Annotated in this window: 52 protein-coding genes (2 of these 52 only partly in view); 24 read left to right on the top strand and 28 right to left on the bottom strand. The window is 47.1% G+C overall.

Annotated features, from left to right (window positions below):
• The 8 genes from hpaD to hpaH form a co-directional block, all read right to left on the bottom strand.
• On the bottom strand, window positions 1–39 hold the 5' portion of the coding sequence (hpaD, locus tag ACVA58_RS10200) for a 3,4-dihydroxyphenylacetate 2,3-dioxygenase (RefSeq protein WP_446510335.1). Its footprint begins 819 nt before the window's first position; 39 of the gene's 858 nt are visible here — the first part of the coding sequence; the start codon lies at window positions 37–39; its stop codon lies off the left edge, out of view.
• A 112-nt stretch (window positions 40–151) separates the two neighbouring features.
• A complete protein-coding gene (locus ACVA58_RS10195; RefSeq protein ID WP_446510334.1) occupies window positions 152–1114 on the bottom strand; it encodes an AEC family transporter in 963 nt (320 codons plus the stop codon).
• Window positions 1115–1116: 2 nt separating this feature from the next.
• The gene (locus ACVA58_RS10190) at window positions 1117–1509 is read right to left on the bottom strand and encodes a 5-carboxymethyl-2-hydroxymuconate Delta-isomerase (protein WP_446510333.1); all 393 of its coding nucleotides are present in this window, start codon (window positions 1507–1509) and stop codon (window positions 1117–1119) included.
• Between the two features lie 115 nt (window positions 1510–1624).
• A complete protein-coding gene (gene hpaE / locus ACVA58_RS10185) occupies window positions 1625–3145 on the bottom strand; it encodes a 5-carboxymethyl-2-hydroxymuconate semialdehyde dehydrogenase (protein ID WP_446510332.1) in 1521 nt (506 codons plus the stop codon).
• Window positions 3146–3202: 57 nt separating this feature from the next.
• The gene (locus ACVA58_RS10180; RefSeq protein WP_446510331.1) at window positions 3203–3976 is read right to left on the bottom strand and encodes a fumarylacetoacetate hydrolase family protein; all 774 of its coding nucleotides are present in this window, start codon (window positions 3974–3976) and stop codon (window positions 3203–3205) included.
• Window positions 3973–4659 (bottom strand): fumarylacetoacetate hydrolase family protein, encoded by a 687-nt coding sequence (locus ACVA58_RS10175; RefSeq protein WP_446510330.1) that lies wholly within the window; start codon window positions 4657–4659, stop codon window positions 3973–3975. Before ACVA58_RS10175 ends, ACVA58_RS10180 begins: the two co-directional genes overlap by 4 nt.
• 26 nt (window positions 4660–4685) lie before the next feature.
• On the bottom strand, window positions 4686–5519 hold the full coding sequence (gene hpaI, locus ACVA58_RS10170; RefSeq protein ID WP_446510329.1) for a 4-hydroxy-2-oxoheptanedioate aldolase: 834 nt from the start codon (window positions 5517–5519) through the stop codon (window positions 4686–4688).
• Window positions 5520–5529: 10 nt separating this feature from the next.
• Window positions 5530–6333, bottom strand: coding sequence for a 2-oxo-hept-4-ene-1,7-dioate hydratase (gene hpaH, locus ACVA58_RS10165; RefSeq protein ID WP_446510328.1), 804 nt, complete (start codon window positions 6331–6333; stop codon window positions 5530–5532).
• Between the two features lie 470 nt (window positions 6334–6803).
• Here hpaH and ACVA58_RS10160 point away from each other — a divergent pair, with 470 nt between their 5' ends.
• The 6 genes from ACVA58_RS10160 to ACVA58_RS10135 all read left to right on the top strand — a co-directional run bounded on the left by ACVA58_RS10160 (window position 6804) and on the right by ACVA58_RS10135 (window position 12542).
• Complete coding sequence (locus tag ACVA58_RS10160) at window positions 6804–7829, top strand: TRAP transporter substrate-binding protein (RefSeq protein WP_446510327.1); 1026 nt, start codon at window positions 6804–6806, stop codon at window positions 7827–7829.
• A 3-nt stretch (window positions 7830–7832) separates the two neighbouring features.
• Window positions 7833–8360: a TRAP transporter small permease gene (locus tag ACVA58_RS10155; protein WP_446510326.1), complete on the top strand. Its 528-nt coding sequence runs from the start codon at window positions 7833–7835 to the stop codon at window positions 8358–8360.
• Window positions 8361–9662 carry a TRAP transporter large permease gene (locus tag ACVA58_RS10150; protein ID WP_446510325.1) on the top strand — a complete coding sequence of 434 codons (1302 nt, stop codon included), beginning with the start codon at window positions 8361–8363 and terminating at the stop codon, window positions 9660–9662.
• A 210-nt stretch (window positions 9663–9872) separates the two neighbouring features.
• Entirely contained in the window at window positions 9873–10298 is a 426-nt protein-coding gene (hpaR, locus tag ACVA58_RS10145; protein WP_446510324.1) for a homoprotocatechuate degradation operon regulator HpaR, read from the top strand.
• A gap of 229 nt (window positions 10299–10527) precedes the next feature.
• Entirely contained in the window at window positions 10528–11724 is a 1197-nt protein-coding gene (locus ACVA58_RS10140) for a GGDEF domain-containing protein (protein ID WP_446510323.1), read from the top strand.
• Window positions 11725–11963: 239 nt separating this feature from the next.
• Window positions 11964–12542 carry an outer membrane beta-barrel protein gene (locus tag ACVA58_RS10135; protein ID WP_446510322.1) on the top strand — a complete coding sequence of 193 codons (579 nt, stop codon included), beginning with the start codon at window positions 11964–11966 and terminating at the stop codon, window positions 12540–12542.
• A gap of 85 nt (window positions 12543–12627) precedes the next feature.
• Here ACVA58_RS10135 and hpaC read toward each other — a convergent pair whose 3' ends face one another.
• From hpaC to ACVA58_RS10115, 4 genes are all read right to left on the bottom strand, one after another.
• Window positions 12628–13134, bottom strand: coding sequence for a 4-hydroxyphenylacetate 3-monooxygenase, reductase component (gene hpaC, locus ACVA58_RS10130; RefSeq protein WP_446510321.1), 507 nt, complete (start codon window positions 13132–13134; stop codon window positions 12628–12630).
• 311 nt (window positions 13135–13445) lie between these two features.
• Window positions 13446–15086: a polysaccharide lyase 6 family protein gene (locus ACVA58_RS10125; RefSeq protein ID WP_446510320.1), complete on the bottom strand. Its 1641-nt coding sequence runs from the start codon at window positions 15084–15086 to the stop codon at window positions 13446–13448.
• 57 nt (window positions 15087–15143) lie between these two features.
• Entirely contained in the window at window positions 15144–16400 is a 1257-nt protein-coding gene (locus tag ACVA58_RS10120) for an alginate lyase family protein (protein WP_446510319.1), read from the bottom strand.
• Window positions 16401–16409: 9 nt separating this feature from the next.
• On the bottom strand, window positions 16410–18191 hold the full coding sequence (locus tag ACVA58_RS10115) for a sodium:solute symporter family protein (RefSeq protein ID WP_446510318.1): 1782 nt from the start codon (window positions 18189–18191) through the stop codon (window positions 16410–16412).
• A 436-nt stretch (window positions 18192–18627) separates the two neighbouring features.
• Here ACVA58_RS10115 and ACVA58_RS10110 point away from each other — a divergent pair, with 436 nt between their 5' ends.
• The 3 genes from ACVA58_RS10110 to ACVA58_RS10100 all read left to right on the top strand — a co-directional run bounded on the left by ACVA58_RS10110 (window position 18628) and on the right by ACVA58_RS10100 (window position 20912).
• The gene (locus ACVA58_RS10110; RefSeq protein WP_446510317.1) at window positions 18628–19308 is read left to right on the top strand and encodes an oligogalacturonate-specific porin KdgM family protein; all 681 of its coding nucleotides are present in this window, start codon (window positions 18628–18630) and stop codon (window positions 19306–19308) included.
• 295 nt (window positions 19309–19603) lie between these two features.
• Window positions 19604–20320 (top strand): FadR/GntR family transcriptional regulator, encoded by a 717-nt coding sequence (locus ACVA58_RS10105; protein WP_446510316.1) that lies wholly within the window; start codon window positions 19604–19606, stop codon window positions 20318–20320.
• A 172-nt stretch (window positions 20321–20492) separates the two neighbouring features.
• Entirely contained in the window at window positions 20493–20912 is a 420-nt protein-coding gene (locus tag ACVA58_RS10100; RefSeq protein WP_446510315.1) for a GNAT family N-acetyltransferase, read from the top strand.
• 49 nt (window positions 20913–20961) lie between these two features.
• Here the strand turns inward: ACVA58_RS10100 and ACVA58_RS10095 are convergent, their stop codons facing one another.
• Together ACVA58_RS10095 and ACVA58_RS10090 are read right to left on the bottom strand one after the other, a co-directional pair.
• Window positions 20962–21495 (bottom strand): hypothetical protein, encoded by a 534-nt coding sequence (locus ACVA58_RS10095; RefSeq protein WP_446510314.1) that lies wholly within the window; start codon window positions 21493–21495, stop codon window positions 20962–20964.
• An 87-nt stretch (window positions 21496–21582) separates the two neighbouring features.
• Complete coding sequence (locus tag ACVA58_RS10090) at window positions 21583–22989, bottom strand: alkyl sulfatase dimerization domain-containing protein (protein ID WP_446510313.1); 1407 nt, start codon at window positions 22987–22989, stop codon at window positions 21583–21585.
• A 146-nt stretch (window positions 22990–23135) separates the two neighbouring features.
• Here ACVA58_RS10090 and ACVA58_RS10085 point away from each other — a divergent pair, with 146 nt between their 5' ends.
• On the top strand, window positions 23136–23636 hold the full coding sequence (locus ACVA58_RS10085; RefSeq protein WP_446510312.1) for a hypothetical protein: 501 nt from the start codon (window positions 23136–23138) through the stop codon (window positions 23634–23636).
• A gap of 4 nt (window positions 23637–23640) precedes the next feature.
• On the opposite strand, the gene ACVA58_RS10080 is transcribed toward ACVA58_RS10085, so the two are convergent.
• The gene (locus tag ACVA58_RS10080; RefSeq protein ID WP_446510311.1) at window positions 23641–24279 is read right to left on the bottom strand and encodes a Crp/Fnr family transcriptional regulator; all 639 of its coding nucleotides are present in this window, start codon (window positions 24277–24279) and stop codon (window positions 23641–23643) included.
• A complete protein-coding gene (locus ACVA58_RS10075; RefSeq protein ID WP_446510310.1) occupies window positions 24252–24905 on the bottom strand; it encodes a Crp/Fnr family transcriptional regulator in 654 nt (217 codons plus the stop codon). The genes ACVA58_RS10080 and ACVA58_RS10075 overlap by 28 nt, the downstream gene beginning before the upstream one ends.
• A 304-nt stretch (window positions 24906–25209) precedes the next feature.
• Here ACVA58_RS10075 and fabG point away from each other — a divergent pair, with 304 nt between their 5' ends.
• The 4 genes from fabG (at window position 25210) to ACVA58_RS10055 (ending at window position 28000) form a co-directional block, all read left to right on the top strand.
• Window positions 25210–25989, top strand: a complete 780-nt coding sequence (gene fabG / locus ACVA58_RS10070; protein WP_446510309.1) for a 3-oxoacyl-ACP reductase FabG — start codon at window positions 25210–25212, stop codon at window positions 25987–25989.
• A 267-nt stretch (window positions 25990–26256) separates the two neighbouring features.
• Window positions 26257–26664: a DUF1330 domain-containing protein gene (locus tag ACVA58_RS10065; protein ID WP_446510308.1), complete on the top strand. Its 408-nt coding sequence runs from the start codon at window positions 26257–26259 to the stop codon at window positions 26662–26664.
• A 62-nt stretch (window positions 26665–26726) separates the two neighbouring features.
• The gene (locus ACVA58_RS10060; protein ID WP_446510307.1) at window positions 26727–27338 is read left to right on the top strand and encodes a LysE family translocator; all 612 of its coding nucleotides are present in this window, start codon (window positions 26727–26729) and stop codon (window positions 27336–27338) included.
• A gap of 23 nt (window positions 27339–27361) precedes the next feature.
• On the top strand, window positions 27362–28000 hold the full coding sequence (locus ACVA58_RS10055; protein WP_446510306.1) for a glutathione S-transferase family protein: 639 nt from the start codon (window positions 27362–27364) through the stop codon (window positions 27998–28000).
• An 800-nt stretch (window positions 28001–28800) separates the two neighbouring features.
• On the opposite strand, the gene ACVA58_RS10050 is transcribed toward ACVA58_RS10055, so the two are convergent.
• Window positions 28801–30951, bottom strand: coding sequence for a heparinase II/III domain-containing protein (locus tag ACVA58_RS10050; protein WP_446510305.1), 2151 nt, complete (start codon window positions 30949–30951; stop codon window positions 28801–28803).
• The gene (locus tag ACVA58_RS10045; protein WP_446510304.1) at window positions 30951–33092 is read right to left on the bottom strand and encodes a heparinase II/III domain-containing protein; all 2142 of its coding nucleotides are present in this window, start codon (window positions 33090–33092) and stop codon (window positions 30951–30953) included. Before ACVA58_RS10045 ends, ACVA58_RS10050 begins: the two co-directional genes overlap by 1 nt.
• Before the next feature lie 309 nt (window positions 33093–33401).
• Here ACVA58_RS10045 and ACVA58_RS10040 point away from each other — a divergent pair, with 309 nt between their 5' ends.
• The 4 genes from ACVA58_RS10040 (at window position 33402) to ACVA58_RS10025 (ending at window position 37224) form a co-directional block, all read left to right on the top strand.
• The gene (locus ACVA58_RS10040) at window positions 33402–35168 is read left to right on the top strand and encodes a sodium:solute symporter family transporter (protein ID WP_446510303.1); all 1767 of its coding nucleotides are present in this window, start codon (window positions 33402–33404) and stop codon (window positions 35166–35168) included.
• A gap of 88 nt (window positions 35169–35256) precedes the next feature.
• Window positions 35257–35586 (top strand): cupin domain-containing protein, encoded by a 330-nt coding sequence (locus ACVA58_RS10035; protein WP_446510302.1) that lies wholly within the window; start codon window positions 35257–35259, stop codon window positions 35584–35586.
• A gap of 61 nt (window positions 35587–35647) precedes the next feature.
• Complete coding sequence (locus ACVA58_RS10030) at window positions 35648–36574, top strand: sugar kinase (RefSeq protein WP_446510301.1); 927 nt, start codon at window positions 35648–35650, stop codon at window positions 36572–36574.
• 26 nt (window positions 36575–36600) lie between these two features.
• Entirely contained in the window at window positions 36601–37224 is a 624-nt protein-coding gene (locus ACVA58_RS10025) for a bifunctional 4-hydroxy-2-oxoglutarate aldolase/2-dehydro-3-deoxy-phosphogluconate aldolase (RefSeq protein ID WP_255044482.1), read from the top strand.
• A gap of 774 nt (window positions 37225–37998) precedes the next feature.
• On the opposite strand, the gene ACVA58_RS10020 is transcribed toward ACVA58_RS10025, so the two are convergent.
• The 6 genes from ACVA58_RS10020 to ACVA58_RS09995 all read right to left on the bottom strand — a co-directional run bounded on the left by ACVA58_RS10020 (window position 37999) and on the right by ACVA58_RS09995 (window position 44146).
• A complete protein-coding gene (locus tag ACVA58_RS10020) occupies window positions 37999–38745 on the bottom strand; it encodes a 3'-5' exonuclease (RefSeq protein ID WP_446510300.1) in 747 nt (248 codons plus the stop codon).
• Between the two features lie 22 nt (window positions 38746–38767).
• Window positions 38768–40642: a DUF294 nucleotidyltransferase-like domain-containing protein gene (locus ACVA58_RS10015; RefSeq protein ID WP_446510299.1), complete on the bottom strand. Its 1875-nt coding sequence runs from the start codon at window positions 40640–40642 to the stop codon at window positions 38768–38770.
• A gap of 161 nt (window positions 40643–40803) precedes the next feature.
• Entirely contained in the window at window positions 40804–41769 is a 966-nt protein-coding gene (locus ACVA58_RS10010) for a LacI family DNA-binding transcriptional regulator (RefSeq protein ID WP_446510298.1), read from the bottom strand.
• A gap of 296 nt (window positions 41770–42065) precedes the next feature.
• Window positions 42066–42371 carry a PTS N,N'-diacetylchitobiose transporter subunit IIA gene (gene chbA / locus ACVA58_RS10005; RefSeq protein WP_446510297.1) on the bottom strand — a complete coding sequence of 102 codons (306 nt, stop codon included), beginning with the start codon at window positions 42369–42371 and terminating at the stop codon, window positions 42066–42068.
• A gap of 108 nt (window positions 42372–42479) precedes the next feature.
• Window positions 42480–43808: a PTS sugar transporter subunit IIC gene (locus tag ACVA58_RS10000; protein ID WP_446510296.1), complete on the bottom strand. Its 1329-nt coding sequence runs from the start codon at window positions 43806–43808 to the stop codon at window positions 42480–42482.
• A gap of 29 nt (window positions 43809–43837) precedes the next feature.
• Window positions 43838–44146, bottom strand: coding sequence for a PTS sugar transporter subunit IIB (locus ACVA58_RS09995; protein ID WP_255044488.1), 309 nt, complete (start codon window positions 44144–44146; stop codon window positions 43838–43840).
• A gap of 186 nt (window positions 44147–44332) precedes the next feature.
• Here ACVA58_RS09995 and ACVA58_RS09990 point away from each other — a divergent pair, with 186 nt between their 5' ends.
• From ACVA58_RS09990 to ACVA58_RS09980, 3 genes are all read left to right on the top strand, one after another.
• Complete coding sequence (locus ACVA58_RS09990; protein ID WP_446510295.1) at window positions 44333–45616, top strand: PTS sugar transporter subunit IIC; 1284 nt, start codon at window positions 44333–44335, stop codon at window positions 45614–45616.
• A 191-nt stretch (window positions 45617–45807) separates the two neighbouring features.
• Window positions 45808–46710, top strand: a complete 903-nt coding sequence (locus ACVA58_RS09985) for an ROK family protein (RefSeq protein ID WP_446510294.1) — start codon at window positions 45808–45810, stop codon at window positions 46708–46710.
• 87 nt (window positions 46711–46797) lie between these two features.
• Window positions 46798–48192: a glycoside hydrolase family 1 protein gene (locus ACVA58_RS09980; protein ID WP_446510293.1), complete on the top strand. Its 1395-nt coding sequence runs from the start codon at window positions 46798–46800 to the stop codon at window positions 48190–48192.
• A gap of 107 nt (window positions 48193–48299) precedes the next feature.
• Here the strand turns inward: ACVA58_RS09980 and ACVA58_RS09975 are convergent, their stop codons facing one another.
• Window positions 48300–50009, bottom strand: a complete 1710-nt coding sequence (locus tag ACVA58_RS09975) for a solute:sodium symporter family transporter (protein WP_446510292.1) — start codon at window positions 50007–50009, stop codon at window positions 48300–48302.
• 50 nt (window positions 50010–50059) lie between these two features.
• Window positions 50060–52162: an alpha-galactosidase gene (locus ACVA58_RS09970; protein ID WP_446510291.1), complete on the bottom strand. Its 2103-nt coding sequence runs from the start codon at window positions 52160–52162 to the stop codon at window positions 50060–50062.
• Window positions 52163–52382: 220 nt separating this feature from the next.
• On the opposite strand from ACVA58_RS09970, the gene ACVA58_RS09965 reads away from it, so the two are divergent.
• Both ACVA58_RS09965 and ACVA58_RS09960 read left to right on the top strand, forming a co-directional pair.
• Window positions 52383–53438 carry a LacI family DNA-binding transcriptional regulator gene (locus tag ACVA58_RS09965; RefSeq protein WP_446510290.1) on the top strand — a complete coding sequence of 352 codons (1056 nt, stop codon included), beginning with the start codon at window positions 52383–52385 and terminating at the stop codon, window positions 53436–53438.
• Between the two features lie 176 nt (window positions 53439–53614).
• Complete coding sequence (locus ACVA58_RS09960; protein WP_446510289.1) at window positions 53615–54058, top strand: PACE efflux transporter; 444 nt, start codon at window positions 53615–53617, stop codon at window positions 54056–54058.
• Between the two features lie 132 nt (window positions 54059–54190).
• On the opposite strand, the gene ACVA58_RS09955 is transcribed toward ACVA58_RS09960, so the two are convergent.
• Both ACVA58_RS09955 and ACVA58_RS09950 read right to left on the bottom strand, forming a co-directional pair.
• Window positions 54191–55384: an acetate/propionate family kinase gene (locus tag ACVA58_RS09955; protein WP_446510288.1), complete on the bottom strand. Its 1194-nt coding sequence runs from the start codon at window positions 55382–55384 to the stop codon at window positions 54191–54193.
• A gap of 392 nt (window positions 55385–55776) precedes the next feature.
• Complete coding sequence (locus ACVA58_RS09950; protein WP_446510287.1) at window positions 55777–56688, bottom strand: LysR family transcriptional regulator; 912 nt, start codon at window positions 56686–56688, stop codon at window positions 55777–55779.
• A gap of 102 nt (window positions 56689–56790) precedes the next feature.
• Here ACVA58_RS09950 and ACVA58_RS09945 point away from each other — a divergent pair, with 102 nt between their 5' ends.
• Window positions 56791–57671, top strand: the 5' portion of a protein-coding gene (locus tag ACVA58_RS09945; protein WP_446510286.1) for a hypothetical protein. 52 nt of this gene lie beyond the right edge of the window; the window shows 881 of its 933 coding nt (coding positions 1–881); its start codon is at window positions 56791–56793; its stop codon lies beyond the right edge, outside the window.

The raw sequence follows: 57671 nt of genomic DNA, 5'->3' as shown, positions 1-57671 counted from the left end.
TACGTGAGTAATTTTCGCTGCAACACAGAGTTTGCCCATAATAGTTCCCTTTTCTCAATCACATCCTGTTAGGTAGCGGACGTTAGTTTCGGTTATAGGTCATTGCCCAAAACAAGGCAACAAATTCAAAAAATTTGAACAGTTATCAAAGTTAAAACAGTAGTAGTGTCAAGGTGGTAAAGGCACTGACGGTCAGCATGCCAAGCAAGGTGGTTGGCAGCAGTACCGCTGCGCACAACCCGCCCATCTGGTAACGTTGGCCAATAACGGCGTACACCCCGAACATAGGGACACTGGCTAAGATGACTCCCACCGAACTCATCATCGGGTCCAGTTGGAATACCAACATCAACATGACTAAAATCGACAGCGGGTGTATCAGCAGCTTGGCGATCATCACGGTACCGATCTCCCTTTTCATGCCTGCGACACTTACCCCAACCAAACCACCGCCAATCGTAAACAGTGCCACCCCAGTCACCGTACTGGCCAGCATATCGATAATGCGTTCAGCGGCCTGCGGCGGGTGAAGCTCTATCGCCGAACACGCCAATCCCAGCACAATAGACAGTACAATTGGGTTCTTTGCCAAATTCCCTGCTGTCTCCCTCATCTTGACCTTGAGGTTGGCACCATGTTGGTTGTCAGCCATATCGGCCAACCCTAGCAGTAATGGCAACATGATCAGGTTTTCGACAATCAAGGTCAGGGAGAATGGGATCAATGCCGGGGTATCAAATAAGAAAAAGATGATCGGAAAACCAATCAGCAGGCTATTGGAGAAGCTGCCTCCCAGCCCAAGGACAACACTTTCGACCGCCGTCCTGCGGAGCATCCAAACGGCATAAATAAACACCAAACCAAACGCCACCAGCGAGCCCAAGGTGTAAGCCAAAATATAATCGGTATGCCATACCTCACCGAGAGACTTGGTGCTTAATGCGCTAAATATGGCAGCCGGTAAGCCGAAGTTGAACACAAAGGCGGCCAATGCTTTGTGTCCATTTTCAGGTAAGATCCCTCGACGAAATGCCACGAAACCTAACCCAATCATCAAAAATACCGGCATGATGGTAGAGAAGACATACTGAAAGTGCACCCATGCCTGCCCCATGACTATTTCCCTTGCTTCGCCAATTTCTGGTGAATGTTATTTTTTCGGTAGTTCAACACCGGGTGAAGCTCAGTCATTTCAAAGCCGATACTTAAATATCGCTTTTCAAATGTCGGGGCCAAAAAGTCGCTGAAAACAGCGAACACCCTATCGGTCGCCGCTTTCAGGGTTTCAATATCGCGCCCTACCCCAACCTTCGCTGTCAGGTGGATAAAACTATTTTCCGGATCTTCATCGGCGATCAGTACATGATCGCAGCGGATCGCACGGGTGCGGATCCCACCTTTCGGAAACACGCCAGTTTCAATGGCCTCGCGGTGGATCACTCGCATTAGCGCAGGAATATCAACGTCCTGCTCCAAGTTTGGTGAATATTCCATGATGAAATGAGGCATTTCCCTTCTCCTCTTTTTCTGTATAGGGCTCTGCCTATATCTGTATTAAGGCAAGGGCCCCAGCACCTAGCCTGGCCGGGGTACCCTTTCCTCGTCATAACGAATGATTAGCGTTTTATTTGCCCAGAGAAGGAACATTATGGGTATCGTGGGCAATACAGATATTTTTGGTTTCCATATAGAAATCAAAGCTCCAATCACCCCCATCACGGCCTACACCCGACATTTTCACCCCACCAAACGGTGACGGCAGGTTACGGTTGTTCTCAGAATTTACCCAAATCATGCCAGCTTCAACATGGGTGGCCATCCGCATTGCACGACCGGTATCGCGCGTCCAGATATAACCTGACAAACCATATTCCGTATCATTGGCTATCTGTAGCGCTTGCTCTTCACTCTCGAATTCAACACAGGTCAGTACCGGGCCAAAGATTTCCTCTTTGGCGACACGCATGGTGTTATCAGCCTCAGTAAACAACGTTGGCGTCAGGTAGTTACCATTGCCCATTTCAGGCAGTGCACGGCCTCCTACGGCAATGGTCGCGCCATCTTGCTCGGCATAGTCCATGTAGCTCAAAACCTTGTTGTAATGAGATTGGTGCACCAACGGACCGACTTCGGTTTGCGGATCCAATGGGTGGCCAACACGCAGGTTTTCCACTCGCTGCTTCAGGGCTTCGATAAATTTCGGCTTGATACCCGATTGGATCAACAAGCGACTTGAACTGGTGCAACGCTGACCGTTAAGGCTGTAGATCATAAAGACCACCGCATCCAAAGCGCGATCAAAGTCAGCATCATCAAACACTATCACCGGGTTCTTACCGCCAAGCTCGAAGTGAACACGCTTAAGCGTTGGGGCCCCTTGGGCCTGGATCATCGAACCAGTCACGGTTTCCCCGACAAAAGCGACGGCCTTGATAGCTTTGTGTTCGGTCAGCGCCTTACCAGCCACTTCGCCGAAACCATTAACCATATTCCAGACACCCGCAGGCAAACCTGCCTCTTCTGCACATTCAGCCAGAATAGCTGCTGTTAGTGGGCTGAATTCAGCAGGTTTGTGTACCACGGTACAACCTGCCGCCAGTGCAGGAGCAATCTTCCAAGTAGAAAGCATGAAAGGCGTATTCCAAGGCGTGATCACCCCTACCGGGCCAATCGGTGTACGAATGGTGTAATTGGTGTGGTTATCCTGATGTAAAGACAAACCATTTTTTGCTTCTGGTGACTTGTCGGCGAAGAAGCGGAAGTTAGCAGCCCCACGCACCGCCGCCTGACGCATAAAGCGTAGTGGCTGGCCACAGTCCATTGACTCGACCAGGGCAATTTCCTCTGCCCGGTCTTCAATTTTGTCAGCCAGTTTGTGTAAAATCTTACGGCGCTCAGCACCTGATATTGCGGCCCATTCGACAAACGCTTTTTCGGCAGCCAAGCACGCTTGGTTAACATCTTCTGACGAGCCTTTAACGACGTTACCCAGCGACGTATTGTCAGTCGGAGTGAGGTTCTCGAAAGTTTCACCTTCGGAACCAAGTGTCCATTCCCCATTGATGTAATGGCCAAGGGTTTGACTGCGAAAACGAGCTAGATAACTATTGGCCTTGTTGATATTGGTATCGAGTTGCTGAGTCATAATTTGTTCCCTAAATCTTTTCAAATGGAATAGGTGGCTTAACCAGCCCATCGTCACTTATTCAGTCAGTTCACCGTAAAAGGCTTTTTCCGACAGCACCGGATTTTCCAACGCGCCAATACCCTCAATCGAACAGCTCACCACATCACCCGGCTGGATATCTTTCAGTCCTTTCGGTGTGCCCGTCGCAATTAAGTCCCCCTCGTTCAGGGTCATAAAACTGCTGAGGTATTCAATCAAGAACGGGATATCGAAAATCATATCGGCCGTGGTGCCTTTCTGAGTCAGCTCACCATTGACACGGGTTTCCAGCGCCAAGTTATTTACATCGGCAATATCGTCCTTATCGACAAGCCAAGGGCCGATTGGGCAGAGTGAATCGCGGCTTTTAACGCGCAGGTTCGGACGGTAGTAGTTTTCTAGATAATCTCGGATCGCGTAGTCATTACAGATGGTGAAGCCAGCAACGTGCTCCAGTGCATCTTCGCGCTTGATGTTTTTGCCACTTTTACCAATCACCGCCACCAGCTCACACTCGTAATGCATGAACTCAATATCATCAGGACGGTAAGATGGCTGTTGATGGCCAGTGAGAGTATTGCTGCCTTTAAGGAACACCAACGGCTCTTTTGGCGGCTCGAAAGCTAATTCAGAGGCATGATCGGCGTAGTTCAGGCCCAGGGCAAAAATCGTCCCGGGGTTTTCAACCGGACAGAGCCACTTCACAGCCTGTGGGGCAAGTACCTCACCGCTTGAGGTCACCAGATCTCCCTCGAAGTTAACAATGACATCCAACACTTTTCCTTTATGTTCTACTCTGGCGCGCTTCATGCGTACTGGCCTCCCACCGTATTTTGTAAACTAACTAACAGCCCAGTTGTTGATGACTCTCCAGCTGTCGATGACTCTCCGACTGTTGATGACACCTTGTCATAGGGCTGCAATGCAATGCGCTCCCCCGCAAAACCGACAGCGACAATATCGCCGGCTTCCAAGGTCATAATGTGGGAAATACGCTCCAATAGCGCCGGGACATCCCAGTAAAGGCGAGAAAGCGGTAATTGCTGCACCTGCTGGCCGTTGACCATGGTAGACACCGCTAGCGAAGAAAGATCGCCCGCATCTGAAAGGGTTACTGGCGATGACAGCGTCGCCGACCCATCGAGGCATTTACCTTTGATATCCGGACGGTAGTAACTGGTTTCAGGCAATGAAAAGTCATGTAACAAAGCCACGCCCTCAACATAATCCAACGCTTTCTGTGATGTTACGCGGCGGCATTGCTGGCCGATAATCACCGCTAGGCTGGCACCAACCACAAACTCGTCACTGTGTGCAGGCCATGCCACAGCCTTCGATTCGTTGCTCCAGGTATTTCTTGGTTTGAAGTACAATACCGGTTGTGTAGGCGGTGCCTTGTATGGCGGCTCATTAAACTGTTCGGCCATTAACTGGCGTTGCTCGCTATCGTTGAGCGCCACACACACCACTTTGCCTTTAAACATCTTTTCCATAATCTTCCTTTTCAACCCCGCGTTTCTTAGTACACGTTCTCAACGGCAGCCGCTTCAGTGTCAGTGTCGCTGTCGCTATCCTTGTCTTTCAATTTTTTAGCCAAAGCTTCTGCACTTTGACGCAGTAGTAGGGTATCTACGCCAGCACCAATGAATTTCACGCCTTGCTGGACATAACGTTGTGCTTGAGTCGGGTTCAATGACAAAATCCCCACCGCCTTGCCCGCTTGGTTAATCACCTTGATAGCGTGCTCGATGGCGGCGACGACCTCAGGATGACTAGGGTTTCCGATATGTCCCATAGAACCACTCAGATCCGACGGCCCGATGAATATCCCATCAATGCCTTCAACGGCTGCGATCGCTTCGATGTTTTCGATCGCCTCAACGGTTTCCACTTGTACCAACAAGCAAATTTCATCATTGGCTTTCTGAAGGTAATTTGGAATGCGGTTCCATTGCGATGCCCTTGCCAAGGCACTGCCGATCCCACGCTGTCCCATTGGCGGGTAGTAGACTGACTGAACAGCCTGCTGTGCTTGCTCAGCACTATTGATCATTGGTACCAGTACGGTCTGGGCGCCAATATCCAACAAACGCTTCAGTAATGTTGGATTGCCATCTTCGGCGCGAACAATGGCCGATGTCGGATGCGGCGCCAACGCCTGTAAATGATATTTAATCCCAGTAAGATCAAACGAAGCATGCTCGCCATCGATCAGCACCCAATCAAAGCCACTGCCGCCGCAGATCTCTGCACAACTGGTATCTGGCAGGCCGAGCCAAAGTCCCCATAATGGGGCCTCTTCTTTAAGGGCATGCTTGAATGCATTCGTCGGTAAAGTGTTGTTCGGTCGCATATGGCCTCCTTTATACGAACTTGACCGAGATGCCACCGAGTGGACCAAAGTCAGCATGAACACTGTCTCCGGCTTTAACGGCAACCGGACGGGTAAAGGAGCCCGCCAAAATCACCTGTCCAGGTTCGAGTGAAACCCCATGAGGTGCAAAACGTTTACATACCCAGCAAATCCCATTGGCAGGATGGCCAAGCACCCCCGCCGCCAGACCGGTTTCTTCAATCTGACCATTGAGGTAGAGCATGGCACCGGCCCAACGAAGATCGAACTCGGTAGGTTTGATTGGGCGACCACCCAAGATGATCCCCGCATTAGCCGCATTATCTGCGATGGTGTCATACACCTTGCGGGTATAGCCGGTTTGCGGATCAGTACGGTGACAACGTGCCGCGATTAACTCGAGGGCTGGAACAACATAGTCGGTAGCATTCAGCACATCAAAAATGGTGATGTTCTCACCTTCCAGCTTATCCTTCAGAATAAAGGCCAGTTCCACTTCAATCCGTGGGTCAAGAAAGTCATCGGCTGGAATTTGGGCGCCATCGGGAAAGAACATGTTATCAAGCAGTACCCCATAATCAGGCTGATCTATATTGACAGCCATTTGCATCGCCCTTGATGTCAGGCCAATTTTGTAACCTTTTACTTCAGCACCTTCACGGATTTTTCGTTCAACCCAGCGGCTCTGGATACGGTAGGCGTCATCCATGCCCATATCTGGATAGTCGAGTGTAAGAGCTGGGATCTGTTCGCGGTTATTCTCAGCTTTATACAGTCGTTCAGCTGCCACATGAATTTGATCTTCCGTTAACATTTAGCATTCCTTTTTTCTGGCGGTCTGATTGCCAACGCCCCTTCTCTACAGTCATGCTGTCAGGGTAAGCAACGAGCAAGTAATTAACATGTTAAATATATTAGTTAACATATTAACTAATGTCCAGCATCGTAACACCACAACACTAAAGCTTTAATAAACATAAACTTAGATGAAATAATGGAGATTATCGCTTATCCACTGAAATTCCCGTTACATTGATTTCGCAGTGAAGATCACATTTGTAGGAGGTATTTACAGATTGGTCATTAGATAATCAGCCAAGAAAATAATCTCGGGAGTGATTTTGTTTTCGAATCATTGATCCAGTTAACAAAGCGGCAGAAAAGAAACACATTTCATTAACAACACCTTTGCTTTCTGTCGAATTAGTTAATATGTTAACTAAAGTCCAACAACGACTCACTCAGTGAGCATCAATCATCATCCATAACTAAAGGAATCCCGTTATGCGTGTAACCAAAGTTGCCTCCATGACTACCGCTGCACTACTCATGTTTTCGACCCACACCGTTCATGCAGCGCCAGAAAAAACGATAAAAATCAGTACGTGGGGTTCGCCTAACCACGGCATCAATAAAGTTGTGTGGCCAACATGGGGTGAGTGGGTAGAAGAGGCCACTGACGGTCGCGTAACGGTAAAGGTTGAATACGATCTTGCCCCACCGCAAACCCAGATCGATGTGGTCACCGACGGGATCGGTGAAGTAACTTGGATTTATCATGGTCACAAGGCCGGTCGTTTCAAGCTAACCCAGCTACCTGAAATTCCGACGTTTTCTGACTACGCCAGCTCAGAGCTTATTTCTCAAGCCTATTGGCGTACCTATGAAGCTTACCTAAACAAAGGTCGTGAGCACCGAGGCGTTGAGGTATTAGCGCTCAGTGTTAACGGTCCGGGCCAGCTGATCACCAAGGGGCCGGTTGCTTCGCTGGATGATATCAAAGGCAAAAAGCTACGCGTCGGTGGTGGCGTCATTTCAGATATAGCAAAAGACATGAAGGTGACTCCGGTATTTACCCCGACCACCAAGGTGTACGAGTCAATTTCTCAAGGTGTTGTTGATGGCACTTACCTGCCTTACGAATCACTGGCTTCTTTCCGTCTAGCGGAAGTGGCTGACAATACCACTGTTTATCCGGGCGGGATCTTCCGTGGCAGCTTTGCCATTGTGATGAACCTCGACACTCTTTCCGGCTTATCTAAGGCTGATCAAGAAGCGATTCGCAATGTCTCTGGCGAAAAGCTCTCCCGCCTGTTTGGCAAGATGTGGGATGACATGGACAACGTTGGCTACGAAGCGGGCATTGCCAATGGCCATACCTTCACCCCAGCCTCACCTGAGATGATTGCCGAGCTGAAAAAGTCCACAGAACCTTTGGTTAACAAGTGGTACAAATCGGCCAAGCAACGCAAAATCGATGGTGAAGCGGCCTACAACTATTTCTACCAAGAGCTAGAACAAGGACTGTAAGTTATGAGTTGCTCAAGACTTTCCAAGGCGATTCGGCGAGGGTTGGAGGCCCTTGCCGCTCTCAGCCTGATGCTAATGATGGTGATCACCTTTGTTGATGTTGTCGGGCGCTTTTTCTTTAGCAGTCCCCTTGTCGGCTCAACCGAGATGATCGAGGTTCTGCTGGCAGTCATGGTCTTCATGGCATTTCCATTGGTATCGTGGCAGGAAGAAAACATCTGTGTCGACTTACTCGACAATATCTTCCCCCAGCGCTGGGTTGGATTACGTCAGGTAGTGATCAACCTAATTTGTTCCTGCTCGCTGATCCTGGTTGCCATGATGAACTGGAAACTGGCTGGCCGCTCTATGGAGTATGAAGAGGTCACGGAAATTCTTGAGCTGCCTCTTGGCTATGTCACGTACCTGATTTCCGTTACTGGTTTTGCCGGTGGCTTCCTGACCTTCATCAATGCTCTGACCTACGGCAAGACATTATTTTCGCCAACAGAGAATACCCAGCCACTGAATACCGAGAGCAAGGGGGTTTAAATGATTGAGTCCATAATTGGTTTTACTGTTCTTATTGCCTTGGTGTTCCTACGTTTACCTCTGGCCTTTGCCATGGGTGTGGTCGGTTTCCTCGGTTTCTGGTACATCAACGATTACAACTGGACTGCCGCAATGTCGATGGCGGCCCGCCGCATCATCGATACCGGCCAGGATTACAGCCTGTCGGTGATCCCGTTGTTCATCTTAATGGGTAACTTAGTGACACGGGCGGGCTTGTCCAACGAACTCTACCGCGCCTGTAATGCCTTTGTCGGACACCGCAAAGGTGGGCTATCGATGTCGACTATCTTGGCTTGCGGTGGATTCTCGGCAATTTGTGGCTCGAGCTTGGCCACATCGGCCACGATGTCCAAAGTCGCTATGCCACCAATGCGTAAATTTGGCTATTCCGATGGTCTCGCGGCCGCTTCTATTGCTGCCGGGGGAACGCTGGGTATTCTGATCCCGCCAAGTGTTATGCTGGTGATTTACGGCCTACTCACAGAGAGCAGTATCCGCGAGCTATTTGCAGCCGGTTTTATTCCTGGCCTGCTAGGGATTGTTCTTTACTTAATGGCAGTGCAATGGGTGGTATTCCGCAACCCTGAAAGTGCGCCTCCAGGTGAAAGAGTTGGCTGGCGAGATCGCTTTATCGCACTCAAAGGCATCATGTCGACCCTCTCACTGTTTGTGTTAGTCATGGGCGGTATTTATATCGGGGCCTTTACCCCAACGGAAGCTGCAGGGATAGGTGCTACAGGAGCATTTGCCTTGGCCGCATACCGCCGTCAGCTCAACTATGCGATATTGCGCGATATTCTGGTCGATACCGCCAAAACGTCGGCATCACTGTTTGCCGTTGTGATCAGTGCTTTGATCCTGTCTAACTTCATCAACCGCGCCGGTTTGCCGACCGCACTGATTGATATGATCCAAGCCGTCAATGTCTCGCCAATGATGGCGCTAGGCCTGATTATTTTGGTCTATATCATCCTGGGCTGCGTATTCGAAAGTATGTCGATGATGTTGCTAACCGTACCGATTTTCTTCCCGGTCGTGGTTGAGCTTGGTTTTGACCCTATTTGGTTCGGTATCGTTGTGGTCGTGGTAACGGAGATCAGCCTGATCACTCCACCGGTTGGCCTTAACGTGTTTGTGTTATCCGGTATTATCAAAGACATCAAAACCGCCACCATCTTCAAAGGCGTATTCCCCTTCTGGGTGGCTGATATGGTACGACTTGCCATCATCGTATTGATGCCAGCTATCGTACTTTTCTTACCGAGTATCTTGTACGCCTAGCGGGGGCATTCACAGCGGGCTCGGTGCCTAGCAGCAAGCCCGCATTTTTTCACCAACTCTGCTATACCCAAAGTAATACAGGCTTTTTCTGCGACAAAAACGAGATCAAAATACAGCTACAGCTTTTCGGCACTTTGATTTATATTGTCTATATGTGTCTGAAAAAAATAATAATTTGCGACAACACGGTAACGGCTAGAAGGTTATATTGTGACTAAGTATGAAGACTCGCTCCCCCTGCAGCTGATAAGAGCAAGGGATGTATCAATGGATTACTTCCGCCCTATCTTGGCAGATAGCGAAATCACCGAGCAACAATGGCGGGTGATGCGGGTGCTCGACACCTTGGGAGAAATTGACTTCTCTACCTTGTCACGCGAGTGCTGTATCCTTGGCCCTAGCCTGACAGGCATCGTTAACCGCCTAGAGAAAATAGGCTATGTGCAACGCAAGAAGTCAGCTAATGATGGCCGGAAGTACTATATCCAGCTAACCCCTAAGGCAAAACTATTGGTTGATGATCTACGTCCCCTCATCGAAGCGCAGTATATACAGCTCAAAGCAAAGCTTGGCGAAGAAAAATACCAACAGCTGTCTTCATTGCTTAATGCACTGATTGATATCAAGGAGCCGTGAAACATAAATATTCCCTACATCAAGCAATACACACTTTTCCTGTGGGGATAAAGTGTATAGCGTGTGCTTTTCTAATAAATATTTAAATCAAGCCATGTAATGTGATTACATTCTCACTTCACGTTGGTTATTAAGCATTCTATTAACAGTGTTCTATGATTTTAATACCAAATAAATCAGAAAACGGACCCCCTTATTTTGTTGCTACGCAAAAAAAGGGAAATATAAAATGGACAGTTTTACTCTCGATATAAGAACACTTAATTTCATTATTATTCTATTTTCTTGTATCTACAGTACTGGCTTTCTTCTTTATCAACGATCGCAAAAAAAGATCCCGGGCTTGGGGCTCTTTGCCCTGTCGCTACTGTTCATTGGTATTGGCCCATTAGTTCTCAGCTTTAGAGGGACAACTTCAAACTGGCTCTCCATTATCATTGCCAATGCCATCATCATGTTAGGCTTCCAATTGGTCCTGCACAGCCTGTGTCTATTTCGAAAGAGCTCGCTAAAATATACTTACTTCACTTATGCCTGCTACCCGTTATCCATCTCGTTGTTCTATTATTTTTCACATGTATCACCGTCGATAAAAGCACGGGTCATCGTCATTAGTGTCTTCCTAGCCATCAGTACGATAACCACGGCTATAGCCACTCTAAATGGAAAACAGAAGGACTTAAAAATCGCCGTATGGATGATGTCATCATCTTTATTTCTGTATGGCACTTTTATGGTTTTTCGTGCTACTTGGTCTGCACTTTCAGAAGAAATACACAACTTCATGTATGCAGGTTTACTCCATCAACTCACGTTCTTATTTAGCATGCTGTGGATGATCAATGCTCGCTTGGTCAGATCCATTCGAGAGGTTTCTAGACGTGATCCCTTAACCCAACTTTACAACCGTCATGCTTTGGATAAAGTACTACCCGGCATACTGGTAAAGAGCCATAAAGCAAAATCGCTCAGCATCATTATGACTGATATAGATAATTTCAAGTCAATCAATGACAAACATGGCCACCTAGTCGGAGATAAGGCCTTGAAAAGGGTAGCCAAAATAATCAATGTTGTTATTAGCCCCTACCACTTTGCATTTCGATTTGGCGGGGATGAGATACTTATCATTTTACCCAATAGTCAACTTGAAGATGCCAGCGCTCTCGCAGAATCGCTGAGAAAAAGCATTTTCACGAGTGGCTTGATTGATAACATGATACTACCACTTACATCGAGCTTTGGCGTAGCCAGTCTTCGTGATGGCGAAAGCTGGGACAACTTACTATCAAGAGCCGACCAAGCACTTTATCAAGCCAAAGATAAGGGAAGAAATACCGTTGTGACTAGCTTGGGTTCCCCCCCCATCCACCCCATCGTACATCAACACATTGATATACCAGAACCTTGTGACAAGGCCATGTAACAAAAGCATGCAATATTAAGTACCCTTTATGTCCACGGGTATCTTTATGCCCCCAGGAAAGCAAAGCACCCTATCGTAACAAAGAAACACTCGGTTACATTTGACGCGAATTAGCAGCCAAATGCTTCGAAAACAGCTCCTTTTGTCAGCTTTGTGTTATTTCACTAGCCTTACTAATTACAACCCTAAGCTTGATCGCCATAATCTCCCCGCTTCCTATTTCCACAGTAAGGCAGATAATGAAAAAGTTACTCGCAACCGCAGCCTTAACCCTGCTAACTACAGCTCCGATGGTCGCTAGCGCCAATCAACATCATACTCACCATCATTACCATCATGGCGGCCCTAATGCTTATCAGGGCCCGCGTGTTGGTTTGGGGATCTCATATCTGTCTGATCGTTACATCGATACCGATACCGGCTTCAAGCTTGAAGGGGGTTACGACTTCAACCGCATTGTAGGTTTTAATCTTTCTTATGAAGAATCAGGTTATGACTACTACCGAGGCTCTGTGGATTACAGCACAGTAAAGTTTGGGACAGACCTAGGCTATGCCTTCCCGCTTAGCCAAAGTGTGTCATTAAAGCCCTACGTATCACTGGGCTTTCATCGAACGACTGAAGATGACAGATGGTGTTCGAGTAAACATTGCTATTCTACCAATTACTCTGATACCAACACCTATTACGGTATTGGTATGCGCCTAACGGCAGACATGTTCTACATTAATGTGTCTAACGAAGTACTGAAGATGGATGTCGGTAACTACCGTTACGAACCAGACCAAATCGCAGTGACTGTTGGGCTAAAGTTGTAATCACAAACAGGTCGCCAACTCTTTAGGAAAAATAGAATTGGCGACCAGTCTGGTACCTGAATGACATTACTGAACAATGGTACTTTTAAGCGACTTCCGACATCTTTACTGCCGTTTCTACCGACTTGAACTCACGGGAGAAGTACACCAACGCATCGCTCTCGGTGGTGGTGATGGATTCGACTTCGACAAAGAACACGCTGTGAGTACCCACTTCGCTGATAGTTCCTATTTTACCTTCAAGTGTTGCCAACGCATCCGTGAGAATGGGCACGCCATATTGGTTGAACTCCCACCCTGGCAGCTGAAATCTGTCTTCCATCGCCATGCCCGTCATACCAGCAAAATGCATCGACATTTCTTTATGCTCGGCAGCACAAACATTAATACAAATACGGCCATTGTCTTTGAAAATCTGGTTAGAGGCACTGTTGCGGTTAACACAGACCAGTACAGTGGCAGGGCTATCGGTCACTGAACAGACGGCTGTCGCAGTAAGGCCAACGGTACCGGCCTCACCCCCTGAGGTCACGACATTCACCGCTGCGGCAAGATTAGACATGGCATCGCGAAACTGTTGTTGAATAGGCATTGTTTTCCTTCCTAGATCTGAGTGTGTTTTTACAGTGCTACCCGTTACGGCTAAGAAGTAGCTGTCGTTATTGGCATTACTTTTAATTTTGTCGTTGGTGCCGTTGAGCATGTTTACATTGTTACCCAGGTCCCGCTAAAGCGACATAGACAGAAAATCCAATCACTTGTACTTTTCGGCTCTGGGCTTTCAGGTTAGAAGCAACAATATAAGAAGGAGAAGGAAGGATAAAAAAGCCCGTGCACAACCTTGGAAGTGTGCACGGGCCGAACTACGCCAATAAAAATGGCATCAAACTAGCAAACTTAGGACTAACTCTTTGGAGCAACCTGCAAACGGTAGCTTGGGCCGATTTCGTCGGCTGTCAGTACATGCAGTTTCGAGACATCAGCACCACCTTCGGCAAACTGATAGAAGTCACCGACTTTGGTATAGGCTGGTTTTTGTTGAGATACGCCCTCTGGCACCCCATCAATACCGTGAACCTGGCCGTAGTAAACTTCATCGCTGTAAGTTGGGTTGGTCAGTGGTGTCGCCGGATCAGCACGCAATGCCTGCAATGTTTCATCCATATTGAATACTACATTGCTGCTAAAGGTAACCTTATCCCCAGTGAAAATAGTCTCTACCTGACTGTTATCGAACAGGCTAACACGGTGTCCCTGGTTGCCGTGAACCATGCCGAACTCCACATCAACCATGGTGTTGTTTTCCACCGTGATATTCTTCGGCGTCCACTGCTTGTTGAGCTCTTTGCCCTTCACTTCTTGATCAAGCTGTTCGTTGTTTTCTACATCGATGATGCCGGTGTTGATCACCACACCACCACGCACATCGGCATTACCCGCGATTTGACCACCCGAACCTCGCAAGCCTACGAGATAGTTATTACTTACTACATGATCTTCATCGTAGATACGAATACCACCAGTATCTTGCTTGTTGTTCCCGATGATCACGTTGTTCTCAACCACGTTAGCCTTACCGTGGCGCAGTGAAATCATCGCAGCACTTTCAAAAATGGTATTACCCGCAATGCGGTTCTCACCCGATTTAATCGAGATCAGCTCACGTTCGCCGTCTGAGTCCACCAGCAGATTGTTCACAAACTGGGTGCGCGAAGGCCATTGGCTGCTCTTCGAGTCACCAATACGGATCGCTTCCCAGCTATTGCCGTTATAGCGGATTGCTTCTTTGATATCTAATTCGTTATAGCGGTTCTTCTTCTGTGAATAGAAAATATTTCCTTCGATTAGGTGGTTATCCGCCTTATCGTCAATGTTCTTCTGGATACCGATCAAGGTGCCGCGCTTGTGCTTACCTTCGAATCGGTTATTGATGACTTTGCCATCTTTTCCCCATAGCGACACCCATAGGTAACGTGGGTACTCACTTCTGCGCTCGTCCGGCTCATACTCGTAGTCATCATTGAAGTAGTAAAAGGTTGAGTTTTGCAGGGTATTGCGCATGCCTTCAAGACGCACGCCACCAAAGCGCTCAGCTGGACCACCTTCCGTGAACACTAGGCTATCAAGCGTAATATCATCGCCTTTGGCTACCAGCTGTACCAAACCAGTCAGCAAAACCGTACCGGCTTGATCTGCTTTCACCGTAATATCATCCGCAGTCAGGTTTACCACGCCCAAGTTGGCATAACGACCCGGGGCAACAGTGATCACTTCGCCCGACTTGGCATTTTCAAGTTGATGCTTTAACGCCTCTACCGCGGCTTCACTGGCAGGCTCAACATTTGTGATATCAACAACATCACGGTTCGCCGCTGCAACTAATTTCTCGGCAGTCAGTGATTGCAGGGAGATGTCGGTAACAGATGGCTCTACTGCAATTTCAGGCAACTGAACCGGTACAGGGGCTGAAGAGTCTTGAGTTGCATGGACGTTAAAAGACAGCGCAGCTAGCAATGCTAGCGCGATAGGCGTGTGTGTTTTCATTTTGTTTTCCTTATTCCGGGCGACAGGATCGCCGCCCGGGAGTTTCACGGAGAGGGTTTACAGTTTTGGATACAGTAGGTAAGCGTCTCGTTCGGCCCACACTTGGGACAGGTTATTTAGCTCGGCATTTTCAAAACCAATCTTATCGATAACCTGATCGTAGTAGTCGGTACCCCAAGCTAAGTCAGCCTTGCGATATACCGTCAGCATACGGTAAGTCTGGAAACGGCCCTTCTTCACATCGTTGTCAGCGTGCGGCCAATCTTCGATGCGCTGGTATTGCGCGACATAATCGATCGCCGATTTCATGCTGCGACCACGATAATCATGGTTCCAGATATCGACACCCAGCTTGTCGCCAAGCTGCGCCAAATATGCCATCGCATCCAGGTTGAAGTAGCTATAGTGGTAGCCTCGGGTACGTGCTAGCTCTTCTGGCTGTGTGCCTTTACTATCCAGCTGCTCGCGAATCCGCCACTTGGTTTGTGCAACGGTCATTTTGGCAATGTCTTCACGCCCAAGGTAGTAAGCGATACCGGCAATCTGCGCCTGCATCCATGTACCATGGTTGTTCGGTGAAAATTGCTCTGCCGTACCTTGCTCAGAGGTGATCAGCCAGTCCAGGAAGTCATTGAGCCATTCACGCATCGCCGTATCGTCTTGCTCAGTCCAGTGATCCGACAGCTCAATCAGTGCCAGCGCATCAACCAAACGGTCAGAAAAGCTACGTGAGTCAATCATCCCACTGCGACGCTGGTCATCGACACCCGGAACTGCTTGCGCATAACGCACGTTGGGGTTCATACGCGTTTCAGGATTGATAAACCAATGGCGCAGCATATCTGCAGCCTGTTCGGCGTACTTTTCCTCGCCCGAGAAGTAATACGCCACACCTAACGCCCTTACCGAGCGAGTGAACAAGCCAATGCGCACTGAGTCAGTAGCATCTGTTTTCGAGTCCGGATTGGTATTGCCATCATGGCGAACCCAAGGCAAACCGTCTTCGGTCTTCTCGTTCGGCCACCAGTATGGGCTGATCGAGAAGTAATCGTGCTTGTCACCGCTTGGCGGCAGCAGGGTCTTGTCGGTCACCGACAAGAGCCCTACTTTCATTACCGCCTCAGCTTCGTCCAGCAGGCGCTGGTAACTAGCCTGCGCCTCCTCGGTAGCCGTATCATTGTGGATACGCGCCTTGCTTTCGGCAATCAAGTCAGCATCGAAGAAAACGGTGTTAGGAGTACCGTCAGCAGCAAATACAGGAGCAGCAAACAGCGCACCGGCAATCGCCATTGAGGTTAACGTTCGTTTCAACATGCTTACTCCTTAGTCCTGCTCAGCCGCGAGTTCTGCGCCATTTTCGACTTTCTCATCGACGGCTTTAACCAGTAGCAAACCAACAGCCAGAACAATTGCACCACACAGAACAAAGATCATTCGGCCCCAGAGTGGGTTCGGTAGGACAAACATAACCATCACACCCACACCCGCTGTCGCGATCAGTGAGCCCAGCATGCGGCGCTGTTTGTTATCCAGCTTCTTCTGTTCAGTTGATTCAGCAACCAATGGTGTTGCTAGGTTATTGAAGAAACGGTCAACGTCCTTCTGGCGCTCTTCCGATAGCGGCTTGTAGAACACAGTCGATAGGATGAAGAAACCAGCAGTGAAGATCAGGTGACCAATCAAGCCGATAGCCACTTTCAGGTCAGCCCATTCGCGGCCTGTTAGCGGCTCAAGGTCAAACCAGCCCTGAATCATGTCTGCGGTGATAACAAAACCAACGAAGTATGAAACGATACCGCCGACAACCAGCGTACCCCAACCAGCCCAGTCTGGAGTCTTCTTGATGAAGAAACCACAGAATGCAGGAATAGTCATCGGGAAGCCGATAAGCGCACCAACATACATCATGGTGTCGAATAGGCTTAGGCCTTTCAGTGAGTTGATAAATAGGGCAACCAGGATGATTGCGATACCGAAGAAAGTAGAAGTCAGTTTAGAAACAACCACCAGCTCTTTTTCAGACGCATTAGGGCGAACGATTGGCTCATAGAAGTTTTTAACAAAGATACCAGAGTTACGGTTAAGACCAGAGTCCATAGAAGACATAGTAGCCGCAAACATCGCAGAGATAAGCAGACCAACCATACCAGCAGGCATATACTGCTCAACAAAGTATAGATAGGCAAAGTCACCCGCTTTAGAACCCGCGTCTGGGTATTGAGCGACTAGATCTACACCTTGGCCAGCGATGAACCAAGAAGGCATGAACCAAATAAGTGGACCCATTGTCATCAGGATACAAGCTAGCAGTGCAGCTTTTTTCGCATTCTTAGAATCTTTGGCCGCAAGGTAACGGTATGAGTTCAGCATGTTGTTGGTGATACTGAACTGCTTGAAGAAAAGGAAGAACGCCCAGATACCAAAGATGCTTAGATAGTTAAGGTTGTTACCAGATACAAAAGAAGCACCTTCTTCCAATGGGAAGTTGTTAACGATTTCGCCAACACCGCCACCCTGGATAATTGCGACAATCGCACAGGTAACGGTTACAGCCATGATGATAACCATCTGCATAAAGTCAGATGCAATAACCGCCCATGAACCGCCAGTTACAGACATGATTAGTACAACCAGACCCGTTAGAACGATTGTCATGGTCATATCGAAACCAAAAATACCAGAAGCAATAATCGCAAGGCCGTTCAACCATATACCCGCGGTAATAACACTGTTAGGCATACCTGACCAAGTAAACACCTGTTCATTGTTCTTACCAAAACGCAGACGGATAGCTTCAATAACTGTCACAACTCGCATCTGGCGGAATTTAGGTGCGAAGTAAAGGTAGTTCATCAAGTAACCGAAGGCGTTAGCCAGGAAGATGATCGCAACAGCGAAACCATCGTCATACGCTTTACCCGCCGCACCGGTAAATGTCCAGGCACTAAACTGAGTCATAAATGCCGAAGCACCTACCATCCACCAAAGCATGCTACCTCCCCCCCGGAAGTAGTCACTGGTGGTATTAGTAAATGTGCGGAACATCCAACCAATTGCAATTAAGAACAAGAAGTAGATGCCGACGATCATAATATTAAGATCCATCGAAGGAAGTCCTTTTGAGTAGTAATTTGCTTATACTATAAAAATTCCGACAATAATCTTGTACTACAATATTCTTTAATCGGGATAACGATCACGAATAATTTACCTCAAAAGTAACACAAAACATATTAACCATTTAATTTCAGTTACTTATAGTTAATGTACATGATAAATATGCAACTTGATAATATTGATTTAAATCAATATGTAATACTTTTTTGATCGATTTCACGTTTATCACCATTGCAAAAAAAATTAAAATCACCTCAAAACCCACATTAAACAATTGAGTTTAAAGCATTTAAAAAAAACATGTGATCATGATCACTACAGATCAGGATCACAGTTAACACCACCCCCTGATTGACGGCATAAAGTAAAACAATACTATTGTATTACTTTATTAAGAAAGCCCTACAGCTCAGGAATTAATTCTATGTTCAAACATTCTCCCCTGATGATCCTTATTGGTTCAGCTCTTATTGCAGGCCAGGTCAGCGCAGCTTCAATCGATTTCCGCCATGAATACAAAGGAAAATCAGAGCAACATGCTAGCCGAGTAAAAATTAATGAAAGCATTGGTGATCTATATTTCAGCGGTGAACTGAAGTTTAAAGGTGCTGATGGTAAGTTTATGGAAGACTTACAAAACAATGGCTGGGAGTTTGACTGGGGATACCGTTTCCGTAACGGTAACTGGACCCTACAACCAGGCATGCCAATTGAAGGTCGTAGCAGTGGTATGACCTATAAGCCGCAGGTTCGCCTGACTTATGCATTCGAGCAAGTAGAAGGTCTAACACTGAGTGGTCGTTACCGCCATGATTTCAAAACCTACAGCAATGGTGACAGCACAGATAAACGCCACCGTGTAACAGGTAACGTTGGCTATAAAATCAACGATTGGCAGTTCGGTCTAGAAATGAACTACTACAAAGCTGAAGGTTATGAGCTTTACGATGGTAAAGACACTAACTACGAAAACAACATCAGCATTCGCTACCGTCCTGGCGCTTGGAGCCCATATGTTGAGTTTGGTGACTCTAGCTATACCCGTGATAATGGCAAAGACGATCGCGAACTGCGTAGCCGTGTAGGTATTACTTACAGCTTCTAATGATTAAGGTATAATATCGGCCATTAGCCAATGGTATACTTGAGGCAAAAAGGTTAGCGAAGATTTTTACTGATGACGCTCATAGCAGATAATACGCTTATCGTTCGTCGCTCTAAACCAAATCTATGCCAATTTTCGCTAATAATTGCCCCTAACGGCAAAGTTTATTACGATAAAAAGCCGACGAAAGTCGGCTTTTTTGCCTGACAAATTCGAAACTACTCAAGTAAAAACACGAAATCCAGTATACTGTAGTCATATAGTCATACATATTGTTATCGAACCAAGGATTAACATGTCTTCTAGTTTTACCGCGATTGCGGGATCCAAACGCAGCCTGCACGTTCAGGTAGCCCGTGAAATCGCCCGTCGCATTCTCTCTGGCCAGCTTGCGCAAGGCCAAGTGATCCCTGGAGAAATGACGCTTTGTGAACAATTCGGCATCAGCCGCACCGCTCTGCGTGAAGCCGTTAAGCTTCTGACGTCAAAAGGTCTCCTTGAGTCCAAACCAAAGATTGGTACTAAGGTTGTCGACCGCCTGAGTTGGAATTTCCTCGATCCGCAACTGCTGGAGTGGATGGAAGGTTTGGAAAATGCCGAAGTCTTCTACCACCAGTTCCTTGGCTTGCGTAAGGCTATCGAACCAGAAGCATGTGCGCTAGCTGCCCGCAATGCCACCGCGGAGCAACGTATCGAGCTCTCTGAAACCTTCCAACAGATGTGTGATATTGCAGCTGACTTTGACCAAGCTCGCTGGGCAGAAGTGGATATGCATTTCCACCGCTTGATCTTCTTCTCTACAGGTAATGACTTCTACTTGCCGTTTGGCAATGTCATGGCGACCATTTTCATGAGCTTCATTCACCACTCATCTAAAGATGGTGGCGTGTGTATCAATGAGCACCGTTCAATTTACGATGCAATCATGGCTGGAAATGCCGATAAGGCCCGTTCTGCTTCTCAGTTCCTACTGAAGGAAGAGAAACACCGCCTGCCAAGCGAAGTCGCGTAATTCGCTGTTGACCGCTAACTGTATATACCCAAGAGGCACCCTAAGTCGCTTGGATATATACGGTTATACTTATCAATACCCTCTCCCCCATTCGATATATCGAGCTCTTACTCCACATACTTGTCATATCTAGCTGTTAGGCTTGGATTGAATCATTTAGTTTGGAGTTAAAATGATCCGACACGCTACCAAGGAAGATGGCCCAGCCATTTGCGTATTGCTCAAACAACTCGGCTATCAAGCCAATCCTGCCACTATTGATGCCATGTTGGATAATATTGGCCAAGCCAGTTTTGTATTCGACGGCGAAGAAGCCTTATACGGGTTGATGACCTTAATCACTTTCCCATATTTTCCTACTGGTGAGCGCATTTGCCGAATTACAGCGCTAGTGGCTGATAAAGACAAGCGGGGGAAAGGGATCGGTTCAACGCTGATTGAAGCGGCTAAAAACCATGCGAGAGAGCATGCTTGCCAACTGCTTGAGGTGACGACATCGTTGAGCCGGTATCAGGCCCAAGAGTTCTATGCTAAACAAGGTTTCGAGAAGCGCTCTTTACGCTACACCCTTGAGCTCGGAGTCTCGGTATAGAAAAGAAAACCTCGCAAATGCGAGGTTTTTAACGTTAACAATCCATAAATCAACGTTTCTCAATTTTATGGACGAACCGGCACACCTCGGCATCTTCTGTCATCAAGTCAAGAATTTCGACTCGGTAGTCTGGATTTAGCGCTTCACCGGTATTCTGCTCCATCGCTGCAACCACATGACGGCAAAAGTCAGCTCGACACTGCCTGTTCTCTGTCGCCGCTTTTAGCGCATCACAAACAACACAGGCAGTTTCAACGCGAACGGGATGACCATCTTCAGTGGCTTCCCAATGGCCTTCGACGCCTAAAATCGGGTCTTCAAAATCATGGTAGCTACCCAGTGATTGCGGATCATTGATATCAATCGACATTTTTTTTGCTAGATAAGGTGCTCGCGAACGACCAAACTTGGCAAATGCCGGGATCCAAAATAACTGCCAAGCTTTGAGGCCGTCGCGCTCATATTGACGAACAACCAGCTTCACCAACAGCGTATTACCAGCCTGCAGAACCTTTCGAAGTGGCTTGATATGGTGAGCGAGGATGATTGAATAGTGTAAATAGTAAGCAAAGAGGGTTTTCATAAAGTATTCCTTATCAAGAGGTCCAGATGGCATAAAGCCCACCCGCTAAAGGTGAGCTTGTTATGTCATGAAAAGAAACCGGTCAGATTAATATTCGCCCGTTAATACAATTGGTAATTCTAGCTTGCCTTCAAGTACCAGTGCATGGGTTAGATACCAGTTACGGGTATTTGAAGCCGTCGCATACTGCGCCTTGCTGCGAAGCGCGTCAGCTTTCACCTGTTTGGCTTCGTCACTTCCGGCACGGATAGCATAGGTCGCCAATTGTGCAGACCACTGATATTCACCCTCTTTGTGGGCCTCTTTCGCTTGGCTGATCACTTGATCCACACCACCCATGGCCTTCACCATGCGGCGCGCTTCATCATTACGCTCCAACGGGTGCAGGTCGACAGAGTCATTACCGAACCAATGCATCGCTTGATTGTAATAACGGCGAGTATGGAAGCTCCATTCACCGTAGTTTTGCTCTAGGTGTGGAGAGTTAGCCAACTCTTCCGGGAAGCTCACATTGTACTGGATTTCATCCGGTGACATGCCCTGGCCAATGGCCTTTTCGGTTTCAGAAACCAACATTTCAATAGACTTCATCTGTGCCGTCAGCTGCTCTTTGAAAACATCACCGGATACCGGCTTGCCGTGCACCTTCAGGCTATGCTCAACATCTTGGTCAAGCAGCCACTGGGTTGCCTGCGTCATTAATCCCATTTCACGCCAACGGTCGCCACGCAGGGTAGAGAAATTGAACAGACCATGAGCCCAGTAAGTATTATCGATACTGACTTTTTGCTCTGGCATGTAGATGCTCAGGCCATCCAAGGTATCCGAATGACCAGCATGAGTGACAAATTTCACGCCATCGATTTCGAACTCGGTTTCTTCATCACCCACCAGCTTGGTTGGCGCCATATACCCAGAAATATCCGACATATCAACATTCACTAGGCCAGTGACCGATGGTGAGTCCAGCCCTTCTTTTGGCAAGAAAGTCCCTAACTGAATTTGGGTACGAACTACACGAGCCGGTGCCGTTGGCGAAGAAGCATCAGTCGATGCTGTCAGTTCGCTTTGATGGTTTTCATGAGCAATGACAGCAGTATCATCGCTGACATTCCACTCCCCTGCACCAAAAATATAGTGCCAGTGGGTGTAAATAAAGCCTTTCACCGGCTTATTCGCCACTTCGGGCGGTAACATCGACATGGCTTTTCTTGCGTAATTTCGGCTGATACCACCGTCGATAACAATAAGGCCTGTTTCACCTTCAATAACATTGATGTTGTCCATGCCAAGGCCTGTGACTGACCATACTCCAGGCACTACTTCATATACAGCTTCAGTATATTGTTGGTCTTTATTGTTCAAGCTTTCAGCAAGAATCGCTCCTGTAGGGCTAACAACATTTTTAGCATCAACAGACAGCGAGCTGCTGGCAAATACAGAAGCGGAAGTGACGGCTGCAACCAATGCTGCAACACAAGTAAATTTATGCATAGCGTTACCTTTGCGTTTTCAAAAATTTAATTCACGCAAAGCATAACAACAACACTCGAATTGAATGTTGCAAGGTACAATTTCCATTTTATTATTTAGTGATACATTTCACTAATATATTAATTTGCAATGAAAAAGAGTTACCTATGAAAAAACATAAACTATTGGTTTTGATTACGGCATTATTATCCAGTGTAACGCTAGCATGCCCATTCCATATGAGTATGGAATACGATGATAATAGTCCTGTACTTCCAGGTACAATGCAGCTAGCTCTGGCTGGCATGTATGCCGAGCAAACAGGCATTATTCATCCAGTAACAACGCTGGAGGGATTACCCGCTTACCAAAGGGCATCTTGGTGGCTAACTTTATTTTCACGAACACTTGAAAAACAAGGCATTGAAGGCGTTTACATTCTACTGACAGACGTACCAATTTGGTCGAGTTATGGCCTCTCGGATAAAGGTAAACTTGAGGTTGATATCACTCCGCCAGAGGATCACGCTAATACCATTATGTTCACACATGTAAGCCTACAGGCAATTATAGAAGGCAATATTTCTATGCAAGAAGCATTCAAAAATAATCTTATTCTTATTCATCAAGATAAGAAAAATATTATAGATTCTTTGTTGGCTGGTTAAGTTTTCATTCAACTAATGTCACTGAGCCATAAGTATTTACGATCCTATTTTCTTTTTCTAACTCATTCAATGCACGATGAACTTTATATTTACTGACACCTAGATAGCTAGCTAATTTTTCAGCCGTGATCTCAACACTGTTGTTTTCATCCATTAATAAAAACAATCGGTGAATAATTCGCTCTTTTAGAGGTAGTAGCATCGCAGCCCTGTACACTTTTTCCGCTATCCTAAACAAACCCGCCGAGCAGTGGGCAACTAACCTGATGGTTTCAGCATCTAGCACGGGATCACTCTTAAGTACCCGATAAGTCAGAAAATGAACAGTACAAGGCTCTACCGCAATAACATCAACCGGTGAAGATTTGCCATCAATATATCGTGGAGCATTAAGTATACTCCCGGCAGGAAAGCGCTCAGCAATTATAGTATCCCCCTCAAACGAGGTCATATGAATATCAGCTTCACCACTGGTAACGTATCCTAATCGTTGGGTATTATCTTCCTGAAAAACAATTACGTCACCGGCGTTAAACCGCTTAACAACTGCACTTTTCATAAAGGCAGCGTGGAATCGCGGATAGTCGTGTTCAGTGAAAATTGAGGTGAAGTGCTCTAATTCTGCTCTATTTTCATGTTGCATGACACACCTCCAGCAGGAAAAGTAATATGCGTTTTTTCAACAAGCAATACGCCCCGACGCTGAAGATCCTTAACCACTTTGGCTACGGTATTACGGGAGATAACCATCAACGACGCAATATTGCGGTAGTTCAAGTACACCTTATTACTTGGATTCAGTTTCGCCAAGTGCTCAAGACACTTAAGTACCTTTTTCTCTGGGTTTTTCTCTGAATGGATGTAATTCAGACTTGATACGGTATATAGCTTCAATGAGACTGAGCTCATCAAAAACTGGGAAAATTCAACAGAACCTACCATGATCTCCCTCGACCGTGAAAATGGGATCGAAAGCAAGGTAACATCTGACAATGCCTTCAAAGACTCAAGGCGTGGCTGCGGACACAGCAAGAACATATCATTGACAGGAATGCCCGCGGAAAAAATGGCATAGAAAAAATCATCTCTAGATTCACACGGGGCCTGGAGCGAAATAATGCCACCAAGAGGTAAATAGAGCACTTGTGGTATCTCATTCTGAAAGCCGAGATATTTACCTCGTTGAAACGTCCTGAAGGTACCCGCTTGTACTAACTGATTGGTAAGGTCATCAGAAAGACCGTATATCTGTTGAAGTGTTTCTTTCATCGATACTTTTGTGCTTAAAATGACTAGGACTGATCTTCCATCGATATTTTATCAATGTGGTTTATCGACAAAATTGCGCAGTGCAATTTTCCCGACGAAAGGTGTCGTTAAAGCACGCAATAAATCATTCCATTTGTAACGAACCATAAACCGTGGGTGCACTGTCAGCATGCGACCTATTGCAAATAATTTGAAGCAGCATCACTGTATAAATAAACTTACAATTAAGCCTAATAAGTAATACCAACTTCGAATTATCATGAACGATTTACCATACATAAAAGATAATTGGAGAAGGTATAGCATGCTCAGCTCAATCAAAGGACAAACGGTTGTTGTCACTGGGGGAAGTAAAGGGATTGGTAAAGGGATTGCCCGTGTGTTCGCCCGCCAAGGTGCCAATGTGGTCATCGTTGCCCGTGGTGAAGTAGCAGCCCAGCAAGCCACTTTAGAGCTAAATGAAATGGGGTTCAAGGCTGAATACATTTTGGCTGATGTCAGCAACTGGCAAGAGATGCAGCACATGGCGGAATACGTCAGGGGGAAGTATGGCCGTATTGATGTGTTATGCGCTAACGCTGGGATCTTCCCGCAGGCAAACATAAGTGATATGGAACCGGAAAATTGGGATCAGGTGATGAATACCAACCTCAAGAGTCTATTCCTGAGCGTTAAAGCAGTTACCCCGTTAATGAAAGAACAAGGCAAAGGCCGGATCATCGTTACCTCATCCATTACTGGACCTGTGACAGGTTTTCCGGGCTGGTCCCACTATGGTGCCTCTAAAGCGGGTCAACTGGGTTTTGTTAAAACCGCAGCAATCGAACTTGCACGCTCAGGTATCACCATTAATGCAGTCATGCCCGGGAATATTTATACAGAAGGGCTGCAAGATCTTGGTCAAGAGTATCTGGATACCATGGCTGCATCCATTCCGCTCAACCGTTTGGGTGATGTCGAAGATATTGGCAATACCGCATTATTCTTTGCCTCCGATGAAGCGGGTTATATTACCGGGCAAACCATGGTGGTCGATGGTGGCCAGATCCTACCTGAGTCACTAGAGGCACTTGAAGGGCTGTAACAACACTAACTGCGCCTGAAATAGGCGCTGTTAATTACATCATCCATTAAGCCACTAAATAAATCGACTTTATCGGGGGAGGAGGTCAGCAAAAGGCAGTACCGATAACAACATTTAAAACCATTCAAATATTTTATTTTTCGAAAAAGATCACCCTGTTTTAAAGTTAATCTTTACCTTTTGTTAACACCTCTTCATATTAAGAAGCTAGAGAGCAATAATATGCAACACAAGCCAAGCAGATAAACACTCTGTTTTGGAGAGGATATGGAAGTTCTAAATCAGCTTTACCCTTCAGATGAGCAGGTGGAAAGGCTCACCAACAAGCCAGATTCAGGCGAAATCCACTTGCTAAATTTATTCCGGTTTCGAGAAAAAGCCGCCTATTCCGATGGCCGTGAATCGACATTAACCGGTCAAGAAGCGTATGAACTTTATGGCAAGCCTATGCTTGAAGTCCTCGACAAATACGGTGCAGAAGTGGTTTTCTATTCAGAAATAACCGGACTAATAATAGGGGAGGTTGACGAATTATGGGACGCATTCGTTATTGTTAAGTACCCTTCTCGGCAAGCCCTTCTAGATATGACGGCATCAGATGAATTTAAATTGTTGAGTGTTCACCGAGAGGCTGGTCTAGAAGGGCAATTAAATATTGAAACCAGTATCCCTTAACGACACCGAGCACAAGGTAAATACATAAATTCAGCTAACGTAAATTCAATCATGAGGAAGTAATGGACTACTTATACTCATTAATATTATTCGCTGTTGTATCATCAGCAACACCTGGCCCCAATAACATTCTGGTTATGACATCTGGATTAAACTTTGGGATTAAAAAAAGTCTACCTGTTTTATGTGGTATATGCATTGGGTTTACTTTTATGTTGCTGGTCGTTGGGTTTGGCTTCGGACAGGTATTTGAGCTCTTTCCCCACTTACACATCACAATTAAAGTATCCGGTGTCCTGTATCTTCTGTATTTAGCCTGGCTTATTTCAAGTTCATGCGGTGGGCTTAGCGCAAAAAAGCAATCACAGCCGTTAACTTTTCTTAATGGTGCATTATTTCAATGGGTGAATGCCAAAGCCTGGGTGGTAGCGACTGGCGCCATAGCCGCTTTCACCGTAACTGGCAGTGAATTTACGATTCAGACACTCATTCTTTCGAGTACTTTTTTGGTCGTCTCTTTCCCTAGTGTGGGTATCTGGTTATATTTTGGCTCGTGGCTAAAGCGGTATTTGAATAATGATGGTCACCGTAGAAGGTTCAATTTATTGATGTCGGGTTTATTGGTACTCTCTGTATTGCCGGTTATTAGTGAACTGTTTGAGCAGTTTGTTTAATCCACTTTGCAAAGGAATACCCTGTGTACCAACTTTATTACTATCCCAACAATGCTAGCTTAGCTCCCCACTTCCTATTGCACCATATGGGGCTAAGCTACAAGTTACTGCTGGTAGACAAGAAAGCCAATTCACAGAAATCCCCTGAGTACCTGAAACTCAACCCCGCAGGTCGGATCCCCACTTTAATCGATAATGGTATGGTACTTTTTGAAAGTCCGGCTATCTGTATCCACTTGTGTGAACAGCACCCTGAATATGACTTAATTCCAAAATTAGGCAGTAACGATCGTCCTTTATTTTTCCAGTGGCTAACTTACCTTAATAACACCCTGCAGGCGGAGCTTATGGTTCGCTATTACCCTCACCGCCACACCAATGACGAAAGTACCATTGCCAATGTGGTTGCCGCGCAGGACGACCGTATCGCCGATGCCTTGGCTGTGATAGATAAGCAATTGGCAGGTAAAACATACCTGTTAGGTGAAAAAATTACTGCCTGTGACTTCTTCTTGTTTATGCTGGCCGAGTGGTCTTTACCTATCAAGAAGTCACCGCTGCAATTCGTACACTTGGCCGCCTATCTCAAGCGTTTATCACAACACCCAACTATTAAGGCGGTCTGTGAAATAGAAGGCATCGATCTCACTCCATTTCAATGACGTATCTGGTTAATATCTCCGCCTGCTCCCTGCTCCCAATAACCGAGGTAGCTTCACTGCACCCCGAGTTGTTCATGAGTGTATGCGAAAGCAACGCGGGAGGTTTTGGCTGGTATTTGAACGACTAAATAGTTGAATACAAGCAAAAGCAGAAAACAACTTCAGACGTGAAATACAGGCAAAAAAATAGCGCTCCGTCCTAGAGCGCTGTTTAACAAGGCAAAGCTTAAGTTAGGAAGTAGTTATTATAATAAGTCAGTCTCAGGGTAGCCATTTGAGGAACGGCTATCTCGATTGATGTGTACATCATAAGAGAATACGATAAAAAAAGCAAAACATCAAACCAGTAAAAATAAAACGCAGTTTCAGGAGCGAGAGGGGAGGGAGAGTGGAAAAAAATAGCGCTCCGTCCTAGAGCGCTGTTTAACAAGGCAAAGCTTAAGTTAGGAAGTAGTTGTTATAATAAGTCAGTCTCAGGGTAGCCATTTGAGGAACGGCTATCTCGATTGATGGGCTCATTATAAGATCACGCCCCTTGTAATACAATATACCCAGAGCGATATAGCGTTATAATTTGCATTTACTAACAAAATCATCTCAAAATCATGACCTACATCTCATTTTTATGATATTCAATGTCGCCATCACATTAATTAATAATACAAAAGCACTAGCACATTTCTGCATCAAGGCTTCAAGCTAAGCTTCAACCCCATCAGGGGGCTCTGGCAACACTCAAACCATTGACGTAAAAAAGCCGGGCTAGCCCGGCTTTTCATTATTCACTGAATGAGTGTTTGTTATAACTGCGCGTATGGACCTTCCCAGCTAAAGGTCTCACCGGCAAAGCTCACTTCATGCTTGCCGTCTTGTAGACCACCGGTTTGGTTCGATACCGCGTAGGTCAGTACCTGGCCATCAATAAGATGCAGACGAACCACAGATGCAACATCATCCATGCCTACCACTTCAACTCGGGCTACTTTACCGCGCGCATCAACCGATGCTTCAACCGCTTCGTTGAAGTAACCGTGCGTTTCAAGCACGTTGGCAAACAGGTGAGATTTCGCTTTCTGGCGCAGTACGAACATTGGCTCAGAGCGTAGGTTGAAATCAGGATCGTTGGCGCCCAAGCGACCGAAGATAACTTCACCCTTGTTGCCCGCAGAGCTCACCATGCTGTAGTAGCTGTTGTCATGCAACCAGCTTACTAGCGTGCTGCCTGATACTTCGCCTTGAGCAACCTGCCAGATATGCTGGTAGCCATCGCTTTCGCCCATTGGCTTCAAGCTAGCATTTGCCTGGTAGTCGAAATCGGTGCGAATGATCTGACCTGTGTGGTGTACAGGGAAGTCATACTCGTGCTCGTCTTCAGAGATCAAACGGTATAGGTCGATGATCAATGGGTTTTCGATACCGTCAACTTTCGCCAGTAGCACGCTACGCTGCATATCAACACCTGCGTAGTATTCGCGTACGATGCCGCTCATGCCCTGGAAGTCTTCGTTGTCAGTTTTGAAGAAGTGCAGTTCACCGTTACGCGATTCAGCCATTGCAGTGTTGAATTCGTTCTGGGTCTTGCGATCAACAACTACGGTGTTGTGAGCGATAGTTTGCTTACAGTAGCTCTTGTTCTCTGGAATGTAGCGACCACCGAACTTAGGCTCAACATTTACCCAGCGGCCGAAACCGTAGTCGTGCAGGGTTTCATGGCCTTTGTTAAATACGCTTAGGTGAAGACCGTCGTAGTGACCGTGATCCAGTGCAGAGTGGTACTGGTGATCAGAACCGTGCTGACCGAACCATAGCAATGCCATGGTATCTTGATCTTTGCTGTCACGGTGACGCATGATAGTCAGGCCACCTTTGTCGCCATTAGGACCATCAGTGACAAACAGGCTACCCCAGTTAAATGCAGGGATTTTTTCTTCTTTCGCTACCGCGTCAGACAGTTTCTTACCGGAGATATGTACCCACACATCCTTCTGGTGAGCAGCCATCGCCAATAGGTTGGCGTCTTCTTCGTAACGGCCGTAACAAGCACTTGTCGTGATCAGAACACCTTCATCATTGATGTCGATGGTCTTAGACGAGTCGTTCAAAGCCGGTAGCGTACCGTCAGGGAATGCCGTTGACATTACCGCATAGCTAGTCGTTTTAATCACACCATCTTTGTGTGCAAAAATGCCCACTTCAGGTTGACGACGTTCAATAGCTTCTGCGAACAATTGGATTGGACGCAATGAGAAACGGTGGTAGTAAGGGCCTTCCATGTAGTAACCGTCTGGCGAGAACAGCTGAGACAGCTGAGCAAGGAAACCACCGCTTACGCTATCGCCTTTTAGGCCATAAAGTGCTTTATCAACGATGTCTTGATTCTGAATGGCATAACCACAGATACCTACACCGGCAACAGCCCATAGGCCGTGGTTGTGGATGATATCGAAGTCGTGCGCGTAAGTGTCGACAAACATATCAGCCATGATCTGGAACAGATCGTTTTCGATCAGGCTACGCTCGTCGTCAGACAGCGTGTGGTGGATACAGCTGTACGCACATGATGCGTAAAGCATCCACATGTTCTCATTAAGAGTTTGGTGGAAGATACGGCCAGGATGGTTACTATCAAGGCTGACATTTAGCTCCAGTGATGGGTAAACCTCTGCATACGCCACCAATAGGTTGCGAATGTAATCACGGTACGCTTCGTTTTCAGTGATCAGATACAAACGGCCAGCAATATCCATATGGATGTAGTTTTGCTTGTGGCGATTGTGCTCATAACCACCACCCTCGCCATGGCCAGGTACTTCAATACCAACCGTCGCGATGTAGTCTTCCAGTTTTTCAATGTCACGGGCCAGTGCGTTGCCCATTAGGGTATCTTTACCCAGATCTTCGCGAAGGATCGCGGCTTCGTCAAAGCTAATCAATAGTGGTTGGTACGTCATTATTTCGTCTCCTGCTCAACAGCAAGGAATCCTTTCCAGCTATAAGTCTTGTCGTTAATGATAATTCGATGTTCGGTCGTGTCGGTCACATTTGGCTGATTGCTTACCATCACAGTGAAGCGGATACCTTCCCCTTCAATAGCAACAACCGAGCCTGTCTCGTTGTGAGCCAGAACGTTAATCTGATGCAGTTTGCCACGGGCATCAACAGATGCTTCCACCGCTTCATTGAAGTAACCATGGGTTTCCAAAGCAGAGGCAAACAGCAAATCTTTGCCTGTAGTACGCATAATAAAGCTGGTTTCATGACGCAGATTAAACTGCGGATCATTAGCACCGGTCTGGGTGAAAACCACTTCATTATCAGCGCTTGAACTGGTGCCAAGCCAGGTATAGTAACTATTGCCTTGCAACCAACTCACTAAGGCATTGCTGCCTGCTTCGCCGCGGGCAAGGTTCCATAGATGCTGGTAACCATAATCATCACCCAATGGGTGTAATTCAGAATTAGTCTTGTATTCGAAGTCAGTGTGGATGATCTGACCTTGATACTGGTGCGAATAGTCATACTGATGCGGCTTGTCGCTGGTCAAACGATACAGATCAATCAGCAGCGGATTTTCTAATTGGTCTGATTTAAGCAACATCACAGTACGCTGCATCCCCACACCGGGATAATGCTCGTCAGCAAAGGCACTCATCGCCTGAAGCTCAGTACCTTCGCCCATAAAGAAATGTGGCTTGCCGTGGGTGCGGTCAGCACGCTCGACATCAAACTGGTTCTGACAGCCTTCATCCACCGTCACACCATTATGGTTAATCGTCTGGCGGGCGTAGCTCTTGTTTTCATCGAGGTAACGACCACCAAACTTAGGTTCGATATTCACCCAACGGGCAAAACCGTATTCACGCAGAACCTCTTGACCGCGGCTATAAAAAGCAATCCCCAAGGCATCAAAATGACCATGCCCCATACCGTGCTGGCCATAGTTCATCGAAAGCTGACAAATATCTTTGTCATTGCCCTGCATACGAAGGAAACCTTGCGCACCACATGTACCATCAGGGCCTTCGTTCAGCTCAACACTCGGCCAGAATGGCGGTTCGATACTTTCTTCTGCATCGCACGCTTCAGACAGGGCTTGGCCACACGGGTGCATCCATGCCTGCTCTTGAATTTGCGCCATACCCAATAAGTTCTTATCGAAGCCATAATTCTTGAAGTACATGCTAACCGCGACCACAACACCCATATCGGTAATACCCATGGATTTTGATGAATCATTCAATGCCGGGAATACACCGTTCGGATAAGCCGTTGCTAGCAATGCTTGGGTGGTCTGCTTAATCACTTGCCCTTTGAAATTGTAGATATCTATCTCAGGCATATGGCGATGAAGTACTTCAGCAAAAACCGCCAATGGACGAATGGCAAAGCGATGGTAATAAGGCCCTTCAATATAATAGCCTGATGGCGAGAATAACTCCGAGAGTTGAGCCAGAAAGCCACCGGTTTTACCGTCGCCTTCCAATCCATATACCGCCATTTCGAGGTATTTACGCTCACCGATGGCAAGGCCACAAATACCTGCAGCTGCTACAGCCCAAATACCATGGTTATGAATGCGATCAAAATCGAAGTCATATTTCTCTGTGGCAACGTGTAGCATCGGCTTGAACAAATTATCAACGATGTGCTCACGCTGCGAATCTGTAAGCCATGTACTAATGCAGGAATAGCCTAAACTTGCATACATAAGCCACATGTGCTCGTTGAGCATTTGGTGAAACAACCTCCCTGGAGGGTTAGTGTTGCGTTGAACATGAAAGTCGAGCTGTAAGTATTTGTCTGCATATTGGGTCAACAATTGCCCCGCATACTCAGCATAACGCTCATCTTTGGTGATCAGGAACAAACGGCCAGCGAGATTAATGTAATGGTAGTTTTGCCTGTGCTTATTATGTTCATAACCACCGGCTTCACTTTGTCCGGGAACATCCATTGGCAACGCCATATATTGCTCAAGCTCAGCCTGGAGCTTCGCAATCGTTTTGCCCATTAATGACGAACTGCCGATTTCTTTATGTAAATCAGCAGCTTCATCGTGAGTAAATAATACTGGCTGGAGAGTAGTGTTCATGTTGACCTCTAGATTAGAGCGTATACGCACCTCTTCGATACACATAAAATAATACAAATAGATTTTTGTTTCACTACCGTTTTGAAAAAACTCGACAGCAGTCACATTTTAAGACTCGTATTGACCCACATCAAAATCAGCACGTAAGTAGCTATTTAAAAAGGGAATATGTGTACTTTCAACAGTTCTCATAAATGAGGCAAGCAAAAATAAATTTGATGGAGGTCACGAAAAACGCCCCCTTGTATTACAATATAACTTTTCAATTATTACACTACTGCCAATTCGATAAACTTAAGGCTGAAAAAGATGACCATTGATACTTTCGTAGTTCTGGCCTATTTCCTATTTCTAATCGCTATTGGGTGGATGTTTAGAAAGTTCACCACCTCTACCAGTGATTACTTCAGGGGGGGAGGCAAGATGTTATGGTGGATGGTAGGTGCTACCGCCTTCATGACTCAATTTTCAGCATGGACGTTTACTGGTGCAGCAGGGAAAGCATTTACAGATGGTTTCGCCGTAGTTATTTTGTTCTTAGCAAATGCTTTCGGTTACTTCCTTAACTATCTGTATTTCGCACCAAAATTCCGCCAGCTACGAGTGGTAACAGCAGTTGATGCCATCCGTATGCGTTTTGGTAAAACCACAGAGCAGTACTTCACGTGGGCCAGCATGCCAGATAGCCTTATCTCGGCTGGTGTATGGTTGAACGGTCTGGCAATCTTTGTTGCCGCTGTATTTGACATCCCAATGGAGGCAACGATTGTCTTTACGGGGATCGTCCTAATGGCTATGGCTGTAACGGGTGGTTCTTGGGCCGTTATCGCTTCTGACTTCATGCAGATGCTTGTTATCATGGCCGTAACTATCACGTGTGCAATCGCTGCATACTTCCACGGTGGTGGTATTGGTAACATCGTTGATAACTTCCAGGGCAACTTCCTGGTAGGTAACAACCTTAACTACATCAGCATCTTCATCCTTTGGGTTGTCTTCATCTTCATCAAACAGTTCGGTGTGATGAACAACAGCATCAACGCTTACCGTTACCTTGCTGCTAAAGACAGTGAGAACGCGCGTAAAGCAGCTGGTCTTGCTTGTATCCTAATGGTTGTTGGCCCTGTCATCTGGTTCCTACCACCATGGTACGTAAGTGCATTCATGCCTGATTTTGCAGCGCAGTACGCATCAATGGGTGACAAAGCCGGTGATGCCGCTTACCTAGCCTTTGTACAGAATGTGATGCCTGCTGGTATGGTTGGCCTACTAATGTCTGCCATGTTCGCTGCGACCATGTCTTCTATGGACTCTGGTCTGAACCGTAACGCAGGTATCTTTGTCTGTAACTTCTATCAGCCAATCTTCCGCCCACACGCGAATCAGAAAGAGCTGATCATTGTTTCTAAACTAACCACTATCATGATGGGCTTCATCATCATCTCGATTGGTCTGTTCATTAACTCACTACGTCACCTAAGCCTGTTTGACATCGTACTGAACATCGGTGCATTGATTGGCTTCCCAATGCTTATCCCTGTTCTTCTAGGCATGTGGATTCGCAAGACCCCAGACTGGGCAGGTTGGTCAACGCTAATCGTTGGTGGTGTTGTTTCTTTCATCTTCGGTATTGCACTAAAAGCACACCACATAGAGAGCCTATTTGGCCTAGAGCAGCCACTAACTGGCCGTGAGTGGAGTGACCTCGTGGTTGGCCTAAGCCTAGCAGCACACGTTGTGTTCACTGGTGGTTGGTTCATCATGACGAAATTCTTCTACAACGGCCTAACCGTTGAGCGTGAGAAAGAAGTAGAGAAACTATTTGAAAACTGGAATACCCCACTTGTTTCTGGTGGTGACGAGCAGCAATCGCTAGATACAGCACAGCGTTCAATGCTGGGTAACCTAATCAGTGTTGCAGGCTTCGGTATTCTAGCAATGGCCTTGATTCCAAATGACCCATCAGGCCGCGGACTGTTTATTTTGTGTGGCTCTATCGTACTAACGGTCGGTATTTTGCTGGTGAGTGCTTCTAGAAAAAAGCCTGAAGCCGCAGCCGAAACGAGTGCGGCTTAAACAATAACACCAGCAAAGGCTGAACCTTTGTACCCTATTTTAATTTGTAATATTTGAATACTTTAATTTTTTCCGGGAGAATCACACAATGTTTTTCGAAATCAACAACACCGAGTGGGAAGATCTAGGCGATGGCATCAAACGTAAAATCGTTGGCCACACTGAAGATCTGATGGCAGTACACCTAATCTTCGCCAAAGGCGCAATCGGCCACCCACACGCCCACGATATCCATGATCAGATTGGCTACGTGGTAGAAGGTAGCTTCGAAGCTGAAGTTGACGGTGAGAAGCGCGTTCTGAAAAAAGGCGACGCATACATCGCTAAGAAACTAGCGGTTCACGGTGCAGTAGCACTGGAAGAAGGCAGCATCCTTCTAGATATGTTCTCACCAGTTCGTCAGGACTTTTTGAAGTAATTACCCTGATGTGAAGGGCGTATAAAACTCACCCTTCACATCCCCTTTTTCCGGAGTATGTATGGCTACAATGAACATTGCCATTCTTGGCGAATGCATGATTGAACTGCAGCAAGCCAATGACCAACTAACCCGTAACTTTGGTGGTGATACCCTGAACACAGCGGTATACCTGTCTCGTCTTACCAAGGACCATGACATTAACACCACTTACGTAACTGCCCTAGGTAACGACAGCTTCAGTGATGAAATGTTGGCAGCTTGGAACAAGGAAGGGATCAATACTGACTTGGTGCTTCGCCTAGAAGGTAAACTTCCTGGCCTTTACTACATCGAAACCGACAGCACTGGTGAGCGTAGCTTCCACTACTGGCGTAACGATGCAGCAGCAAAATACCTGCTTGAGCAAGAGCAAAGTGCAGAGCTGCTGAACAATCTAATGGCTTTTGATGCGATTTATCTAAGTGGTATCAGCCTAGCGATCCTAACGGCCGAAAGCCGTGAGCAGCTATTTACTTTCCTTGAAGATTTCAAAGGCAAAGGTGGCAAGGTATTGTTCGACAACAACTACCGTCCAAAACTTTGGACTTGTGTGAAAGAAGCACAAGAAGCCTACCTTCGCATGCTATCCCTTACTGACATCGCACTGCTGACTTTCGAAGATGATCAGCTACTGTTCGGTGATGAGACACTTGAAGAGTGTATCGAACGTACCCAAGGTGCCGGTGTTTCAGAGCTGACTATCAAGCGCGGTAAAGATGCATGCTTGGTTGTGACCAGTGAAGAAAACGTATTTGTACCTGCACTTGTTGCCGACAAGGTTGTCGACACCACAGCGGCAGGTGACTCATTCAGCGGCGGTTACCTAGCCAAACGCTTCACCGGCGGTTCAGCAACTCAAGCAGCTCATGCTGGTCACCAGGTTGCCTCGACGGTTATCCAATACCGCGGTGCTGTTATCCCTGCCGACGCGATGCCAACGATTTAATACACACTAAGTGAGAGTAAAGAATTATGAGTAACCTAAACGACAAACTAGCTGCGCTGAAAGTAATCCCTGTTATTGCTATCAAAAACGCTGAAGATGCGATCCCACTAGGTAAAGCCCTAGTTGATAACGGCATGCCTTGTGCAGAAATTACTTTCCGCACAGAAGCCGCTGTTCAGGCTATCCGCAACATGCGTAAAGAATTCCCTGAAATGCTAATCGGCGCAGGTACCGTTCTGACTAAAGAACAAGTTGACGAAGCTATCGATGCTGGCGTTGATTTCATCGTAAGCCCAGGCTTCAACCCGACTACTGTTAAGTACTGTCAGGAAAAAGGCGTTGCTATCGTTCCTGGCGTTAACAACCCAAGCCTAGTTGAGCAAGCAATGGAAATGGGTTTACGTACCCTTAAGTTCTTCCCTGCTGAGCCTTCTGGCGGCGTTTCAATGCTTAAAGCACTGACTGCCGTATACCCAGTTAAATTCATGCCAACTGGCGGTGTTAGCCTAAGCAACATCGACGACTACCTAGCAGTACCTTCTGTGCTGGCTTGTGGTGGTACGTGGATGGTTCCTGGTGACCTTATCGACAACAAACAGTGGGATGAGCTAGGTTTGCTAGTGAAAGACGCTGTTGCCAAAGTACAGTAATTGCTCCACCCCCGATGAATTTTTTGATTTTAGTCGATCATTTTTAAATTTTTGATACCAATCTGGATGAATTGCAGTTTTAACCAGTAAGACTGATTAAGTCTTTATTTAGGTTGGTAGAGTTACTTGCCAAAGTGACTACATTAACGGATCCATTTGCCCCAGCCATGTGCTGGGGCTTTTTTTATCTGGTGAAAGCATAAGCCGGAAATACGCTGGTAAGTGAACGATTTCGAGCTGAGCTTTAACTGACGGGCGGACGGGGATATTGATAGACCTCAGGCGGTGGCCTATTCATCATCTCTGAGGTGCGGTAAAGCTCCATGTATTGTCGGTTAATGGGCGGCTCGGCATAGCTACGAGTAAACATACTACTTTCACATCCGATTAGAGCCACAAAACCACACCCCATCACGAGTGCTTGCAAGTATAACCTCGACTGTATCCATAACCTTGCGCATATGCTTGCCAGATGTTTCATCAGACGCTCTCACTCTGCGGATCACATCTTAACTATAAGTCAGTTTCTCATTTTCTGGAGAGCGCGCAGGGTAACGATCTATATTGAAAGGTAGTGAATGGAGGGAGGGCTCCATGACAACGTTCTTAATTCTTGTCTGTGCCTATTACTTGCTGACTTCCAAAAAAAGCATTTTTAGACGGCACATCAAAGCAGTATTAGGTGTGTCCTTTCTTTTCTTCCTGCTCATTGCTTACGCAAGCCATACCGCATCAACATAAAGAATGAGGGGCCACTTAGGCCCCTCATATAACTTATACGTTAATCGTCAACTCATAGTGGTGCATATCATACACCTCTTCCAACCTAGGTTTAGACTGACCGAAGCACTTGATCATCACGGCCAACAGCAACTCACCGGTAGCGACCGCATCAATCAAGGCACCATGACTGGGGTATTCCGGCAAACCATAGCGCTGGCGGATAGAAGACAATCTATAGTCACCTTCTTCTCGTACATGGCGATTGGTCACCAGCATTTTCTCAATCAACAAAGTATCAAGCCATAATAATGGTGGCATAGCCATATCAAAGCGTTTTTGCAGATAATGTTCAATAAAAGATTTTTCAACTGTCAATCCATGGACCAACACAATCTTGCCAGCCATCTTGGCAAACAACGCTTCCATCGCCTCATCTAATGCCTGACCAGATATCAGCATCTCAGGAGTAATCTGGTTGATGATCGCCGATTGGGCATTAATACCGCTACTGTCCTTGATAAAGGTTTCTTCACAACTACCTAGGTTAAGCATCCCCTTTTGCATCTCGACATAACCAATACTCAAGATCTGATCTTTGTCAGGATTAAGCCCTGTCGTTTCGAAGTCGAGGCACAAAATGTCGAGGTCAAACAGCGCAGTATCCGGCTCGGGCAAGTTGCCCTCCTGCAATTGAAAAACCTGCTCGCCTGAAGCTTGGGAAGAATGAGCATCACGCCATTTTACCTGGGCTCTGGAGAGTCGATTCAGTGGTTTAAAATACGACAACATACGTTTCATTATTCTGATTTTCCCACTGTTCTTAAGCTTGGCTGAAACGCAGTTTCACTGCTTCCTGATGTTCAGCAATGATCCGGAACGCATCTTTGAGGTGCTTGCGCTCAAAGCTGCCAAACATATCTGGTGAGATATGGTTATCCGGCACGTATCCTTTCTTCAGAGCCTGAAGTTGATGACTGTAGCGTACCCGGGTAATAAAACGATAGGCGCCAATAATATCTTTAAGGCTTTCTTCACTCAGACTGCCGTGTTCAAAGGCATACTGGAAGCGCTCTTCGGTACCGGTCAGGGTACAACCGACCGACAAACTATAAATCCGCGCCAAATCGACTATCAGATTCAGAGCATACTTCTTGATATTGAGGGTATTGCTTTGATCGCCGTTCTTCTCCAACACGAACTTGTTAAAGATCCCTAGCGGCGGCTGAGTAGCAACGGTATCTTTGGCTAAAATACTCAAGAAGCAGCTGTTCTCGCCCAACAGACTCATCAAGTGCGCCTGCAACTCTTCTGATAACTCACTTTGACCATGGATCGCCCTTACTTCCAAGAAAACCGTAATATTGAGCAGACGCTCATACTCAGGATTTTCCGCCCACTTAGTATAATATGTCTTCCAAACGGAAAGTGGCTGGCACCACTTCTGAACCGATGCCATGTAGTTACCGCTACACAAACTATAACCACAGGCGTCCATCCACTTACAGACATCCATTGCCAATAGTTTGAAGTACATACGCTGATCGTCGGTCACATCATCAGACAAGATGATGGCATTGTCCTGATCCGACAACGCATGCACTTCGTTCCGAGCGTGTGAGCCAGCAACCACCCAGGTATATTCACAGGGTGGAGGCCCCATCTTCGCTTCCACCAATTGCAAAATACGGCGATTGAACGTGTCCATAATCATCGCCATGACCTGGCCGATGATCTCCGAGCCAACATTACCCTCAATCAGGGCTTCAAAAATCGCCTGCCTCTCCGGCGCCAACGCCACCAACTCTTCAAGCGAATCGGTATAGTTGATTTTTTCGATAAGGAAAATCGCCTGTACCCGGTGCTTCTGCACCAAGTGCGTGGTCGACAATACCCCGACGACCTGCCCCTCTTTGACAACAGGCAAGCTACGGACGTTGTACTGCATCATCAATGACGCCGCCTTCATCACCAAGTCATCAGGCGCGACAGTCAACGGATTGGGCGTCATCACCTCTTGAATTTGTCTATCTGGGTTAACGCATTTTGCCAATACTCGCTTGGCCATATCTCGGTCAGTCATCACACCGACAATAGTATTACCGTCCTTCACCACAGCAAGAGGAGATGGTGTCTCTACCGTCATCCGGTACGCCGTCTCTTGAATCGACAGCGTTGCCGGCACCACAGTCACCCTTTCATTAGACACTTCCGCCACCGTTTTGAAGAACAATCCCTTTTCATCATCCGACCACACCACACTCAGCGCCGATTGAATCCGCACTTGTGCCTGAGCCGCAAAGTGCTGGGCATATTCAGGATAGGAGCGCAGGATATGTTTGAGTTTACTGTGGGGGATCAAGTAAAGCAGGGAGTTTTCCATCGCTGTTGCCGTATAGGCCATCTCAGCTTTGCTACTGTCGCCCTCGGTTTGCAGGAAACTAAAACCGAAGATATCTTGCTCACCCAATTTAGCTCTGAGTACCCCATCAGATTTTCGCTGTTCCATCGCCCCGGTGCGAATAATATAGAGGTAGCATTCTTCCTGCTCAGTAGAGAAAGCGATGCGCTCCCCTTGGCCTAGGTAATTGATTTTGATACAACCTGCGATTTTTTCAAGGCAGTCCTGTGGCAATTTATCGAAGGGATCGACATGGGTCAGAAACTCAATAATATTCGGCAGCAAGGTGTGAGACATGGGCAATATCCGGTTGGAAGAAGTGATAGTGCAAAGCCTACCCGAAGATAAGCAATCGATAAAAGATATGATAATACAATTGGATGCATTTCGGAAATACAAGTCTATACCGCGACATCGATAGAGGTCACGGATCACAGTAAAGACTATTGATATCGGAATTATGCGAGTGTTGTTACCGATGAACGGGCGACCAACCGACCTGCAACAGCTGGGGGCTGTTCGATTGGCAGGGGCTTTCCTTCGACGATACTCTGTACCCGCTTGAGGCAGTCATCAATTAAAGATTCAGTCGGGTAACTAATACAAGTTAGTGGTGGATACAGCAAGCTTGCCAGTGGCGAGTCTTCCAAACTAATGATCGACACTTCCTGCGGTACCGCGATATTGAATTCGCGCATCAGGCGCATCGCTTGGGCTGCATGGCTATCTCGTTTCACCACCAAAGCCGTATACTTGGTAAAGCTATTGATCAATGCCAGCAGACCTTGCTCGACATCATTTTTGGCTTCCACCACCAGCTGGCGGTTGAAAGGGATAGAAAGGTTTTGCAGGGCACTGCGGTAGCCATCTAGCATCTGCTGGCTAGCGGCTTCCTTGGCATCATCAACAAGCAGGGCAATTTGGCGGTGCCCTTTACCGAGCACGTAACGACAAGCACTTTCAGTGGCAAAAGCATAGTTATAGCCGCTGACAATACTGCCTTCGATACATACGTTATCGAAATGCACCACATTAGCAGGCTGCGGCCCCGCCGGAGGTGCACCCATCACAATGATCGCTTCACACTGATCTTGCAGCTCATCAATGACCCGGCGCTGATCGTCTGCATCACTGGCGTAGTGCAGCAGCATGAATTTATTGAGGGACTTTAGACCTTTGGATAACAATGGCAGGTAATTAACGACATTGGTTGCTTCTACCGATGGCAATACAACACCAATGTAATGTGAAACTTGCTTAGCCAAATTTTGCGCCGCAACGTTAGGCCGGTAGTTCAACTCACCGACGGCTTTTAGCACCGCCAAGCGACTCTCTTCCTTTACCCCACGAGTGCCACTTAGCACACGGGAGACCGTGGCTTTAGACACATTAGCTAACTTTGAAACATCTGTGATGGTTGCCATTATACGTACTACATCGTTGTTACCCGAAAATCCCTACTGCACCTCGCTGGCCGTTAACCAATAAAGAGCAGTGCTTTTCTATCATACCATAGCCCCTACGACATAAACTCAGCAGCACCAAAATTTCTCTTTTATCTCGGGCAGTTTCCGTTAGTTTCCATATAAACGCCAATAAACGCCAATAAACGCCAATAAACGACAGTAGATTAGCCATGAAAGCTGTTCTTGCTATTGCGTGTTTTATGAGAGGGCGCTCTGTCCCTCTCCATTAATTATCTAACTGACTGACGTGAGGATCACTGTACTTTACGGTGAAGCTCTATCATTTCTGCAACCAACTCTTTGGCCAGCATTGACGTCATCAGGTGGTCTTGGGCATGGACCATAATCAGTGTCATTTTGGTTTTGCCTTCACCCTCATCGGCTTCAATGAGCTGGGTCTGAACCAAATGGGCTTGGTTCGCAAACTCCTGGGCTTCTTTCATCAAGCCCTCGGCCTCATCAAAATGACCTTGCTTGGCATGACGCAGTGCTTCGTAACACAGGCTGCGTGATTGGCCTGCATTGATGATGATACCCATTACCTGTTCTTCTAAATCCATCTTAACTCTCCGCTTTACTACCGCCCTGCTGCTGAGCAGCAGGGCTTAGTTTTATTTGCTATAACAATTAATTGTTTCGACTCGGTATTAGCTTTGGCTTACGTGACATTACGCTGTTGCAGGCTCGCCTTGAGGCGCTTCTTCTTCAGCGTTATTCGCCGCTTCTTGCTCAAGCAATTGCTTCTCGTAAGCTTTTAGGAATGGCATGTACATCAGTGCCGCCGAAGCCATACAAAGCAGACACAGAACGACTGGGCTGAATGACCAGTTCGCCGCCCATGAAGCACCGATAGGGCCCGGCGTTGTCCATGGCGTGAGTGATACCACGCGAGCAACCAAGTTAAGGTCTAGAGCAATATAGGCCAGCGTTGCATTGACCATAGGAACCAATACAAATGGTAGGAAGAACAGTGGGTTCATAATGATTGGCGCACCAAACAGGATTGGTTCATTAATATTGAACATCCCTGGTACGACACCCATTTTACCGATTGTACGAAGGTGAATCGCTTTACTGCGCAGCAGCAGGAAGGCCAGAGGCAAGGTCGAACCCACACCACCGATCAGTAGGTAGTGATCCCAGAAACCCTGAACATAAATGTGTGGAATTGCTTCCCCTGCAGCCATTGCCGCTTGGTTGACTGATAAGTTCGCCATCCAGAACGGGTTCATGATACCGGTAACGATAAGCGCACCGTGGATACCAGCAAACCATAGGATCTGACACACCAACACCGATATCAGGAGTGCCGGTAACGTATCTGATGCGGCCACCAAAGGCTCAACCAATGCCATGATCGCCTGAGGGATGATCATACCGGTTTGTGACTCAATAAACAGGTTCAGTGGGTGAAGGGTCAAGATCAACACCAGCACCGGAATCAGGATTTCAAACGAACGGGCAACGCCGGTCGGGACCTGAGGGGGTAAGCGAATCGTGATGTTATTGCGCTTAAGGAGTGCATACACCTCTGTGGCATAAATCGCCACAATCAACGCAGTAAAAATACCCTGCCCCGAGAAGTACGCAGTTGAAATCATGCCATTCTCAAGTGGTGCCGCCACCAACATAAATGCCATGAACGACAGCATACCAGTCGTTAGCGGATCAAGATCGTGGTGCCGCGCCAAACTAGCAGCAACCCCGACCGAAATAAACAAGGTCATTATCCCCATGCTGAAATTAAACGGCAGCATCAAGGTTTCAAAATGTCGCTCGGAAAAATCCAACCATGCGCGGGCAAAACCCCAGGTTGTTTCTTGCGAGAACGGAGGGAAAATAAACACCAACATGAATGAACCAACAATCATGAAAGGCAGTGCAGCAATAAAACCATCACGTATAGAAGTGACGTATTTTTGCTGGCCGATGGCACCGGCCATTGGGGTGATTTTTTGTTCAATAACCCCGATCAACTTGTCATATAGGGCACTCATAACGATTCCTTTATATTTATAGTTAGTGATTAACCGTCAATCAGCGACAAGGCAAAATCCAATACCTTGTCACCTTTCTGCATGCCGTAATCCATCATGTTGATTGGCTCAACCTTGATGCCATGGGCGTCAGCTTTCTTTTGTAAATCCGGCTGCATGTATTTCACCTGTGGGCCAAGCAAAACCACTTGGTAGTTACCCACTTGCTGGTCAAATTCCGCTGCACCATAAGCCTGAATCTCTGCAGCCAAGCCACGCTTGTCCGCTTCTGCGACCATTTTTTTCACCAACAAACTTGTCGACATACCAGCAGAGCAACACAACATAATTTTTTTCATTTTTAAGTCCTATCCCGAATGATTTCGAACTGAAATATACGATCAAAGGAAAACATTGGAAACCGGTTTCCAAGCAATCCGTATCTATTTGTGAGAACGATCACCAGAAATCACCGAATGTTCTGGCAAAATGTGATCCGTTCAATATTGAGACCGGAAACTGTTTCCAAAGGATTAGCAAAACCTATGAACATTCAAATAATGAATGTCGCGGCTAGTGTTATCGAACAGCGTATTTCGCCACTGGCAAACTGGCTGACACGCAGTAATCACATAACCGCCTTGAGAGATGGCTTTTCATTGGCCATGCCGTTTGTGATCGTCGGTAGCTTGTTGGTGCCCTTTATTTTTCCGCCATTTGCGATCAACTACACCAGCACAATCGGGCAGATTTACCTCACCCTAAGGCCCCTACTTGCACCAACATTCGAGCTGACTATCGGATTGATTGCGCTGATTGTTGCCTTTGGATCCAGTGCCAGCCTGGCCAAGCAATACCAGATTCCTGAGCGCTTATCCGGCCTCACCGGCTGTTTGGCTTTCCTGCTGTTTATTGGTTTTAGCGGCAGTACGATGCCCAATGTATACCTCGGTGGGATGGGAATATTCACCGCCTTAATATCAAGCACTTATTCAATTGAAATAATTAGGTTTTTCTATAGCAAAGGCTGGTATATCAACCTGCCGGATGAAGTGCCGATAATGACCCGCAATGGCTTTAGGCTAATTGTGCCGCTAATGTTTATCCTGATTTCCATCAGCATTATTAACGCTTACCTTCAGGTACACACCGGATTGATCTTACCGGAGCTGATTGCCGCCGCCTTCCAGCCATTAATCGTCGCTTCCGATACCTTAACTGCAGTATTGATCTCACTGGTTATCTGCCATTTACTGTGGTTTATCGGTATTCATGGCACGTTGATCATCACCGGGATTATGAATCCGTTCTGGATGACTTATCTGGTTGAAAACCAACAGGCCCTTGCCAGCGGTGCCGAACAATTACCGCATATCTACATGCAAGGTTTCTGGGACTATTACATACTAATCGGCGGTATCGGCTCGACCCTGCCACTTATTTTCATGGCAATGCGAAGCCAATCTAAACAACTGAAGTCAGTGGGTAAAATTGGACTCATCCCATCGCTCTTCAACATCAACGAACCGATACTGTTCGGCTTTCCGATCATCATGAACCCGCTATTCTTGATCCCCTTTGTCGGCGTACCGTTGGTCAATGCCTGCATTGCCTGGTACCTCACCGACATCGGTATTCTTGACCGGATGGTCGCTCTGCTGCCCTGGTCGATGCCAGCCCCACTGGGCGCGGCATGGGCTGCCAACGGGAGCTGGAAGAACATGTTCATGTGCCTCTTTGCGATATTCAACTCGTGGATGATTTACCGCCCATTCTTCAAGGTCCATGAAAAGCAATTGATTGAACAAGAAGCCCTTCGTCAGCGATAAACCGCTTTATCCCTTCCAAGCCGCCTGATCTGGGCGGCTTTTTTGTTTCGATCCAAATCACAGAATCAACGATACCCTGCCCGTATTTTGTGACCACTTTCATTTTATGGAAACCGGTTTCCGCTTTAAGCTGTATTTTCTGAGTTTATGCCAGTAAATTCCCCGTCAGAACAACTAACTGGCAGGACACAATGACGACCCAACACTTTCTTGTACTGGATATCGGAGGCAGCGCTGTCAAATATGCCGTTATGGATAGCAATGCCACCTTGCTCCACAAAGGTAAGTTCACCAGCCCCAAAGCATCTATCGATGACTTTTGGCTCGCATTGGACAAGGTTGTTTCGACCCTGCGCCAAAGACATACCCTCAATGGGATTGCGATCAGCGCCTGTGGTGCAGTGGACAGCAACAGCGGTGTCATACATGGTGCCAGTGCCCTGCCTTACCTCCACGGCCCTAATTTCAAGAGCATTATTTTCGAACGCTACCAACTACCCGCAGAGCTTGAAAACGATGCCTGTTGTGCTGCCCTTGCCGAACTATGGCAAGGCTCAGCCCAAAATATATCGGACTGCTGCTTAGTGGTGATAGGCAGCGGGATCGGCGGGGCAATCGTCAACAACCGTCAGATCCAGCATGGCCACCGACTGCACGGCGGCGAATTTGGTTACATGATCACCGCTGAGAAAGATGGATTGCCGACGACCTTCAGTAACATGGCCTCAACCCGGGCCCTGATTGAAATGGCCGCTGTAAAAAATGACCTAGAGGTTGAAAGCTTGGATGGCAAAGCCGTGTTTGAAGCAGTCGAACATGGCGATGAACAACTCAAGGCAGTGGTCGAGCAGTGGTACCGCACATTGGCTACTGGCTTATTCAATATCCAATACTGCATTGATCCTGAAACCATCATCCTCGGTGGTGCCATCAGCGAAAGATCGGACTTACTTGAGCACCTCAACCGTCATCTTGATGAGCTGGTACGAGCGCTCCCGATAGCGCAGATCAAGCCAACACTCGCAACTTGCAAAGCCGGTAATAATGCCAACCTGATTGGAGCCCTGTTCCATTTCTTGCAGCGACAAGCCTGATCCTTAACGACAAACCCATACCGAATAAACACATTTACCGATAACACCTATCGTTCAAGAGCTGAGCGAACAAAGACTGAGGCAACTATGACAACTTACACTTTCCCGGAAGGTTTCCTGTGGGGTGCAGCAGCATCAGGTATTCAAACCGAAGGCACAACCAATAAAGCCCATCCATCGATTTGGGATACCTGGCACCAAAATAACCCTGAGCGTTTCTTCAAGGAAATCGGCCCTGCGACAGTTTGCCAAACCTACGAGCGCTGTCAGGAAGATGTCGCACTGATGAAAAAAATCGGCATGAACTCTTTCCGCACATCAATTCAGTGGTCTCGCCTGATCAAAGACTTCGAAACCGGTGAAGCCTGCCCGGATGCTGTCGCTTTCTATGATGCCTATATCGATGAGATGATCGCCAACGGCATCACACCGATGATCAATCTTTACCATTTCGATATGCCATCCGAGCTTCAAGATCAATACGGCGGGTTTGAGTCCAAACATGTTATCGAGTTGTTCGAAAAGTTTGCCCGCACTGCATTCAAACACTTCGGCCATAAGGTCAAACACTGGATCACCTTCAATGAGCCGATTGTTCCCGTTGAAGGCGGTTACCTGTATGACTTCCATTACCCATGCAAAAAAGACGGTAAGCTAGCCGTGCAGGTAGCTTTCAACATCATGGTGGCCCATGCCAAAGCGGTATTGGCGTACCACGACATGAAGCTAGATGGTGAGATTGGCGTGGTATTGAATTTGACCCCTTCCTACACCCGCAACGACAGCGATGCTGACCAAGAAGCCGCATGGTATGCCGATCTGCTGTTCAACCGCAGTTTCCTCGACCCTATGGTGAAGAACACCATCCCAGAGGAGTTGTGCCAGATCCTGCGTGACAACGACATCATGCCTGAATTCAGCACCACAGAAATTGATGAAATCAAATCTGCTGAGGTCGACTTCCTTGGCGTCAACTACTACGTACCACGCCGCGTTAAAGCCCGAGAAGCCGAATACACACTGGACTACTTCACGCCTGAGAAGTACTTCGAGAATTACATTAACCCACAAGGCCGCTTCAACCCGTTCCGTGACAACAACGAAATCCTGCCAACCGCTATCTACGATATCGCCAAGAACATCCAGGACAACTACGGCAACATCAAATGGTATCTGGCCGAGATCGGTATTGCGATGGACTTGGAATCAGAAGGCCCAGTCCAAGAAGACGGGATGATTGATGACAGCTTCCGGACCGAGCTGATGAAAGAGCACTTCATCCAGCTCCACCGCGCCATGGAAGACGGTGCAAACTGTTTTGGTATCCATCAATGGACCTTTATCGACAACTGGTCTTGGCTCAACTCGTTCAAGCGTCGCTACGGCTTCTACCGTTTAGATTTGGAAACCGGTGACCGTATCCCGAAACGCCACTCAACTTGGTTCAAAGAATTGGCAACGACCAACCAATTCACAGTGTAAATCGCTCCCCTTGTTCGACCTTGTTTGAATGAAAAAAGCCCGGCAATGTGAACACTGCCGGGCTTTTCATTTCACGTAGAGCAATTATCTAGCAAAACATATCGAGGTTAGGATTCTGATGCTAACGCCTGCTGCGAGGCTTGTTTTTTCTTGGCGTACCTAACGGCAATCCCCGCCAGCATGACCACACCACACAAGCCATATACCTGCATGAAAGTCGGGTCGTCAGAGACAAAACCAACCTTGCTAAACATAATGTAAGCGCCCAGTACCATATATAAGATGACGGCTGATGCTTCGAAGCGGAACTCCCAAGGCGTCACATCCATACTCTCGTTAACCGGCATAACATAGTCGGTGCTGCGAGGGGCAAAATGGCCAATCACTAACATCAGTACGGTACAAACCACAAACAGAATAGCTAACTGATGCAAGAAGTGCAGCGGGGTTTTAAAGATAAGCTGCATTGATGCATAAGAGCTTACAAACACGACTAACGCGACTTTCGCTGCAATCGCAGGTACCCGCTTAGTGATATAGCCAACGAAAACAATGGTAAAAATTGGCACGCTAAAGAAGCCAGCAACCATTTGTAGGTATTGGAACAGCCCTTCAGGTGCGTACATGATAAAAGGGGAAATACAGATAGCGACAACCGCAATCACCACCCCAAAGACTCGGCCTTTAGCGACCAATGCTTTATCCGATATCCCTTGCTTGGCAAAGATCGGTTTGTAGACATTCAAGGCAAACAGCGTAGTCGAGCTGTTCAGTACCCCATTAAACGTCGACAGGATGGCACCAAACATCACAGCAACAAAGAAACCGACCAAAGGCTTAGGCAGCACTTCATTAACCAAGCGGGTGTACATGGTATCAGGATTACCAGCGTCGGCACCGAACAGGTGAAAAGCAATAATACCCGGAATGATCAGGAACAGCGGTGAGATCACTTTGATAGCACCCGCCCAGATCACCCCTTTCTGACCTTCTTTAAGGTTTTTCGCACCTAGCGCTCGCTGGATAATAGATTGGTCAGTCCCCCAGTAGTACAAGTTGACCAAAAGCAGGCCGGTAAACAAGGTCGAGAACGGCAATGGGTCACTGGCCGAGCCTACCGACTCAAGTTTCTCTGGCGCGGCATACAGAAGGATATCTACCCCCTCACCGAAGCTGCCACCGCCAAGGGCAAACAAGCCGAAAACAGGGATCATCAAGCCGCCAATGATCAAGCCTACACCATTGATGGTATCGGCTATCACCACCGCTTTTAGTCCACCATAGATGGCATAAAAGAAGCCCAGTAAGCCGATGGCAGCACTGATCAACGCAATAGCCTGAAATTCAGAAATACCCAAAATAGACTCGATATCAAAAATGCCAGTCAATACCACTGCGCCAGCGTACAAAGTGGTCGGGAGAATATTGATGATGTACTGGCACAAGAACAGCAAGGTCACAAACTTCTTCACACCCAAGTCGTAACGGCTTTCCAAGAAATCAGGTACCGTGGTGATCCCCTGCTTGAGGTACCGAGGTACCAAATACAAGGCGATCAGAACCAGTGTTACCCCGCTGGCAACCTCCCAGCCCATCACCGACATATTATGGGTATATGACTGAGCGGACATCCCGACAAAACTGGTCGCACTAAGATTGGTCAAAATGAGTGACGAAGCAATCAAACCACCGGTCAGAGAGCGGCCGCCGAGAAAAAAGCCATCGTGTGAGTCATTCTTCGAGTTCTTTACTTTGCTGTAGGTAAACCAAACCACAAAGCCAGTGAACAAGAAGAATGAAATGAGTGTAATTTCCATCTTTCAGTTCCTTTTGTTTGGCGGCACCTTTTGATGCCACCGGGTATGTTTTAATCTTTTTGTAGGTGTAGGATCAGAGCTGATTCGGGATCGAGGATCGGCAAAATAAGGCCAATTTCCATCAAGTTATCTCCCCGGAGGTGTAAGGTTTTGCCAAGCCATGCTGGGCGGTGTTTCATCAGTTGGAAAGAGGTCTGTGGCATCTCGACTATTTTGACTGAGTACATTGCCTCTGGATCCAAACAGTTAAGGCGTAAAGGTGCTGGCAATGCGTGGGTCGGCATCGCGCGTTGGCAAACCGTGATCAGCATTTCATCCTGATGTTCGACGCCGTAGATATACTGACGCTCATCGGCCGGATCAATTCTGAAAGCTCGTCCATTGTGCAGTAGCGATCGGAAGCTCTTGTGAAGTTCGATGTAACGGGCAAAGGCTGCTTTTTCTTCCTCGCCAACCTTGACCGGATCAAGCTCTACGCCCATGTGGCCTTGCAGGGCAGTTACACCCCGCAGGTTGATGTTGTGTTTCCGATTGGTTGAATGACATTCCGCCGGGCCAATATGGGCGCCCATGACTTCCGGTGGAAAGAAATAGCTCATACCGCGTTGGATGGTCTGACGCTCAAGCGCATCGTTACAATCAGAAGCCCAGAACCGATGGGTACGCTTAAGCACTTCAAAATCAATCCGGCCACCACCGCTTGAGCAAGATTCAATTTCAACCTTAGGGTGTTTGCTTCGTAGCTGGTCGAGCAGGGCATAAAATGCCTGAGTCTGTCCCCTGACCGCTGGTTTACCTTCATGGGCCGGTTGAACCAGTTCGCGGTTCATGTCCCACTTGAGATAGCTGATCTGGTAGCGGGACAACAAGTCATCCAAGCGATTAAACAGATAGTCAAAGCAGTCAGTATTTTGCAGATCGAGTACATATTGCCAGCGACCCGATGGTTGCTGATAGCCCTCGACACCCAGAACCCAATCTGGGTGGGCACGGTACAGGAGGGAATCCTGGCTCACCATTTCAGGCTCAACCCACAGGCCAAACTCCATGCCGCGATCAATCACATGTTGAATGACCGGCTCTAGGCCGTTCGGGTACTTCGTTTCATCCAGATACCAATCGCCCAACGCTGCTTTCTCACCATCACGGCCGATAAACCAGCCGTCATCGATAATAAAGCGCTCAACGCCCATTAGTGCAGCTTCGCTGGCCATCTGCATGATGTAGTCAGGATCATGATCGAAGTAGATCCCTTCCCATGTGTTAAGGTGAACAGGGCGAGCTTGCTCTGGGGTAAACGCAAGGATGTTCTCGCGAACATAGCGATGGAAGCGCTCGGAGATCCCATTCAAGCCAGCGCTACTGTATGTCGCATAAAGCTCAGGGGTTGAATAACTTTCATGCGGGGCCAGTGCCACTTCACCGGAAAACAACAACTCGCTAGCTTGGATAAAACGGCGGCCATCACTACGTACATCGGCACGCATACGGTGGTTACCGCTCCAGGCAAAATGGAATCCCCACACTTGTCCTGATTGCTCCGTAAACCCTTTAGCACCGGCAAACAGACCCGGGAAGTTTTCATGGGATGTACGGCCACGGCGGTTTTCCTGCACAAAACCACCATGTTCAAACGCAACACGGTGGGTCTGGAACTCTTGGCACCAGCGGCCACGGAACGTCATCAATTCATTGGCGTGATAAGGGACAGGCAACGTACAGGCTAATTTATCCAGAGAATAGGCTTCATCACCCAAGTTCTTAATGGTGAGCTTTTGACGCAACACGTCACTGCTCACATCCAGTTCAAACTCAACATTCAACTGCAGCAAGGCCACGTTATCCACCAGTTCGAACACTACCTTCTGACCATCGCAGTGATAGTTTTCCATGGTAAACACTGGAGCGAAGTCACTGCCTTGACGATTGCCTTCCAAGCCCGGCGCATTGAAATGCCCAGCTCCCAGTTCAGGACATACGGTCAACGGTACATCGACATCGAGTCGTGCTTGGCTGACAGGACGCTCGGTCGCAAGAAACAAGTCTTCATCAATGGCGGCAACCTTGTTACCCCAATGGATAATTTCCGGGATACGCCCTAACTTAAACACCAAACTCAGGTTCTGGCTTTGCAAGTGAAGTAACTTTGTCATGGGTCTCTCAAAATTGTTTTCGATAACATTTACGAACAAACTAAGCCAACAACCCCAACCTATAAAAGTGAACAGCGGCTAAAATGTGATCAAAGATCCTTTTACAAAGCCCACAACGTGAGATCTATCACTAAATGTTTTCGAAAACATAAAGACAACAAAATGTCTTTCCTCGTGTTCATGGTAAAATGCTTTTGATGATAAAAATGGATGGCAAGCAATGACTGCAACGTTTAAAGATGTCGCCCGTTTGGCTGGCGTATCCACCCAAACAGTTTCCCGAGTAACCAATGGGGCTGAGAATGTGTCGAGCAAAACCCGGGATAGGGTTCTTGCTGCTATTGATGAGTTGGGTTATATACCGAACAAGGCAGCACAGGCACTCAAAGTTCAGAATAAAATCATTGGCTTAATAACCCTGGATATGGCGTTGCACGGTGCAGCGATGATAGCCAACGGCGTACGCCAACAAGCCCATGAGGCGGGATATACGCTGGCAATATCGGCGGTTGATGATCTTGAAGATCACGATATTGAAAGTGCCGTCAGAGAGCTGATTGCCCAGCAAGTTGAATCCATCATCATCAATGCCCCAGTTTCTGCTGAGCTCGCGACTGAGTTGGTTGGCAAGTACACCAAGGTAAAATTGCTATTCATCGACGTCCCCCAAGACACGCAGGTCAATGCGGTCTGCAGTGCCAATGAAAGTGGAGCGAGAAAAGGCGCGGAACTGCTGATAAAGCAACAGCGAAATAAACCGGTTTTTCTGACAGGCCCACATATCTCTCATGCTTCGCAACTGAGAACCCAGATCTGGCGTGATGTGTTTACCAAACAAGCATTTTCCGTTGTTGCCGAGCTGGAAGGGGATTGGTCTGCCGCCAGCGGATACCAAGCGATGCGCCGGGCGATCATGCAAAACCGCGACTTCGACAGCGTCTTGGTCGCCAATGACCAAATGGCACTGGGGGCGCTGCGAGCATTGAATGAAATGGGTATCGAGGTACCTGGCAGCGTCTCGGTGATCGGCTTTGACGGTACCGAGGACAGTGCGTTTTTCTCCCCTCCCCTAACAACAATCAAGCAAGATTTCAAATTACTCGGCCAAACCGCCGTCAACAAACTATTGGCCACGGCATCTGACCACGTTGATATCACTCACATTGACGTTACCTTGATTGAACGCGCCAGTACTGCGCCACGCGATCAGGATAGCGGAAGTATCGATCAAGCAAGAAAACTGCTCGATAAAGCACTGAGGCTACTCGAACAGTAACTTGTAACACTTCCACGTTTTAAGCCTATTATCAATAGCTCAAGCATTCACTGAACGGCAAAATAGAAACTACCTTTACCCATCACGATGTGTGATAAGCGCTATCTTGCTGTTAGGCTCCAAGCTGCCAAAATGCCCGCTCTTTTTTCACTCGTAGCCTTAGAGGAGAAATATTGATGAGTGGTTTAGAACGGGTATTTCATGCAGTCTTGTTCGAGGTATTGGCGGTATCATTATCCATAGGCTTGTTACTGCTCTTTACCGATCATCAAATCGGCGCTTTATCTGGAACCATGATAATCATCGCGACTATCGCCATGGTCTGGAATTTTGCCTTCAACTGGGTGTTTGATAGGTTTTTCCCTGGAAACAAAACCCTGCGTACTATCGCAATGCGAGTCTTCCACGTGATCCTATTTGAACTAGGGCTGCTGATGCTGACCATTCCTGTCATGGCACTGATTCTGGGGGTAAGCCTCTATCAAGCACTGCTTATGGACGTTGGGGTGACGGCATTTATTACGCTTTATGCCTTTGTATTCAACTTCCTCTACGACCATATCAGAGCGGCTATCGTCAAAAAACGTCAGAGCGCCTCAACGTTGACGGTATCGATATAAAATTTTCGAGCGCAGAGAACAGCGATTTTAACCAGCAAGGCTGATCAAATATTTATGTAGGCTGATATAATCAAAAAAAACCGCCAGCATCTCTGCTGGCGGTTTCTTTTTATGTCAGTGCTTAGTTCGCAATTAAGCGTGAAGCAGTTCCATTGATTCTTTGGCGATGACCCACTCTTCGTTCGTTGGGATAACCATAGCCACTGGCGTGTTTGGCTTGGTGATAACACCAGCGTTGCCAAAGCGTGCAGCAGCATTACCTTCTTCGTCTTCACGGTAGCCGAAGATCTTCAAGTTCTCTAGGATCTTGCTACGGATTGGCTGAGAGTTCTCACCGATACCTGCAGTGAAGATGATGGCATCTAGCTCATCTAGAGCAACCATGTAAGAACCAATATACTTAGCAACACGGTAGCAGAATAGTTCAAAGGCTAGCGTTGCACCTTCGTGGCCGTTTTCCATCGCTTCGATGATGCCGCGGCAGTCGCTTGTTAGGCCAGATACACCTAGAAGGCCCGACTTCTTGTTCAGCTCGTCGAATACTTCTTGCTGAGACCAACCTTTCTTCAGTAGGAACTCAATGATACTTGGGTCAAGGTCACCACAACGTGTACCCATCATTAGGCCTGCTAGTGGCGTAAAGCCCATGCTAGTATCAACACTCTTACCGTTCTTAATCGCACATACCGATGCGCCGTTACCTAGGTGAACAGAGATGAAGTTACTTTCATCAATTGGCTTGTTAACCACCTTCGCTGCTTCACGGCTAACGTAGTAGTGGCTCGTACCGTGGAAGCCGTAACGACGGATACCGTAATCGTTGTAAAGCTTCTGAGAGATAGCACCAGTGTATGCTTTAGCTGGCATCGTCTGGTGGAAAGCTGTGTCGAATACCGCGTACTGAGACAGGCTTGGGAACGCCGCCATCGCTGCGCGCATACCGATAACGTGAGCAGGGTTATGAAGAGGCGCAAGATCGCTCAGGTTGTCGATCTCTTCCAGTACTGACTCGTCAATTTTTACAGTCTTAGTGAATTTTTCACCGCCGTGAACAACACGGTGACCGATTGCAACGATATCTTGCTTCATGCCTAGCTCTTCAAGCAAGGCAACGATGCGATCAACTGCCTGCTGGTGGTGGTTACCTTCTGCATCAAGCGAATGCTCGTGCTTTTCACCATCGATTTTCCAGCTCACTACAGCTTCAGGCATGCCAAAACATTCGCCAAGACCGCTCAGGGTAGCTTCGCCGCTGACAGTGTCGATAAGGGCAAACTTAAGTGAAGAACTGCCAGAGTTGATTACAAGTACTAGAGAGTTGCTCATGTGTTATCTCATCAGATTAATTTGGGCTCTAGAACAAAATGTTCCGTTACACGTCTTTCCGGTCTGTTGACCTATCTAGAAGAAAAAGTGTGGAGCAGCATTTTCTTCTAATTTATAGCTTTTGATTACATTATTCAATTTTTTTTGAATAACTCAACTTTTGTTTCGATGATTTTGTAAAAAATTGAAAATTCACTGGTTCAGATCAAGTTTAAAGCAACGAAAACGTTTTCGTTCGCTTATTTTGTAACCAGAAGCAACAAAATCATTTAAAGAATTGTTTATGCAATTAAACAAATTATAGAAAAAAGAAGCGTCAAGAAAGGTGGAACTAGCTCAGGGCGAGGAAAAAAACCTCCGCCGAATGTAAGCAGATACAAGATATCTCGTAACTAACTGATTAAGCGAATTTTATCATGCGATGAGCGGAACCATTCACTGATATAAGCCATCAAATGGCGGATCCTTGGGTTGATATGGACATCATGATGACACACCAACCACCAGTTCACATCAGGCAAGGTTATATCAGTTAAAGGGATCGGCTCTAATTCCGGATAGCGCTTAGCAATCGAGTGAAAGACAACGGAAATACCCGCCTTAGCCCTCGCCAACTCTAGCTGCATCTTGAAACTGTCAGTACGAAAGTTGAAATGAGATTTACTAAGCTGCCTTCCAAACTGACTGGCCGTTTCTATATCGACCCCTAGCTGATCGAAACCTATGAATTGGTGAGCGCTGGTATACATTTCTCGTACTGTGGCAGGCTTGCCAAATTGCTTCAGGTAATCCCGATGAGCATAAAAACCTACCTCTTCACTGTGCAGTAGGCTAACCACCAAATCAGATTGCTCCGGTTTGACTTTCGATATCAATACATCGGCTTCACGCTTGTTGAGATTCACCTCTTTATTGGCTACCAGTACTTCAATTTCAATATCAGGAAACTGGCGTTGGAATTCATTGAGCAACGTTGGCATAAAATAGAAAGACATTATGTCACTAGCAGCTAATCGCACATGACCAATATGTTTACCACTGTGGGCAGACACCTTGGTGATAAACCCATCGACTCCTTTTGCCGTCTCTTTTGCATCACTTAACAGTTCATTACCTACCAAAGTCAGGCCCAACCCCTGCGTCGAACGATCAAACAGGTTGAAACCCACTTTTTCTTCGAGAGCTGAAATATGCCGACTGATTGTCGGCTGTGACATTCCCAACTTCTGGCCAGCCGCAGACATACTCCCTTCTTCGGCAACGGCAAGAAAAATACGAATGCTGTCCCATTCCATGTTATGCATTCTCAAATACCCACTATGTGTTTTTATGTATTCACTATAACGAGAAAAAGCTTTTAACTAAGAGGTATGATTTTGAAATGAATCGCACAGTTGGAGAAAAGCATGAGAAGAGCCTTAGTGTTAGGTGCTGAACATGAAATGGGGGCGCTACTTTGTCAGTCGCTGGCACAATATCATTGGCAGGTCACAGCAACGATTGCCGATCCCAGCCACCCTTTCTCGCTGTCTGCGAACCTGACATTGGCTGAACTCACCAAGCAAGATGGAGAGTTGCTCGATGACTTGGTGGCTGATACCGACACGGTTTTCCTGCACCTGCCTGATCCTATTTTGGATAGGCGGGTGATTTTTTCTCTCGATGAGATATTGGAGCGGGTGATCCAGTGCCAAAGCAACTTAGTTATCACCACCAATGTGTACGATACCCGCCAGCCTTGGCTAGATAGCCTCATATTCTGGCAAAAAAACAAACCGGTTGATTATGCCTTACCAAAGAAAATACGCACCCAGCTCGAAAAGGCCGCGTCCGCAGGAGCTAACATTAAGGTTCTTTGCTTCGGCCATAACCTTAACTTTTCCCTCGATCAGAGCTACCTCGGAATTTTGGTCAAAGAAACCAATCATAAACTCATTCTGCAGTCTCCCAGTGCCTATGGGATAAACCATTACTGGACATATCTACCAGATTTAGCAGAGAACATTGCCCAGCAAATCACTACGGAGCCCACATTCAACTGTCCTCTGGCTATCGATTACTACCCAGGCCATCAAGCCAGTATCAAAGATATTGCCCGCGGCCTAGCGCTCAGTACTGGAAAGCCGGTGACGGTCACTCCGCTACATTGGACCTTGCTAGAAGCAATTTCATTGTTCTCGCCGCTGTTCCGCAGTTTTATCAATATGCGCTCCCTGTGGCAGCAAGGAGGGAGATTACCCGTGCGTCCTTCGCACTGGCAGCAATCCGTGCTCAAACATACTCCGCT

It is taken from the genome of Photobacterium sp. DNB22_13_2 (assembly GCF_052873915.1).
This window is presented reverse-complemented; position numbering and strand designations above follow the sequence as displayed.

Coding starts and splice junctions, on each gene's coding strand:
- ACVA58_RS10020 (WP_446510300.1), bottom strand. CDS start 38,745: ATGAAACGTATGTTGTCGTATTTTAAACCACTGAATCGACTCTCCAGA.
- hpaH (WP_446510328.1), bottom strand. CDS start 6,333: ATGTTAACGGAAGATCAAATTCATGTGGCAGCTGAACGACTGTATAAA.
- ACVA58_RS10080 (WP_446510311.1), bottom strand. CDS start 24,279: ATGCAACATGAAAATAGAGCAGAATTAGAGCACTTCACCTCAATTTTC.
- hpaC (WP_446510321.1), bottom strand. CDS start 13,134: ATGCCTATTCAACAACAGTTTCGCGATGCCATGTCTAATCTTGCCGCA.
- ACVA58_RS09960 (WP_446510289.1), top strand. CDS start 53,615: ATGAGTGGTTTAGAACGGGTATTTCATGCAGTCTTGTTCGAGGTATTG.
- ACVA58_RS10125 (WP_446510320.1), bottom strand. CDS start 15,086: ATGAAAACACACACGCCTATCGCGCTAGCATTGCTAGCTGCGCTGTCT.
- ACVA58_RS09970 (WP_446510291.1), bottom strand. CDS start 52,162: ATGACAAAGTTACTTCACTTGCAAAGCCAGAACCTGAGTTTGGTGTTT.
- ACVA58_RS09980 (WP_446510293.1), top strand. CDS start 46,798: ATGACAACTTACACTTTCCCGGAAGGTTTCCTGTGGGGTGCAGCAGCA.
- ACVA58_RS10095 (WP_446510314.1), bottom strand. CDS start 21,495: ATGAAAACCCTCTTTGCTTACTATTTACACTATTCAATCATCCTCGCT.
- ACVA58_RS10180 (WP_446510331.1), bottom strand. CDS start 3,976: ATGAAGCGCGCCAGAGTAGAACATAAAGGAAAAGTGTTGGATGTCATT.
- ACVA58_RS10045 (WP_446510304.1), bottom strand. CDS start 33,092: ATGAACACTACTCTCCAGCCAGTATTATTTACTCACGATGAAGCTGCT.
- ACVA58_RS10065 (WP_446510308.1), top strand. CDS start 26,257: ATGGAAGTTCTAAATCAGCTTTACCCTTCAGATGAGCAGGTGGAAAGG.
- ACVA58_RS10010 (WP_446510298.1), bottom strand. CDS start 41,769: ATGGCAACCATCACAGATGTTTCAAAGTTAGCTAATGTGTCTAAAGCC.
- ACVA58_RS10135 (WP_446510322.1), top strand. CDS start 11,964: ATGAAAAAGTTACTCGCAACCGCAGCCTTAACCCTGCTAACTACAGCT.
- ACVA58_RS10160 (WP_446510327.1), top strand. CDS start 6,804: ATGCGTGTAACCAAAGTTGCCTCCATGACTACCGCTGCACTACTCATG.
- ACVA58_RS10155 (WP_446510326.1), top strand. CDS start 7,833: ATGAGTTGCTCAAGACTTTCCAAGGCGATTCGGCGAGGGTTGGAGGCC.
- ACVA58_RS10030 (WP_446510301.1), top strand. CDS start 35,648: ATGGCTACAATGAACATTGCCATTCTTGGCGAATGCATGATTGAACTG.
- ACVA58_RS10100 (WP_446510315.1), top strand. CDS start 20,493: ATGATCCGACACGCTACCAAGGAAGATGGCCCAGCCATTTGCGTATTG.
- ACVA58_RS09995 (WP_255044488.1), bottom strand. CDS start 44,146: ATGAAAAAAATTATGTTGTGTTGCTCTGCTGGTATGTCGACAAGTTTG.
- ACVA58_RS10090 (WP_446510313.1), bottom strand. CDS start 22,989: ATGCATAAATTTACTTGTGTTGCAGCATTGGTTGCAGCCGTCACTTCC.
- ACVA58_RS09985 (WP_446510294.1), top strand. CDS start 45,808: ATGACGACCCAACACTTTCTTGTACTGGATATCGGAGGCAGCGCTGTC.
- ACVA58_RS10015 (WP_446510299.1), bottom strand. CDS start 40,642: ATGTCTCACACCTTGCTGCCGAATATTATTGAGTTTCTGACCCATGTC.
- fabG (WP_446510309.1), top strand. CDS start 25,210: ATGCTCAGCTCAATCAAAGGACAAACGGTTGTTGTCACTGGGGGAAGT.
- ACVA58_RS09990 (WP_446510295.1), top strand. CDS start 44,333: ATGAACATTCAAATAATGAATGTCGCGGCTAGTGTTATCGAACAGCGT.
- ACVA58_RS10105 (WP_446510316.1), top strand. CDS start 19,604: ATGTCTTCTAGTTTTACCGCGATTGCGGGATCCAAACGCAGCCTGCAC.
- ACVA58_RS09950 (WP_446510287.1), bottom strand. CDS start 56,688: ATGCATAACATGGAATGGGACAGCATTCGTATTTTTCTTGCCGTTGCC.
- hpaI (WP_446510329.1), bottom strand. CDS start 5,519: ATGCGACCGAACAACACTTTACCGACGAATGCATTCAAGCATGCCCTT.
- ACVA58_RS10050 (WP_446510305.1), bottom strand. CDS start 30,951: ATGACGTACCAACCACTATTGATTAGCTTTGACGAAGCCGCGATCCTT.
- ACVA58_RS10110 (WP_446510317.1), top strand. CDS start 18,628: ATGTTCAAACATTCTCCCCTGATGATCCTTATTGGTTCAGCTCTTATT.
- hpaE (WP_446510332.1), bottom strand. CDS start 3,145: ATGACTCAGCAACTCGATACCAATATCAACAAGGCCAATAGTTATCTA.
- ACVA58_RS10035 (WP_446510302.1), top strand. CDS start 35,257: ATGTTTTTCGAAATCAACAACACCGAGTGGGAAGATCTAGGCGATGGC.
- ACVA58_RS10040 (WP_446510303.1), top strand. CDS start 33,402: ATGACCATTGATACTTTCGTAGTTCTGGCCTATTTCCTATTTCTAATC.
- ACVA58_RS10085 (WP_446510312.1), top strand. CDS start 23,136: ATGAAAAAACATAAACTATTGGTTTTGATTACGGCATTATTATCCAGT.
- ACVA58_RS09955 (WP_446510288.1), bottom strand. CDS start 55,384: ATGAGCAACTCTCTAGTACTTGTAATCAACTCTGGCAGTTCTTCACTT.
- ACVA58_RS10190 (WP_446510333.1), bottom strand. CDS start 1,509: ATGCCTCATTTCATCATGGAATATTCACCAAACTTGGAGCAGGACGTT.
- ACVA58_RS10175 (WP_446510330.1), bottom strand. CDS start 4,659: ATGGAAAAGATGTTTAAAGGCAAAGTGGTGTGTGTGGCGCTCAACGAT.
- ACVA58_RS10195 (WP_446510334.1), bottom strand. CDS start 1,114: ATGGGGCAGGCATGGGTGCACTTTCAGTATGTCTTCTCTACCATCATG.
- ACVA58_RS09975 (WP_446510292.1), bottom strand. CDS start 50,009: ATGGAAATTACACTCATTTCATTCTTCTTGTTCACTGGCTTTGTGGTT.
- ACVA58_RS10025 (WP_255044482.1), top strand. CDS start 36,601: ATGAGTAACCTAAACGACAAACTAGCTGCGCTGAAAGTAATCCCTGTT.
- ACVA58_RS10140 (WP_446510323.1), top strand. CDS start 10,528: ATGGACAGTTTTACTCTCGATATAAGAACACTTAATTTCATTATTATT.
- ACVA58_RS10115 (WP_446510318.1), bottom strand. CDS start 18,191: ATGGATCTTAATATTATGATCGTCGGCATCTACTTCTTGTTCTTAATT.
- ACVA58_RS10150 (WP_446510325.1), top strand. CDS start 8,361: ATGATTGAGTCCATAATTGGTTTTACTGTTCTTATTGCCTTGGTGTTC.
- ACVA58_RS09965 (WP_446510290.1), top strand. CDS start 52,383: ATGACTGCAACGTTTAAAGATGTCGCCCGTTTGGCTGGCGTATCCACC.
- ACVA58_RS10075 (WP_446510310.1), bottom strand. CDS start 24,905: ATGAAAGAAACACTTCAACAGATATACGGTCTTTCTGATGACCTTACC.
- ACVA58_RS10120 (WP_446510319.1), bottom strand. CDS start 16,400: ATGTTGAAACGAACGTTAACCTCAATGGCGATTGCCGGTGCGCTGTTT.
- ACVA58_RS10060 (WP_446510307.1), top strand. CDS start 26,727: ATGGACTACTTATACTCATTAATATTATTCGCTGTTGTATCATCAGCA.
- ACVA58_RS10000 (WP_446510296.1), bottom strand. CDS start 43,808: ATGAGTGCCCTATATGACAAGTTGATCGGGGTTATTGAACAAAAAATC.
- chbA (WP_446510297.1), bottom strand. CDS start 42,371: ATGGATTTAGAAGAACAGGTAATGGGTATCATCATCAATGCAGGCCAA.